Annotated in this window: 60 protein-coding genes and 1 tRNA gene (1 of these 61 cut by a window edge); 38 read left to right on the top strand and 23 right to left on the bottom strand. The window is 65.3% G+C overall.

The window, feature by feature from the left end; translation table 11 throughout:
* Positions 1-70, bottom strand: partial view of an AbrB family transcriptional regulator gene (locus D8Z78_RS21805; RefSeq protein ID WP_121632838.1) — the beginning only. It extends 959 nt beyond the left edge of the window; 70 of the gene's 1,029 nt are visible here — the first part of the coding sequence; the start codon lies at positions 68-70; its stop codon lies beyond the left edge, outside the window.
* 108 nt (positions 71-178) lie between these two features.
* Here D8Z78_RS21805 and D8Z78_RS21800 point away from each other — a divergent pair, with 108 nt between their 5' ends.
* The 3 genes from D8Z78_RS21800 to tcuB are packed head-to-tail and all read left to right on the top strand — an operon-like array spanning position 179 to position 3,298.
* Positions 179-859, top strand: a complete 681-nt coding sequence (locus D8Z78_RS21800) for an FCD domain-containing protein (RefSeq protein WP_206169723.1) — start codon at positions 179-181, stop codon at positions 857-859.
* Entirely contained in the window at positions 856-2,253 is a 1,398-nt protein-coding gene (tcuA, locus tag D8Z78_RS21795) for an FAD-dependent tricarballylate dehydrogenase TcuA (RefSeq protein WP_420824333.1), read from the top strand. The genes D8Z78_RS21800 and tcuA overlap by 4 nt, the downstream gene beginning before the upstream one ends.
* Positions 2,243-3,298 carry a tricarballylate utilization 4Fe-4S protein TcuB gene (gene tcuB, locus D8Z78_RS21790; RefSeq protein WP_121632810.1) on the top strand — a complete coding sequence of 352 codons (1,056 nt, stop codon included), beginning with the start codon at positions 2,243-2,245 and terminating at the stop codon, positions 3,296-3,298. Before tcuA ends, tcuB begins: the two co-directional genes overlap by 11 nt.
* 58 nt (positions 3,299-3,356) lie before the next feature.
* On the opposite strand, the gene D8Z78_RS21785 is transcribed toward tcuB, so the two are convergent.
* The gene (locus D8Z78_RS21785) at positions 3,357-4,286 is read right to left on the bottom strand and encodes a LysR family transcriptional regulator (protein WP_121632808.1); all 930 of its coding nucleotides are present in this window, start codon (positions 4,284-4,286) and stop codon (positions 3,357-3,359) included.
* Between the two features lie 96 nt (positions 4,287-4,382).
* On the opposite strand from D8Z78_RS21785, the gene D8Z78_RS21780 reads away from it, so the two are divergent.
* Complete coding sequence (locus D8Z78_RS21780) at positions 4,383-5,228, top strand: alpha/beta fold hydrolase (protein ID WP_128910887.1); 846 nt, start codon at positions 4,383-4,385, stop codon at positions 5,226-5,228.
* Positions 5,229-5,337: 109 nt separating this feature from the next.
* Here the strand turns inward: D8Z78_RS21780 and D8Z78_RS21775 are convergent, their stop codons facing one another.
* The 4 genes from D8Z78_RS21775 to dctP all read right to left on the bottom strand — a co-directional run bounded on the left by D8Z78_RS21775 (position 5,338) and on the right by dctP (position 8,842).
* On the bottom strand, positions 5,338-5,820 hold the full coding sequence (locus tag D8Z78_RS21775; protein ID WP_128910886.1) for a hypothetical protein: 483 nt from the start codon (positions 5,818-5,820) through the stop codon (positions 5,338-5,340).
* A gap of 177 nt (positions 5,821-5,997) precedes the next feature.
* Positions 5,998-7,293 (bottom strand): TRAP transporter large permease, encoded by a 1,296-nt coding sequence (locus D8Z78_RS21770; protein ID WP_121632805.1) that lies wholly within the window; start codon positions 7,291-7,293, stop codon positions 5,998-6,000.
* Positions 7,290-7,835, bottom strand: coding sequence for a TRAP transporter small permease (locus D8Z78_RS21765; protein WP_121632803.1), 546 nt, complete (start codon positions 7,833-7,835; stop codon positions 7,290-7,292). The genes D8Z78_RS21770 and D8Z78_RS21765 overlap by 4 nt, the downstream gene beginning before the upstream one ends.
* On the bottom strand, positions 7,832-8,842 hold the full coding sequence (gene dctP / locus D8Z78_RS21760; RefSeq protein ID WP_121632801.1) for a TRAP transporter substrate-binding protein DctP: 1,011 nt from the start codon (positions 8,840-8,842) through the stop codon (positions 7,832-7,834). The genes D8Z78_RS21765 and dctP overlap by 4 nt, the downstream gene beginning before the upstream one ends.
* A gap of 137 nt (positions 8,843-8,979) precedes the next feature.
* Between dctP and D8Z78_RS21755 the strand changes: the two genes are divergently transcribed.
* The gene (locus D8Z78_RS21755) at positions 8,980-9,453 is read left to right on the top strand and encodes a DUF3237 domain-containing protein (RefSeq protein WP_121632800.1); all 474 of its coding nucleotides are present in this window, start codon (positions 8,980-8,982) and stop codon (positions 9,451-9,453) included.
* 68 nt (positions 9,454-9,521) lie between these two features.
* On the opposite strand, the gene D8Z78_RS21750 is transcribed toward D8Z78_RS21755, so the two are convergent.
* Positions 9,522-9,923: an ester cyclase gene (locus D8Z78_RS21750; protein ID WP_121632798.1), complete on the bottom strand. Its 402-nt coding sequence runs from the start codon at positions 9,921-9,923 to the stop codon at positions 9,522-9,524.
* 2 nt (positions 9,924-9,925) lie between these two features.
* Complete coding sequence (locus tag D8Z78_RS21745) at positions 9,926-10,696, bottom strand: MBL fold metallo-hydrolase (protein ID WP_121632796.1); 771 nt, start codon at positions 10,694-10,696, stop codon at positions 9,926-9,928.
* 128 nt (positions 10,697-10,824) lie between these two features.
* Here D8Z78_RS21745 and D8Z78_RS21740 point away from each other — a divergent pair, with 128 nt between their 5' ends.
* From D8Z78_RS21740 to D8Z78_RS21720, 5 genes are all read left to right on the top strand, one after another.
* Positions 10,825-11,739 carry a GlxA family transcriptional regulator gene (locus D8Z78_RS21740; protein WP_121632794.1) on the top strand — a complete coding sequence of 305 codons (915 nt, stop codon included), beginning with the start codon at positions 10,825-10,827 and terminating at the stop codon, positions 11,737-11,739.
* Positions 11,740-11,869: 130 nt separating this feature from the next.
* Entirely contained in the window at positions 11,870-12,874 is a 1,005-nt protein-coding gene (locus D8Z78_RS21735) for an AraC family transcriptional regulator (RefSeq protein WP_121632793.1), read from the top strand.
* 108 nt (positions 12,875-12,982) lie between these two features.
* Complete coding sequence (locus D8Z78_RS21730) at positions 12,983-13,810, top strand: NAD(P)H-binding protein (RefSeq protein WP_121632791.1); 828 nt, start codon at positions 12,983-12,985, stop codon at positions 13,808-13,810.
* A 25-nt stretch (positions 13,811-13,835) separates the two neighbouring features.
* Positions 13,836-14,264 (top strand): DUF4345 domain-containing protein, encoded by a 429-nt coding sequence (locus D8Z78_RS21725; RefSeq protein ID WP_121632790.1) that lies wholly within the window; start codon positions 13,836-13,838, stop codon positions 14,262-14,264.
* Positions 14,265-14,317: 53 nt separating this feature from the next.
* On the top strand, positions 14,318-14,821 hold the full coding sequence (locus D8Z78_RS21720; RefSeq protein WP_121632788.1) for an anthrone oxygenase family protein: 504 nt from the start codon (positions 14,318-14,320) through the stop codon (positions 14,819-14,821).
* A 13-nt stretch (positions 14,822-14,834) separates the two neighbouring features.
* On the opposite strand, the gene D8Z78_RS21715 is transcribed toward D8Z78_RS21720, so the two are convergent.
* The 3 genes from D8Z78_RS21715 to D8Z78_RS21705 all read right to left on the bottom strand — a co-directional run bounded on the left by D8Z78_RS21715 (position 14,835) and on the right by D8Z78_RS21705 (position 18,398).
* Complete coding sequence (locus D8Z78_RS21715) at positions 14,835-15,728, bottom strand: DMT family transporter (protein ID WP_121632787.1); 894 nt, start codon at positions 15,726-15,728, stop codon at positions 14,835-14,837.
* Between the two features lie 85 nt (positions 15,729-15,813).
* Positions 15,814-16,833, bottom strand: coding sequence for a hypothetical protein (locus D8Z78_RS21710; protein WP_121632785.1), 1,020 nt, complete (start codon positions 16,831-16,833; stop codon positions 15,814-15,816).
* Positions 16,830-18,398, bottom strand: a complete 1,569-nt coding sequence (locus D8Z78_RS21705; protein WP_121632783.1) for a tetratricopeptide repeat protein — start codon at positions 18,396-18,398, stop codon at positions 16,830-16,832. Before D8Z78_RS21705 ends, D8Z78_RS21710 begins: the two co-directional genes overlap by 4 nt.
* 212 nt (positions 18,399-18,610) lie before the next feature.
* Between D8Z78_RS21705 and pheS the strand changes: the two genes are divergently transcribed.
* The 5 genes from pheS (at position 18,611) to pheT (ending at position 23,898) form a co-directional block, all read left to right on the top strand.
* Complete coding sequence (pheS, locus tag D8Z78_RS21700) at positions 18,611-19,684, top strand: phenylalanine--tRNA ligase subunit alpha (protein WP_121632835.1); 1,074 nt, start codon at positions 18,611-18,613, stop codon at positions 19,682-19,684.
* 156 nt (positions 19,685-19,840) lie between these two features.
* The gene (locus D8Z78_RS21695; RefSeq protein ID WP_121632781.1) at positions 19,841-20,248 is read left to right on the top strand and encodes a hypothetical protein; all 408 of its coding nucleotides are present in this window, start codon (positions 19,841-19,843) and stop codon (positions 20,246-20,248) included.
* A 33-nt stretch (positions 20,249-20,281) separates the two neighbouring features.
* Positions 20,282-20,563 carry a YrhK family protein gene (locus D8Z78_RS21690; RefSeq protein WP_121632780.1) on the top strand — a complete coding sequence of 94 codons (282 nt, stop codon included), beginning with the start codon at positions 20,282-20,284 and terminating at the stop codon, positions 20,561-20,563.
* Between the two features lie 102 nt (positions 20,564-20,665).
* The gene (locus D8Z78_RS21685; protein WP_121632778.1) at positions 20,666-21,421 is read left to right on the top strand and encodes a glutamine amidotransferase-related protein; all 756 of its coding nucleotides are present in this window, start codon (positions 20,666-20,668) and stop codon (positions 21,419-21,421) included.
* Between the two features lie 77 nt (positions 21,422-21,498).
* On the top strand, positions 21,499-23,898 hold the full coding sequence (pheT, locus tag D8Z78_RS21680; protein ID WP_121632776.1) for a phenylalanine--tRNA ligase subunit beta: 2,400 nt from the start codon (positions 21,499-21,501) through the stop codon (positions 23,896-23,898).
* Between the two features lie 209 nt (positions 23,899-24,107).
* On the opposite strand, the gene D8Z78_RS21675 is transcribed toward pheT, so the two are convergent.
* From D8Z78_RS21675 to D8Z78_RS21665, 3 genes are all read right to left on the bottom strand, one after another.
* Positions 24,108-24,575, bottom strand: a complete 468-nt coding sequence (locus tag D8Z78_RS21675; protein ID WP_121632774.1) for an EF-hand domain-containing protein — start codon at positions 24,573-24,575, stop codon at positions 24,108-24,110.
* Between the two features lie 111 nt (positions 24,576-24,686).
* On the bottom strand, positions 24,687-25,022 hold the full coding sequence (locus D8Z78_RS21670) for a carboxymuconolactone decarboxylase family protein (protein WP_121632773.1): 336 nt from the start codon (positions 25,020-25,022) through the stop codon (positions 24,687-24,689).
* Between the two features lie 187 nt (positions 25,023-25,209).
* Positions 25,210-26,898 carry an acyl-CoA dehydrogenase family protein gene (locus tag D8Z78_RS21665; RefSeq protein ID WP_121632771.1) on the bottom strand — a complete coding sequence of 563 codons (1,689 nt, stop codon included), beginning with the start codon at positions 26,896-26,898 and terminating at the stop codon, positions 25,210-25,212.
* A 149-nt stretch (positions 26,899-27,047) separates the two neighbouring features.
* Between D8Z78_RS21665 and D8Z78_RS21660 the strand changes: the two genes are divergently transcribed.
* Both D8Z78_RS21660 and D8Z78_RS21655 read left to right on the top strand, forming a co-directional pair.
* Positions 27,048-27,812, top strand: a complete 765-nt coding sequence (locus D8Z78_RS21660; RefSeq protein WP_121632769.1) for a sulfite exporter TauE/SafE family protein — start codon at positions 27,048-27,050, stop codon at positions 27,810-27,812.
* Positions 27,813-27,817: 5 nt separating this feature from the next.
* Entirely contained in the window at positions 27,818-28,129 is a 312-nt protein-coding gene (locus tag D8Z78_RS21655) for a hypothetical protein (RefSeq protein WP_121632767.1), read from the top strand.
* Between the two features lie 53 nt (positions 28,130-28,182).
* On the opposite strand, the gene D8Z78_RS21650 is transcribed toward D8Z78_RS21655, so the two are convergent.
* A tRNA-Ala gene (locus tag D8Z78_RS21650) sits at positions 28,183-28,258 on the bottom strand.
* 174 nt (positions 28,259-28,432) lie between these two features.
* A complete protein-coding gene (locus D8Z78_RS21645; RefSeq protein WP_121632765.1) occupies positions 28,433-28,750 on the bottom strand; it encodes a TIGR02300 family protein in 318 nt (105 codons plus the stop codon).
* Between the two features lie 104 nt (positions 28,751-28,854).
* Between D8Z78_RS21645 and D8Z78_RS21640 the strand changes: the two genes are divergently transcribed.
* Positions 28,855-29,544, top strand: coding sequence for a M48 family metallopeptidase (locus D8Z78_RS21640; RefSeq protein ID WP_121632764.1), 690 nt, complete (start codon positions 28,855-28,857; stop codon positions 29,542-29,544).
* A 33-nt stretch (positions 29,545-29,577) separates the two neighbouring features.
* Here the strand turns inward: D8Z78_RS21640 and D8Z78_RS21635 are convergent, their stop codons facing one another.
* On the bottom strand, positions 29,578-30,054 hold the full coding sequence (locus D8Z78_RS21635; RefSeq protein WP_164933056.1) for a J domain-containing protein: 477 nt from the start codon (positions 30,052-30,054) through the stop codon (positions 29,578-29,580).
* Between the two features lie 193 nt (positions 30,055-30,247).
* Between D8Z78_RS21635 and D8Z78_RS21630 the strand changes: the two genes are divergently transcribed.
* From D8Z78_RS21630 to D8Z78_RS21620, 3 genes are read left to right on the top strand one after another with little or no spacing between them, the layout of a single operon-like run.
* On the top strand, positions 30,248-30,898 hold the full coding sequence (locus D8Z78_RS21630; protein ID WP_121632760.1) for a GntR family transcriptional regulator: 651 nt from the start codon (positions 30,248-30,250) through the stop codon (positions 30,896-30,898).
* A 28-nt stretch (positions 30,899-30,926) separates the two neighbouring features.
* Positions 30,927-31,529, top strand: coding sequence for a hypothetical protein (locus D8Z78_RS21625; protein WP_121632758.1), 603 nt, complete (start codon positions 30,927-30,929; stop codon positions 31,527-31,529).
* Between the two features lie 4 nt (positions 31,530-31,533).
* Positions 31,534-32,097: a hypothetical protein gene (locus D8Z78_RS21620; RefSeq protein ID WP_121632756.1), complete on the top strand. Its 564-nt coding sequence runs from the start codon at positions 31,534-31,536 to the stop codon at positions 32,095-32,097.
* A gap of 124 nt (positions 32,098-32,221) precedes the next feature.
* Here the strand turns inward: D8Z78_RS21620 and D8Z78_RS21615 are convergent, their stop codons facing one another.
* Both D8Z78_RS21615 and D8Z78_RS21610 read right to left on the bottom strand, forming a co-directional pair.
* A complete protein-coding gene (locus D8Z78_RS21615) occupies positions 32,222-33,184 on the bottom strand; it encodes an acetyl-CoA carboxylase carboxyltransferase subunit alpha (protein ID WP_121632754.1) in 963 nt (320 codons plus the stop codon).
* 62 nt (positions 33,185-33,246) lie between these two features.
* On the bottom strand, positions 33,247-33,837 hold the full coding sequence (locus tag D8Z78_RS21610; RefSeq protein WP_121632753.1) for a LysE family translocator: 591 nt from the start codon (positions 33,835-33,837) through the stop codon (positions 33,247-33,249).
* Between the two features lie 72 nt (positions 33,838-33,909).
* Here D8Z78_RS21610 and D8Z78_RS21605 point away from each other — a divergent pair, with 72 nt between their 5' ends.
* The gene (locus tag D8Z78_RS21605; protein WP_121632833.1) at positions 33,910-34,362 is read left to right on the top strand and encodes an Lrp/AsnC family transcriptional regulator; all 453 of its coding nucleotides are present in this window, start codon (positions 33,910-33,912) and stop codon (positions 34,360-34,362) included.
* Positions 34,363-34,392: 30 nt separating this feature from the next.
* Here the strand turns inward: D8Z78_RS21605 and D8Z78_RS21600 are convergent, their stop codons facing one another.
* Positions 34,393-35,352, bottom strand: coding sequence for an L-malyl-CoA/beta-methylmalyl-CoA lyase (locus D8Z78_RS21600; protein ID WP_121632750.1), 960 nt, complete (start codon positions 35,350-35,352; stop codon positions 34,393-34,395).
* A 251-nt stretch (positions 35,353-35,603) separates the two neighbouring features.
* On the opposite strand from D8Z78_RS21600, the gene dgcN reads away from it, so the two are divergent.
* The 4 genes from dgcN (at position 35,604) to D8Z78_RS21580 (ending at position 39,372) form a co-directional block, all read left to right on the top strand.
* On the top strand, positions 35,604-36,605 hold the full coding sequence (dgcN, locus tag D8Z78_RS21595; protein WP_121632749.1) for an N-acetyltransferase DgcN: 1,002 nt from the start codon (positions 35,604-35,606) through the stop codon (positions 36,603-36,605).
* 87 nt (positions 36,606-36,692) lie between these two features.
* Complete coding sequence (dgcA, locus tag D8Z78_RS21590; RefSeq protein ID WP_121632747.1) at positions 36,693-37,658, top strand: N-acetyl-D-Glu racemase DgcA; 966 nt, start codon at positions 36,693-36,695, stop codon at positions 37,656-37,658.
* 81 nt (positions 37,659-37,739) lie between these two features.
* Complete coding sequence (locus D8Z78_RS21585; RefSeq protein ID WP_121632746.1) at positions 37,740-38,465, top strand: hypothetical protein; 726 nt, start codon at positions 37,740-37,742, stop codon at positions 38,463-38,465.
* Positions 38,466-38,508: 43 nt separating this feature from the next.
* Positions 38,509-39,372: a D-amino-acid transaminase gene (locus D8Z78_RS21580; protein WP_121632744.1), complete on the top strand. Its 864-nt coding sequence runs from the start codon at positions 38,509-38,511 to the stop codon at positions 39,370-39,372.
* Between the two features lie 30 nt (positions 39,373-39,402).
* Here D8Z78_RS21580 and D8Z78_RS21575 read toward each other — a convergent pair whose 3' ends face one another.
* Positions 39,403-40,590, bottom strand: a complete 1,188-nt coding sequence (locus D8Z78_RS21575; protein WP_255446374.1) for a TIGR03862 family flavoprotein — start codon at positions 40,588-40,590, stop codon at positions 39,403-39,405.
* A 68-nt stretch (positions 40,591-40,658) separates the two neighbouring features.
* Positions 40,659-41,993, bottom strand: coding sequence for a mechanosensitive ion channel family protein (locus D8Z78_RS21570; RefSeq protein WP_121632742.1), 1,335 nt, complete (start codon positions 41,991-41,993; stop codon positions 40,659-40,661).
* Positions 41,994-42,152: 159 nt separating this feature from the next.
* Here D8Z78_RS21570 and ybgC point away from each other — a divergent pair, with 159 nt between their 5' ends.
* From ybgC to D8Z78_RS21515, 11 genes are all read left to right on the top strand, one after another.
* The gene (ybgC, locus tag D8Z78_RS21565; RefSeq protein ID WP_121632740.1) at positions 42,153-42,539 is read left to right on the top strand and encodes a tol-pal system-associated acyl-CoA thioesterase; all 387 of its coding nucleotides are present in this window, start codon (positions 42,153-42,155) and stop codon (positions 42,537-42,539) included.
* Between the two features lie 169 nt (positions 42,540-42,708).
* Entirely contained in the window at positions 42,709-43,404 is a 696-nt protein-coding gene (gene tolQ, locus D8Z78_RS21560; RefSeq protein ID WP_121632739.1) for a protein TolQ, read from the top strand.
* A 3-nt stretch (positions 43,405-43,407) separates the two neighbouring features.
* The gene (tolR, locus tag D8Z78_RS21555) at positions 43,408-43,875 is read left to right on the top strand and encodes a protein TolR (RefSeq protein WP_121632737.1); all 468 of its coding nucleotides are present in this window, start codon (positions 43,408-43,410) and stop codon (positions 43,873-43,875) included.
* Between the two features lie 3 nt (positions 43,876-43,878).
* Complete coding sequence (locus tag D8Z78_RS24755; protein WP_164933055.1) at positions 43,879-45,009, top strand: cell envelope biogenesis protein TolA; 1,131 nt, start codon at positions 43,879-43,881, stop codon at positions 45,007-45,009.
* 152 nt (positions 45,010-45,161) lie between these two features.
* On the top strand, positions 45,162-46,493 hold the full coding sequence (gene tolB / locus D8Z78_RS21545; protein WP_121632734.1) for a Tol-Pal system beta propeller repeat protein TolB: 1,332 nt from the start codon (positions 45,162-45,164) through the stop codon (positions 46,491-46,493).
* Between the two features lie 70 nt (positions 46,494-46,563).
* Positions 46,564-47,085: a peptidoglycan-associated lipoprotein Pal gene (gene pal / locus D8Z78_RS21540; protein ID WP_121632731.1), complete on the top strand. Its 522-nt coding sequence runs from the start codon at positions 46,564-46,566 to the stop codon at positions 47,083-47,085.
* 3 nt (positions 47,086-47,088) lie between these two features.
* Entirely contained in the window at positions 47,089-47,910 is an 822-nt protein-coding gene (locus tag D8Z78_RS21535) for a tetratricopeptide repeat protein (protein ID WP_121632730.1), read from the top strand.
* A gap of 26 nt (positions 47,911-47,936) precedes the next feature.
* The gene (gene tilS, locus D8Z78_RS21530) at positions 47,937-49,157 is read left to right on the top strand and encodes a tRNA lysidine(34) synthetase TilS (protein ID WP_121632728.1); all 1,221 of its coding nucleotides are present in this window, start codon (positions 47,937-47,939) and stop codon (positions 49,155-49,157) included.
* A gap of 77 nt (positions 49,158-49,234) precedes the next feature.
* Positions 49,235-51,151: an ATP-dependent zinc metalloprotease FtsH gene (ftsH, locus tag D8Z78_RS21525; RefSeq protein ID WP_121632727.1), complete on the top strand. Its 1,917-nt coding sequence runs from the start codon at positions 49,235-49,237 to the stop codon at positions 51,149-51,151.
* 71 nt (positions 51,152-51,222) lie between these two features.
* On the top strand, positions 51,223-52,011 hold the full coding sequence (locus D8Z78_RS21520) for a methyltransferase domain-containing protein (protein ID WP_121632725.1): 789 nt from the start codon (positions 51,223-51,225) through the stop codon (positions 52,009-52,011).
* Between the two features lie 24 nt (positions 52,012-52,035).
* Positions 52,036-52,620 carry an MOSC domain-containing protein gene (locus D8Z78_RS21515; RefSeq protein ID WP_121632724.1) on the top strand — a complete coding sequence of 195 codons (585 nt, stop codon included), beginning with the start codon at positions 52,036-52,038 and terminating at the stop codon, positions 52,618-52,620.
* 55 nt (positions 52,621-52,675) lie between these two features.
* Here D8Z78_RS21515 and D8Z78_RS21510 read toward each other — a convergent pair whose 3' ends face one another.
* Positions 52,676-53,542 (bottom strand): EF-hand domain-containing protein, encoded by an 867-nt coding sequence (locus tag D8Z78_RS21510; protein WP_164933054.1) that lies wholly within the window; start codon positions 53,540-53,542, stop codon positions 52,676-52,678.
* A gap of 250 nt (positions 53,543-53,792) precedes the next feature.
* Between D8Z78_RS21510 and D8Z78_RS21505 the strand changes: the two genes are divergently transcribed.
* Positions 53,793-54,424, top strand: a 632-nt coding sequence (locus D8Z78_RS21505; RefSeq protein WP_128910885.1) for a formate--tetrahydrofolate ligase, incomplete at its 3' end; no start/stop codon positions are given.

Genomic DNA, 54,424 nt, shown 5'->3' with positions numbered 1-54,424 from the left:
GCAGGTCGAGGGCCCAGAACACGCCCGTACCCAGCGCCGCCAATGCAAAGGTCAGTGCGCGGCGACCCATCGTGCGATTGAGGAAATGTTTGCGCAAACCGGCCTCCCGACTCTCTTGACCTTCTCATGGATACGCTTGTATCCACGCGTATACAATACCAGACCGGAGGTTCGGATGATGACCGATGACGACAGCACCCCGCAGGGCAACACCGCCTATGCGCAATTGCTGACCGAACTGCGCGAAGGTCGTCTCAATCCCGGCGACCGGCTGCGCGAGACGGAACTGGCCGACCGGTTGGGTGTGTCCCGCACCCCGGTGCGCGAGGCGATCCGCCAGCTTGAGGCCGACGGCATCGTCACCCATGTCCCCCGGCAGGGCGCCACGATCCGCACGCTGGACTATGCCGAAGTGATGGAACTCTATGAAATGCGCGCCGTGCTCGAAGGCACCGCCGCGCGTCTGGCCGCACGGGCCGCCTCGGATATCGAGATCGAGGAGTTGATCGAGATGAACCGGCAGATGGCGGCGCTGGGCGATGCGCCGCAGGCGTTCATCCTGAACCGGCAGTTTCACGCGGCCCTGCTGGATGCCGCCAAGAACCGGTTTCTCGCCCGCTCGATCCACGCGCTGCAAAAGGCGCTGATGATCCTTGGCCCGACCACGCTGACCGAACCGGACCGCGCCAAAACGGCGGTCGAGGAACATGTCCGTGTGCTTGATGCGATCAAGGCGCGCGATGGCGTTTCGGCAGAGGCCGCGATGCGCGCGCATATCGAGGCCGCCCAGCGGGTGCGGGTGCGCGCGCTGCGCGCCTTGCCCCAACGTAGCACGGGATATGACGGAGACCTGCTGTGACCTTGTCCGACACCCCCGATCTCGTCGTCATCGGCGGTGGCAATGCCGCGCTGTGCGCCGCGATCACCGCCGCCGAGGCCGGTGCCCGCGTGCTGATCCTCGAAGCCGCGCCAAAGCCCTATCGGGGCGGCAATTCGCGCCACACGCGCAACTTTCGCTGCATGCATCACGGGCCGCTCGGGCCGCTGACGGACAGCTACACCGAAGAGGAATACCTTGCCGACCTGCTCAAGGTGACCGGCGGCAAGACGCATGAGGGCTTGGCCCGGCTGGCGATCCGCAGCTCCGAGGAATGCCTGCCGTGGATGGAGCAGCATGGCGTGCGCTTTCAGCCCTCGCTGTCGGGCACCCTGTCGCTGGCGCGGACCAACGCGTTTTTCCTTGGCGGCGGCAAGGGGTTGGTGAACGCTTATTACCGCACCGCCGAACGCCTTGGTGTGCGGGTGGCCTACGAGGCCTCGGTGACGCATCTGGAACTGAACGATGACCGCATCGACTTCATCGATTACACGCAGAATGGGGAAACCCACCGGGTCGCGCCGAAATCGGTCGTTGTCGCCTCGGGTGGCTTTCAGGCGGATACCGATTGGCTCGCCCGGGCATGGGGACCTGCGGCGAAGAACTTCTTGATCCGGGGCACGCCCTATAATCGCGGTGTCGTGCTGGCCGATCTGCTGGATCAGGGTGTCGAGCAGGTGGGCGATCCGACGCAATGCCACGCGGTTGCCATCGACGGACGCGCGCCGAAATTCGATGGCGGCATCGTCACGCGGCTGGACTGCGTGCCGTTTTCCATCGTGGTCAACAAAAACGCGGAACGCTTCTATGACGAGGGCGAGGATGTCTGGCCCAAGCGCTACGCGATCTGGGGGCGGTTGGTCGCCGCGCAGCCGGATCAGGTGGGCTATGTCATCATCGATGCCAAGTCTCTGAACCTGTTCATGCCGTCGGTCTTTCCGCCGATCAAGGCCGACACGTTGGAAGAACTGGCTGAAAAGATGGACCTGCCCGCCGAGGCGCTGGCAAAGACCGTGGCCGAGTTCAACGCCGCCTGTGGCGATACCTCGGGGTTTCACCCGACCGAGTTGGACGGCGTGGCCACCACCGGCCTCACCCCGCCCAAGACCAACTGGGCGCGGCCGATCACGGAACCGCCCTTCTACGGCTACTCGCTGCGCACCGGGGTCACCTTCACCTATCTGGGGCTGAAGGTCGACGAACGGGCGCAATGCGCCATCGGCAACCGCCCCGTCAGCAACCTGTGGGCGGCGGGCGAAACCATGGCGGGGTCGATTCTTGGCCAAGGTTATCTGGCCGGGTTCGGCATGACCATCGGCACCGTCTTCGGACGCATCGCAGGCAAGGAGGCCGCAGCCCATGCAAATGCAAACTGACCTGTTGCAAGAGGCCCGCCGTCAGGCCGAGATCTGCAATGCCTGCCGCTATTGCGAGGGCTATTGCTCCGTTTTCCCGGCGCTTCATGCCGAGCGCGCCTTTGGTGACGGCGACCTGACGCAGCTTGCAAACCTGTGTCACAACTGCCGGGGCTGCTACTATGCGTGCCAATACACCGCCCCGCACGAGTTCGACCTGAACCTGCCGCAGGCGCTGGCCAATGTCCGGCAGGACAGTTGGGAGGATCTGGCCTTCCCGCGTGTCGCGGGCAAGGCGTTCCAGAAGAATGGCGTGCTGATCGCGGTCGCGGCCGTGATCGGATTTGCGCTGCTGTTCTGGGCAGCGCGGATGCTGGGCTCGCAAGGGGGCGAGGGCTTTTACGCGGTCCTGTCGCACAACGCGATGGTGGCGATCTTTCTGCCTGCCTTCGTGTTTCCGCTGGTCAGCATCGGCATCAGCCTGCGCCGCTACTGGCGGCGGGTCGAGGCCGGGCCGTTTCGGGTCGCGCAACTGGTCAAGGCAGTCCGGCAGGCCGCCGACATGCGGAACCTCAAAGGCGGTCACGGCGATGGCTGCAATTTCGAGGACGAGGACCGGTTCAGCCACGCGCGCCGGATGGCGCATCAGGCGGTGATGTATGGCTTCTTGCTGTGCTTCGCCGCGACCAGCGTGGCCACGGTGATGCATTACGCGCTGAACATGCCCGCGCCCTACGGTCTGCTGTCCGCGCCAAAGCTGCTTGGCCTGTCCGGCGGCGTGTTGCTGGTGCTCGGCTGCACCGAGATGATCCGGCTCAAGCTCCGATCCGACCGGACGCTTGGCGCGCGCGGGGCTTTCGGTGGCGAAATCGCCTTTGTCGGGCTGTTGGGGTTTGTCGGCCTCAGCGGGCTTGTGCTGTATGCGCTTGGCCAAACCGCGCTGATGCCGCTGCTTCTGGCGGTGCATCTGGGTGCTGTGCTGGCGTTCTTCCTGCTTATGCCGTTCACCAAGATGGCGCACGGTTTCTACAGGCTCGCCGCCCTGACGGTGAATGCAGGCAAGTGAGCCGGGCGCCCCTGGGGGTCCGGCGGGGCATGAGTCCGCCGGGACCTGTGCTTGGGCGTCAGATGGTTGACAGTTCACCTGCCAGCTTGCGGATCACCCGGTTGGCCTTGTCCGGCTGCCAGAGATAGCCCAGCGGGCCCAGCCGCGTTGTGGCGGGGCTGTCCAGTTCCATGACCCAGCCATTCGCAATCCAGGGCAGGGCGACGCTGCGCGGGATCAGGGCAAGGTAGTCGTGGCGGGTCAGAAGCTCCAGCGTCAGGCCCGGCACATGGGTCACCACCCCGGACCGATGATCTGCCGGCAGGCCGATTTCCTCTGCGAGGTCCTCGAACCGCTCGCGCGCGACCGAGGCGCGCCGGGTGACCAGCCAGCGCGCGGTCTTCAGGTCGTCAGCGGTGGCATGGTCGCGGTTGGCCAGCGCATGCCCGGACCCGCAGACCACCACCAGCGCATCGGTCATGACTTCGGCAAAGGTCCAATCCTCGGGCATGACCTGCGGCTTGCGCAGGCACAGGAAATCGCAGCGCCCATCGGCGATGGCCTCGAACGGGTTGGCGGCGTTGATCTCGGAAATGTCCAGATGTACCGAAGGGTATTTGCGCGCAAGCAGCCCGATGCGCGGTTGCAGCAGGGCGCTGGTCGCGGCAGGCGTGGCGGCGATGCGCACGAACCCGGCGGTGTCGCTGAGCGCGTTCGACACGATCTCGGCCCCGTCGCCAAGCGCGGCAAGGATGCGGCGCGCAACCGGCACAAGCTCCGTCGCGATCTGGGTTGGCTCTACGCCGCGCGCATGGCGCAGGAACAGGCTGACGCCCAGCAGCTTTTCCAGCTCGGACACGGCCAGGGACACGGCGGGTTGCGACAGGCCCAGCACCTCGGCGGCGCGCTTCATGTTGCGCAGGTCGTGCAGCTGGATCAGCAGGCTCAGGTGGCGGAACTTGGCCTTGCCGGCAAAGCGTCGGTAGATGGCGTCGGCATCGGGGTTCATGGGGTATATGAAAGCGTGATTGTTGGGGGTGATAAATTATTAGTCTCGAATACCGGGGCTGTCTACGGTGCGGGGTCAGTAACGGGAGGACACCACGTGCCATTGGACAGCCTGACCCCGCTTTCGGTGACGATGCCGGATGGCGCAACCATCAGCTATGTGCGCGGCGGCTCTGGCCCGGTGTTGATCTTTCTGCACGGGGTCATGGGCGATTATCGGTCATGGGCGCCGCAATGGGAGGCCTTTACGCGGCACTACGACTGCATTGCGCTGAGTTGCCGGTTCAACTGGCCCAACGGCAACAGGATGGAGGCCCCCGATCACAGCGCCGTCGAGAATGCCGAGGACATTGTCGCGCTGATGGACGCGCTCGGGATCGACAGCACGGTTCTGGTCGGGTCGTCTTACGGCTCTTTCGCGGCGCTGGCTTTGGCGGTCAACCACCCGGGCCGCGTGCGCGCCGTGGTGGCCAGCGAGCCGCCGATGATGAAATATGCCGAGATGTATCCGGACACCGCACCCGTGGCGGCGGCCTTTCGCGAGGCGACGGTGATCCCGTCGCGCGCAGCATTCGAGCGGGGCGAGGATGACCTTGGCGCGATGCTGTTGACCGGCGGCATCCAGAATGCCGATATCGCCACGATCCCGCCGGAGAAACTGGAACAGCGCCGTCAGAACATGATGGCGGGCAAGCGCGTGGCCTTGTCGTCGGACGAATTCCCGCTGTTGCCGCGCGAGGTGCTCGCGGCGCTGCCGATGCCGGTCCTGCTGGTGACCGGCGCCAACACCGGCCCGATCTTCAAGGCGATGATGTCGGGAATATCGCGCAGTATGCCGCAGGCCCGGATGGAGGTCATCGCAGACGCGGGCCATTCGGTGCCGCAGGACCAGCCCGAGGTCTTCAACCGTATGGCGCTGGGGTTCCTGGCTTCACAGAGCTGAGTTTTCCCAATCCACTGGACCCAAAAGGTCAGCTGTGCGGACAAAATGTGCTTTCGCTACGACTGCGCCAGTGTCGGCTGCCGTGGCCGAACAATATCATTCTCGTTGTTCACTCCCCGACATTCGAGGCCAGTTCGAATGACACATATTGATTTTCTATCAACGCTCGCCTGCCAACCACTTCCGGGTCCGATGCCCAGTCTGCAATCTCAACATGCACGTATTGATGGTCTTGGTGTCTGGTTTTGTCGAAGTCAAAGAAGCACACGAAGTTCATCACTATTTTCCGATCAACTCTTTCAATTGGGAAATCCCAATATCCATGATCTTTACCTCGCTCACGATTTACCATTATCGGAGTGCTATCACTTCGCACAACAACAAGGATTTCTGAGTTTGGCGCTCCGTAACTTGTAGGCGATAGGGGCGATTTCTGAATTACCAACGTCTGAAATAGAACCTCTTCGACCGGAGCGAAAAGTTCGAGTGCATCCCAAATATCGATGGAGTTAGGCGGACCCGGAAAATAATACTGGTTGAAAAGATCTCTGCTGGCCAATCGAAACCTGTGCAACTGCGGATCAAGTCTCATGGGCGGAGCTCCTGAAGTTTGGCGTCCGAGCAAGCACATTGCCTTTTCGCTACATACTTTTGCAGACCTTGGCTGCGGTGCAAAAGAATTGCAAGATGGGCTCGAAGCTGCCTTGCGTCGGCCGGGCATGAACGATCCGGGCCGTCCATTCGACAGGCCGGGTTTTTCTTGCCCGCCTCAGGACGGTGCGCCGAACACCATGTTGGGTAGGAAGGTCGTGATCGACGGGACGTAGGTGATCACGATCAGCAGCACCAGCATGAGCAGGAAGAAGGGCAGGGTGCCCTTGATGACCTCTCCCACCGGCCTGCGGGTGACATTGGCCATGATGAACAGGTTCAGCCCGATCGGCGGCGACAGCAGCGCCAGCTCGATGTTGATGATCATCACCACCGCGAAATGCGTCATGTCGATGCCCAGCGTGCGCACGATGGGGGCGACGATGGGCAGCACCACGAGGATGATCACCGCGCCTTCTAGGAACATGCCCATGAGGATCAGGAAGATGTTCATGAAGGTCAGGAACTGCCACGGCTCCAGCCCCATCTCGGCCACGGTGCGGGCAAGGCTTTGCGGCAGGCCGGATTTGATCACCCAAGCCGACAGCAGGAAGGCCCCGATGATCTTGACGGTGACGACGCCGGTGCGGTCGATCGCCTCGGAGAACAGCCGGACAAGGTCGCGCACCCGGCCCGTGCGATAGACAAACAGCACGGCAAAGATCGCAGCGGTCGCGCCCAGCACGGCGGCTTCGGTCAGGGTGACGAAGCCGCCATAGATCCCGCCCAGCACGATCACCGGGATGGCATAGGCGGCCAGCGCGTGGGTGTTGGCCTTGACCATCTCACGCGGCGTGGCCATCGGCATGGGCTGACCGCCGACCTTGTTCGCGACCGCAAAGATATAGGCCATGAACAGCCCGGCTTGCAGCAGGCCCGGCAGGACGCCGCCAAGGAACAGGCGCGGCACGGATTCCTCGCCGATGATCCCGATCAGCAGCATCGGCAGCGAGGGTGGGATCAGGATGCCCAGCGTGGCAGACGCCGCCGTCAATCCCATGGCAAAGCTGGGTTTATAGCCCTTCTCGATCATCAACGGCACCAGAAGCGTGCCCATGGCCAAAGCCGTCGCCATGCTTGATCCGTTGATCGCCGCGAACACTGCCGTGGCCGCGACACCGGCAATCGCCAGCCCGCCGCGCACCCAGCCGAACATGGTCAGCGCCGCGTCGAACAGCACCTTGGCAATGCCGCCGCCGCGCATCGTGACCGCCGCCAGCAGGAAGAAGGGCACCGCGATCAGCACCGGCGAATTCAGGTGGTCCAGCACGTGCTGGCCGAACCCGGGCATCGAATAGCCCTCGATCAGCAACAGCGCGATGGCGACGGTGCCGAGCACCAGATAGATCGGGGCTCCGATCATCAGCAGTCCGCAGACCACGATGAAGCCGAGGAAGAGCAGAAATAGGGTCAATCCGAAAGATCCCCGCTGTGGTCGATCACTGTCGCAAGATCGCCGGTTTCCAGCTTCATCTTGCCACGGGCAAGCAGGCTGAGGCGGTGCAGGACGAACAGCACATGGATGGACAGGGCGGTGCTGAGGGCGCTGTAATACAGCCAGAAGGGCAGGCGCAGGGACGAATCCGTGCGCTCGTCCCACATCATCGCGTCCTCGACGACCAGCCAACCGCTATAGACAAGGAAGGCGCTGAACGAGAGCCCGAGCAGAAGCGAGACATATTCGGCGCGGATCTTGCCGGAGGGGCTGAGCCTGCGCCAGACGATGTCCATGCGGATATGAGCGCGGCGGTGCTCGATCCGGGCGACCGACAGCAGGATGGCCCAGACGATGGCAAAGATCACCACCTCGTACAGCCAATCCGTGCCGGAGCCGGAGACGACGTAACGCTCGATCACGCCGAACACCGACAGGGCGTAGGCCCCGGCGAGCAGTGCCGCCGTGACCCAGCCGATCACCGTGTCGAAACCGTCAAAGAGGCGGTCGACGGCGCTCACTTGGCAAAGCTCGTCGCCAGTTCGACGATCTCGGGCGAGATTTCGAGCTTTTCGATCATCTCGTCCTGCACCAGCATCATCGCCTCGTTGGCCTGCGCCACATCGGCGTCGGTGGCGGCAACGGTGGTGACGCCGTGCTCAGCCAGCTTGGCGACGAACTCCTGTTCCTCGGCCTTGACGGTTTCGCGCTCGATCATCGTGACCTCGTCCCATGTCTCGCGGAACAGCTGTTGCTGCTCTTCGGTCAGGCTGGCCCAGTAATCGGCGTTCACCATCGGCAGAAGGAAGCCGACGATACCGCCATCCCAAAAGCCGTATTGCACACCGGCATCCCAGAACTTGTTGTTATAGACGTAATCCGGCCCGCTCATCGTCGCGTCGACCGTACCCTGTTGCAGGGCCAGCGGCACGTCGCTGCCGGGCATCGACACCGCCGAAGCGCCGATGGCGTTCATGCGCATGACAACGGCCGCGCCGCCCGGGATACGCACCTGCATGTCCTTGAGATCGGCGAACTCGGTCATCGGCTTGGCGGTCGACCAGAGGTAGACCTTGCCCATCGACCAGAACTTGCCCGGCACGACGATGCCCAGCTTGTCCTCGGCCTGTTTGGACAGCGCCTCGCCCAGACCGCCATCCAGCATCGCGGCGCGCTCATCCTCGGTCATGCCGTTCAGGACGGGCAGGTCGAAAACGTTGAAATCGGACACGACGCGCGACAGGTAGGGCGTGATCAGGATGGTCATGCCGGCATCGCCACGGGCAACGGCCTTCATCGAGTCGCGCGCGGAATAAAGCGTGTTGCTGTCGAACACCTCGAACTCCATCTCGCCGCCGGACCGGTCTTCCATCCGGTCGACGAATTCGTGGATCATGCGCGTGCGCACATGCCCCGGCGGGGTGTCCATGGTGATCACCAGCTTGTCGGCGGCAAAGCCGGGCAGCGCGGTGCCAAGCGCCATGACGGCGGCCAAGGCGGTGGTGGTGAATGCGTGGGTCAGTTTCATGTATCCTCCCTCGAGCCAAGGCTCTGGCTCCTCTCCTGCGAAAAGGCTAAAGAGAAACGGTATAAAGGAATAATAAAAAAGCAGGTCGTGCGATAGGTTTTGCGAAACCCTGTCGCAGATTGTGAAAGGAGAGGGCCATGACCCCCGAAGAGCTGTTTGCGACCCGTCAGCCCAGCCTGCCCGGGTTTTCCCTGATCTGGACGGCGGTGGTCGACATTGCCCCGCGCGAGGATCTGGGCGAGACGCCGCAGGGCCACCGCTACATCGTGCCGATCCTTGGCGGTCGCGTCTTTGCCGGGCCGGGGATTGACGGGCTTTCGGGCGAGGTCCTGCCGGGCGGCGCGGACCGTCAATTGGTGGACCGCCAAGGGTTCAAGACGCTCGACGCGCTCTATGAAATGCGCACCGAGGCGGGCGATATCCTGACGATCCACAACCGCTGCAAGATCGACGAGAGCGTGCCGGATGCCCCTTACAAGCTGTCGGTCATCTCGGTCACGGCGCCGGTCGGGCCGCTCGACTGGATGAACCGGCGGGTGTTCGTCGGCACGCTGGAAACCGCGAAACCGGATCGCGAGGCCGTCATCATCCGTGGCTGGGGCCACCGCTGACCTCGGCGCTTTGGTGGGGACAAAACGCCGACAGGGATCGGGAGTGAAAACCCTGTCGGCGTGCACTGTCATCCGGCGAGTTGTTGCCGGATATCGGCGCGGTCGAAATGCGCGCGTTTCTCAATGATCAGACCGTCCCTCAGGGTCAGCTTCATGAACAGCGAGAAGCGCAGCTTGCGCCCCGAGGCAGGAATGCCCGCCCAGTCGCGTGCATGGATGCCCTCGAAGATCATGTAGGACGCAACCTGATCCCCTTCGGCGATCAGGTCGACAATCGGCATCTGCCAGTCATCGAAGGCCGCGAAGTTCTTTTCCTCGGACTCGCGAAAGCCCGCGACGCCGGGATGCGGCGTATCCACCTGATGGTAAAAGACGAAATCGGGGTGGCAATATTGGTCCAGAACGTCGAAACGCCTCTCGTTGATCGCGTCGTAGAAAGCGCGGACAGTGGCCTTGTTCGCGTCGCTCATGCTCAGAACTCCAACACGGTATCGTCCGCCGGGATCGACAGGCGGTCCGTCATGCCGTTGGCCTCTGCAAAGGATTGCAGGTCGGCGCGGCTCAGGGCGCAGTGGTTGATGGCCTCCATATGGCTGGCGACGATCTGCGCATTCGGGGCGGCGTCATGCACCGTTTTCACGTCCTGAGTGCCCATGATGATCGAGCCAAGCCCCGGCACCTGAGCGTCACCGGCGGCCAGCACGATCACATCCGGCTTGAACATCTCGAGGTTGGTCGCGACCATCTGGTTCCAGATCGTGTCGCCAGCAAGGTACAGCGTCTTTTCGCCCTCGGCGCGGAACACCACGCCCATCACGTTGCCCAGCAGTTCGGCGGCGTACACATAGGCCTGCTCCGATCCGTGCTGACCGCGGGTGCGCGACAGGGTGATACCCTCGAAGCTGGTCTCGATCCCCAGCGGGCGCACATCGGTGAAGCCAAGCGCCTTGATCAGCTCGGCATCCGAGTAATCCTGCACAACCGTGGGCTTGTCGCGCGGCAGCAGCTTGATCGCGGCCTCGTCGAAATGGTCGGGATGCAGGTGCGTCAGGATCAGCGCGTCAAAGTCGAGGATCGTGTCCATCGGCGTCTTCAGGTCAACGCGGGGGTTGCGGATTTCGCTGTTCAGCGTGCCTTCGAAACCGGGATAGGCGTCCTTGTCGGCAAGGTAGGGATCGACGAGGAAGCGCTTGCCGCCATAGGTCACGATCAGGGTGGCGTTGCGGATCTGGTGCAGTTTCATGGGCTCTCCTTTGCTGATTGGCGGCCTGACCGTTTCAGGCCTTTCGCGGGTCTCTTGACCTCAATCTGGTCAAAGCCCACCTTTTCATCCATTGGCGCAATCGACATAAAGCGGGGCGATATCGACAAATGGACCAAGTCAGGATCGGCATCCTTCTGTATCCGGGCGCCCAGCAGTCGGCGGCGATGGGGCTGGCGGACCTGTTCCACGTCGCTGGCCGGTTAGCCGGGGAGAAGGACCGGCTTCAGGTCCGAATGCTGGACGCGCCGCCGGGCACGCCCGAGGATGACCCCTGTCACGTTCTGATCCTGCCGCCATCTCTCGAAGAACCAATCACCCCCGACACCGCCGCCCCGTTGGCCTGTTGGCTGCGCGCGCGCCATGCCGAGGGCACGGTGCTGGCCTCGGTCTGTGGCGGGGCGTTCCTGCTGGCCGAAACCGGGCTGCTCGCGGGGCGGGCGGTCACTACGCACTGGGCCTATGCCGAGGCCTTTCGCGACCGCTTTCCCGATGTGCCACTGGACCCGGATCGCCTGATCATCGACGGGGGCGATATCCTGTCGGCGGGCGGGCTGATGTCCTGGACCGATCTGGGCCTGAAGCTGGTGGATCGCTTCCTTGGCCCGGTGGTCATGGCGCAGACCGCGCGGATGATGCTGGTGGATCCGCCGGGGCGCGCGCAAAGCTATTATAGCGGGTTTGTCCCCCGCATGACCCATGGCGATGCCGAGGTCCTCAAGGCGCAGCATTTCCTTCAAGCCTCCGAAGGCCGCGACGCGCGCCTTGCCACGCTGGCCGATCTGGCCGGTCTCGAAGAGCGCACCTTCCTGCGGCGCTTCCAGAAGGCCACCGGGCTGACCACCACCGAATACGCCCAACGCCTGCGGATCGCCAAGGCGCAGGAAATGCTGCAATTCGGCCGCCTGCCGGTCGAGCGCATCGCATGGGAGGTCGGCTATTCCGACGCCGGTTCCTTTCGCAAGGTGTTCCACCGGATCGTCGGCCTGACGCCGGGCGACTACCGCCGCCGCTTCCACGCATAGGCGGTCCGGCGTGCGGGGCCGAGGCCGCGCCCGAGATACGGGGCCCCCAAGATCGCCATTTTCGACGCTTCGGATAGGTATGCCGCGACCGCGCTTGGCGGGTCCGCCGGAGCGCCGTAGGATGCGTGGCATGGATTACGTGACCTCTCTTTTCGCGCGCAAGGTCGTTGCCGCAGCGGGCAGCGGGATCGATGCTGCGGCTATGCTGGCCCAAGTCGGGATCGACCCCGACGCGCCGTGGAATCCCGGCCAGATGATCCCGGCCGCGCGCTATTACGCCATGCTCGAAGCCATCGCGGGCCAGATCGATGCGACCGACCTGCCGATCCGCACGGGTGCCTCGATGCGGCTCGACGAATACGGCGCGCTGGGTCTGGCCTTCAAGGCGGCGACGACCTTGGGGGCGTCCTATGCGCGGGTGGAACGCTATGCGCGGCTGTGGACCAGTGTCGTCGAATACGAGTTGCGGCCGACGACCGGCGGCACGCTGTTCATCCTGCACCGGGCGGGCGACCGGCATCTTGGCATGCGGCTGTCGAACGAGGCCACGCTGGCCAGCGCGGTGTCCATCGCCCGTCAGGTCTGCCCCGTTCCCCTGTCGCCCGTCGAGGTGCTGATCCGGCACCCAGCCCCGCCTCGGGTCGCCGCGCACGAGGCGTGGTTCGGCTGCCCGGTGCGCTTTGGCGCGGGTCTCGACGCGATCCTGTACGATGACGAAACGCTTGCCCGGCCCAATATCCTCGGGGACGAGGGGATATCGCACTATCTGGCCGCGCATCTGGATGCGGAACTGTCCGAACTGACCACCGAGCCGCCGCTGGTCACGCAAGCCCGTGCGGCCATCGCGCAGGCCCTCAGCGAGGGCACCCCGAAGATGGCCGAGATCGCCCGCGGCCTCGGGCTTAGTGCGCGGTCCTTCCACCGACGGCTGTCGGATCACGGGATGACGTTCCAGACCCTGACCGAAGAGACCCGCCGCGACCTTGCCGAAGGTCTGCTCCGGGACGAGAGCCATTCGCTGGCGGAGATCGCGTTCTTGACCGGCTTCTCGGAGCAAAGCGCCTTTACCCGCGCCTTCAAGCGGTGGGTCGGAACCACCCCTGCGAGCTATCGCAAACGGCTGTCCCACGGTTGACCCGCGCCTTGGCCGCAGCGGTCAAAAGGCTGGCATTGGCGGTCAATACCGCGCGGCCTGTCGGCAGTTATCCCTTGGCTATCGAAACTGAAGCAAGGGAGACACCCCATGAAAGACCAACCCATCCTCGTCATCGGCGCAACCGGCAAGACCGGCCACCGCGTCGCCACCCGCCTCGAAGCGCGCGGCCTGCCGGTGCGCCGTGGCTCGCGCAGTTCCGCCACGCCTTTCGACTGGGACGCGCCCGAGACCTGGGCCCCGGCGATGCGCGGGGCGCGCGCGGCCTATGTCACCTACTTCCCCGATCTTGCCTTCCCCGGCGCGGTGGAAAAGCTCGAGTCGCTGTGTGAAACGGCGCGTGACGTCGGGGTCGAGCACCTCGTTCTGCTGTCGGGTCGCGGCGAACACCATGCCCGCCTCGGCGAAGAGGTGGTGCGCCAGTCCGGCATCGATTTCACCATCGTCCGGGCGGCGTGGTTCGCGCAGAACTTCTCCGAAGGTTACCTGCGCGATCCGATCCTTGCCGGGGTGCTGCCGATGCCGGGCGGCGACACGCCCGAGCCGATCATCGATATCGACGACATCGCCGATGTCGCCGTCGCGGCGCTGACCGAAGACGGCCACAGGGGCGAACTGTACGAAGTGACCGGCCCGCGCCTGATGACCTTTGCCGACATGGCGGACACGCTGTCGCAATCCGTCGGACGGGAGATCCGACACATCCCGATCACCTTCGACGACTTCCACGCGAATGTGGCGCAGGCGGGCGGCCCCTTCGTCGCCGACATCTTTACCGCCATCGCCCGCGAGACGCTGGATGGCCGCAACGCACATGTCACGGATGGCGTGATGCGCGCGCTTGGCCGCGCCCCCCGCGACTTTGCCGATTTCGCGCGCTCCGCCGCGCGGTCGGGTGCGTGGACACAGGCCGCCTGACGCCTTCGCCGGAAAGGATATCGACATGAAACCGACCTTCTTCGAGAAAGCCGCGCTTGGCCTTGCGGGAGCGACCGCGCTGGGCATCGGCGCTGGCATCCTGTTTGTGCCGCATGCCTTCTATGCCGGATACGGCATCGCGCTGGCGGCGGATCCCAACCTGCTGAGCGAATTGCGCGCGCCCGGTGCCGGGCTGGCGGGGTTCGGCCTGCTGATGCTGCTGGGGATCTGGCGGCAGGCGCTGCTGCCCACCGCACTGGCGACGGCCTTGACGGTGTTCATCGCCTTCCCGGCTGGGCGGCTTGTCGGGATCGCGCTGGACGGGATGCCATCGGGCAGCATCGTCGGCGCGCTCGTCATCGAACTGGCGATCGCGGCGCTCTGCCTTGCGGCCTTCCGGGCGCGTCTCCGGCAACCGGCCCCCGGTCCGACCATGGCGCGACCCGCGCGCTGATCCCCTCGCGGCGGCAGGTGTCCGGCCTGCCGCCCCCAACCCAAGGAGTCCCCATGTCCCCGTTTTTCCTCGTCTTCACCCACTTCGCTGTCCTCGCCTATGCGCTGGTTGGCGGCGTCTTCCTTGCCTTCTCGGATTTCATCATGCGCGCCCTGTCCGTCACCAGCGGCCATGGCGGCGCGGAGGCCATGCAGGCCATCAACCGAGAGGTCTTTCGCTGGGTCTTCATGACCCTGTTTCTCGGCCTTGCCATCGTGTCGCTGGCGCTGATCGTCCTTGCCGTGCTCGGACAGACCGGACCGGCGGCACCATTTGTGGCGGCGGCGGGGCTGGTCTACCTTCTGGGCTGTTTCGGCGTCACGGTGGTCTTCAACGTGCCGATGAACGAGGCACTGGCCGGAATGGACCTGTCGCAGGACGCAACCCGCGCCTACTGGACCGGCACCTACCTGCCGCGCTGGACCTTCTGGAACACGGTCCGGACGGTCGCCTGTGCGGTGGCCGCGGCGCTGCTCTTGTTCGGGTTGACGATGGTGGCCCAAGCCCGTCCGGCGTGAAGACCGAAGCGCGTCACGCGACCCGCCGCGCGCGCAGCGACCGGCGGGCGGTGATCGCGATATACCCGGCCAGCGTGGCCACGACGATCGCCCCGCCCAGCATCATGCGCGGGGTCGGGGCCTCGCCGACACCGGCCCAGACCCAAAGCGGGCCCAGCACGGTTTCCAGCAGCAGGATCAGGCTGACATTTGCCGCCTGCGTATGCCGACTGGCCCGCGACATCGCGCCAAAGGCAAATGGCAGCACCACGAATGCGGCCAGCAGGATCGGCCAGAGCGTGCCGTTGGTCAGGGCTTGCGGACCGGCCAACGCCGCGCCGAGTGCCGCCGAGATCGTCGAGGCAACCCCGATGGTGAGCAGGATCGACACGCCGGGGTTCAGGCGGATGAGCACGAAGCTTCCCGCGAGGCCCGCCGCGACGCCAAGCCCGGCAACACCGCCCCAAAGCGCGCCTGCCTCCAACGCGATGCCATCCACCGGCTTGCCCGACGCCGCGACGGCGATACCGGCAATCACCAGCAGGGTCGCGATCCATGTGGCGGGGTGGGTCGGCTCGCGCACGAGGAGCCATGCGAATACGGCCGAGAACACGGGGACCGCCGCGACGCCCAGAAGGACCATCGCCACCGGGGCCGCCGCAATACCGATGTTGAAGAAGGCTTGGTTGGCGATCTGGCACAGCACCACCCCGGCTCCGGCGCCGGTGAACAGCATGGCAAGATCGCGACGGCGCTCTCGCGCGGTCAGCGCCCATGCGACCAGAAACACGCTGGCCATGCCCAGCCCGCGCCAGCCCAGCATCGCCCAGCCCGACAGCCCCGACAGACGCATGAGCAGCGTGTCGGGCGTCAGGACAAGAACACCGGTGAGCGCAAGGGCGATCCCGAACAAAGGAGAGCGGTTCATGGCATCAGCCCTTATCCAAGTTCGCGGCAGGTGGAAAGCGGGCAAACACCGCGATCCGGCGCAAGGCAAAGGGCCCGCCGGGGCGCTATGCGTCCAGCGGCATGAACAGGCGATACCAGATCCGCAGCGCCCGCAGCCGCGCGCGGCGCGCCTCGGGGGCGGTCGTGGAGCGCGTGACAAAGGTGCCAAGCGCCGGTGCATAGGCGCGGCAGTCGCGGCAATCGAGGTTCGGCAGGCAGCATTTGCCTCCGCTCGGCTTGCCGTCATGGGTGTAGTGGCGGTGCTCGGGGCTCAGGCGGTTGCCGCAATCCCGCGCGATGCCGTTTTCGTCCAGATCGTACAGCCGCTCGCCCGGTTGCCGGACCCAGTCGTCATAGTCGAGGGAATAGATCACCGTCTCGGGATGCGCGGCCATGGCGGCCTCGATCTCGGTGCGGGCGCGGGACAGGTCGGCGGCGGACAGGCGGATGCTTTCGTCGAGCCGCATGTAGTCGTTGCCGGTCACGCGCCCGGCCTGCGTCTGGTAGATTTCGGTCGGCGAGAAGTAGCTGAAGGTCAGCTTGCCCCCGGCCTCGGCCACGCGTCGCGTGACCTCTTGAACCTGATGCAGGTTCTCGCGGCTGATGGTGAAGGCAAAGACGGCGCGCGGATCGCTGGCATAGTTGCGCAGGGCCTTGGCGACGGAATCCCCGCCGCGCAGGGTCGCGGCCAGCTCGTCCAGCCCCCAAAGCGAGACATGGATGCGAAACCCGATCGCCGGGTCGATCCTGCGCGTGCCGTTGGTAAAGATCACCCCGGCCTTGATATGCCGCCACGCCGCCGCCAGCCGCCCCGGAACGAGCGAGGGTTCGGCCCCCGCGATATAGGCAAAGTTCACGCCGCGCGCGGCCTCGCCCGCGAACAGCGCGTCCCAGTCGTCGCCGCCGTCCCGATCAAGGGGAACGCCATCGGCGCGGGCAAAGAACAGGCAGCCCTCGCAGGTCAGGTTGCAGGTGGATGACACGTCGTAATTGCCGCCCTTGAACCGGCTGAGGGCAGGCCCCTTGCCGCCGGGTTGCGGCTGGGCGGCGGCATCGTCGGGGAACCGGGTTTGCAGGTAGGTCATCGGGTCACCATTCCGTCGAGACAGGCCATGTCGCCGCGCATCAGGGCGGGCATCAGGCCAAGGCTCGAAAGCAGGCCGTTGGTGTTGTGGGTGTCGACGCCGTCCAGCGGATACAGATGCACGCCGGGCAGATCGGCGAGATGGGTGGCGTGGGCGTGGTCGATTTTATTGTCGGCGCCATAGACCAGATCGATGCGTGGCACCGGGCCGGTATGGCGTTCCAGTATCTGGCGGATGTCGCGCACGCCGTCGCCCAGCCGCAGTTCCAGACGCTTGAGCAGGGCGCGGGCGCGGTAATCGTTCAGCCGGTGGCTGACATCGCGCAGGGTGGTCACGGGGGGGGACAGGGCCAGAACCCGATCCGCGCCCAGCAGAATCCCGTAGAGCAGGGCGCCAAACCCCCCGGCCGAGCTGCCGAAGGTGCTGAGCCGCACATTGCCGTAGATCGCCAAGCGTCGGCGCAGGCTGTCCAGGGTGGCGTCCAGAGTGTCGCCCAGTTCCGGCAGCCCGTTGCAGTAGAACAGGCGCTTTTTGTCGTGCAGGTAGACGACGTTCAGCCCGGCGATGCTGGCCATGGCGTCGATGTAATGGGAAAACCCGGTATCGGCGAGACCGGAAAACCGCAGCATCACGTCGCCCCCGACCAGCATCGGGGACTGGGCGATGTTGGTGCCGTGGCTCTGGGCCATCACCGGGCGTGTCAGGTCGCGTTCCGTCAGCGCCGACATCGCTTCGAGCCGGGCGGCGGCAATCTCGCGGAAGGCGCCGCGCGCCTGCATCCGCGCCTTGATCTCGGCCAGCTGTGCTTCGGGGCTGTTGCCGCGCAGCGGCGCGGCCTCCGCATTCGCTGCGCGCTTGTCCCGGCAGCGGCGCAGGCCCGCATGGTCGGGAAACAGCGCGACGGCGCGGGTCAGCAGCGGCAGCAGGTCCTCTGGCGCGATATCGCCGTGGCGGCAATGCGCATCGAGCGCAAGCACCTGTGCGGGGGTGGCTTGACCGGCCTCCAGTCGGGCCAGCGCCTCGGGGACGATGGCGTCGGGGTCGCGTACCGACACTGCCTCGAACAGCAGCGCAAAGGCCGCGACATCCCCAGGGGTGTCGTCGAGCAGGCTGCGCAGCATCGCCTCGGCGGTCGCGATCTCGTCGGACTCTATGGCCAGCTGCGCCATGACCCGCCGGATGGCGGGGGTGGGCGGCTGGTCGGTGCCCAGCTGCGCCTCCTGCGCCAGCGCCCATGCCTCGTCGATGCGGGCCTCGGCAAAACGCAGGGAAATTTCGACCCAGACCGATGCGGCCAGTCCTTTGTCCCGGGCAAAGGCCAGTGCGTGATCCTGCAAGGTGCGGGCCTCCGACAGGTCGCCCGCCGCCAGCGCCAGCCGCACCAGCCGTTCCGTCAGCCGCAGGCGCATCATTGCCTGACCCGCCGACAGCGCCATACTCGCGCTATGCTCCAGCGCATTGCGCCCCAATTCACGCGCGCGGGCGACATGGCCCTCGGCTTGCAACCGGGTCATGCCGGCACCGACCTCTCTCAGGTCGACCGTCAGGAATGCGCGTTCGTTCACTCTGGCTCCGTGGATCAGGTTGCTTAACGGATAATCCGCTTTTGGCCACATGAAAAGGGATGTGACGGCGCGATCCCGCGCCAATGCGGGTGTGGCGCAATCCTTGCGTGCAAAGCCTCGCGCTTGACACGCCTGTGGGGTTCGCAGCGCGCGCCATCTTGCAACCGGGGGCGAACCTGCTAACAGGGGGCGACTTTTTCCAGGAGGCCCCGATGGACGACCTGCGCGCCAAGTATATCGATCTGATCGCCAATGCTGCCGACGAGGCCACGCTTGAGGACCTCCGCGTCAAGGCCGTGGGCAAGAAGGGCGAGATCAGCCTGCAAATGCGCGAGCTGGGCAAGATGTCGCCCGAGGAGCGGCAGGTCGCCGGGCCCAAGCTGAACGCCCTGAAGGACGAGATCAACGCGGCCCTCGGCGCGAAAAAGGCCGCTTTGGCCGATGCCGCGCTGAACGAACGCCTGCGCGCCGAATGGCTGGATGTGACCCTGCCGGTGCGGGCCTCGCGCACGGGCACGATCCACCCGATTAGCCAGGTCACCGAGGAAATCACCGCGATCTTTGCCGATATGGGCTTTTCCGTCGCCGAAGGGCCGCAGATCGACACCGACTGGTACAATTTCGACGCGCTGAACATCCCCTCGCATCACCCTGCGCGGGCCGAGATGGACACGTTCTACATGCATCGCGCAGAGGGTGACAATCGCCCGCCGCATGTGCTGCGCACCCACACCTCGCCGGTGCAAATCCGCCATATGGAGAAATATGGCGCGCCTTGCCGGGTGATCGCGCCGGGCCGCGTCTATCGCGCCGATTACGACCAGACCCACACGCCGATGTTCCATCAGGTCGAGGGGCTGGCGATCGACAAAGACATCTCCATGGCGAACCTGAAATGGGTGCTGGAGGAATTCTTTGCCGCCTTTTTCGAGATCGACGGGATCAAGACCCGCTTCCGCGCCTCGCATTTCCCCTTCACCGAGCCGTCCGCCGAGGTCGACATCCAGTGTTCCTGGGTCGATGGCCAGCTGAAGATCGGCGAGGGTGACGACTGGCTGGAGGTTCTGGGATCGGGCATGGTCCACCCCAAGGTGCTGTCGGCGGCGGGTGTGAACCCGGACGAGTGGCAGGGCTTTGCCTTCGGGATGGGGATCGATCGGATTTCGATGCTGAAATACGGCATCCCCGACCTGCGCGCGTTCTTTGACTCGGATCTGCGCTGGCTGCGCCATTACGGCTTCGCGTCGCTGGACGTGCCGACGCTGCATGGTGGGTTGAGCCGTTAAGCGGGCCTTGGGGTTAGCCGCGTTTTGCAGCCGTGCGCGGTGGCGCTTCATTCCAACGCATGCTTTGCCCGCAATTCAGCGCGGCACGCATGGAAAACCCCACTGGCCCAACACCGCCCCTTAGGTCATCCTGCCCTCAGAACAGGAGACCCGACCATGCGCCTTGCTCTTGCCCTCGCCGCCCTGACCGCCACCCAAGCCCTTGCCGATGAAAGCTGGGACAGCGACGCCGGGCGCATCGTCTACCAGACCGAGGTCGGCGATGCGGCGATCTTTTCCTTCACCCATCCGGACGGGGCCGAGGCCCGTCTAGTGATCCCCGGTCTTGCGGGCAATTACGCCAATCGTGGCACCCATGACGCCTATTGGATCGCGCAGGCGCCCGGTTCTTGTGGGGCGAGCCTCGGCTTTGACGGGCAAAGCTCGACCCATTGGGGACGCGCCACGCTCGTCTTCGACAAGCCGGACTTCCCGACCTCGTTCACCCTGCTGCTGGGCGATTGCCTTGACGCGCCCACCACCGGTCTGCGCGCCGAAAACCGGTTTGGCCTTCCTGCCGAATGACCCTAGCTCCTGTGGCAAAGACAGGAGACCGCCATGACCTTGTTCCGCCACGAAAACCGTCAGAAATCCGAAAAGTCGCGCCGGGTCTACGCCCTGTTCGAGATCGCCTATACCGTCGTCGATTTCGCCGCTGCGATCAGTTTCCTGATCGGCTCGGTGCTGTTCTTCTGGAAGGCCTATGAGACCCCGGCAATCTGGCTGTTCGTCATCGGGTCGGTCCTGTTCGCGACCAAGCCGACGCTGCGCCTGATCCGGGAAGTGCGTCTGGCCGCGCTGGGCGACACCGACGATCTGGCCGACCGGTACAATCCCTGAGGTCGCATCCCGCGGGCGGCGTGTCGCCTTCCCGCGCGTCGCATCGCGCGCAAACGAGGTAGGTCGAGGGCGTACCCCGACCTGCTTGATGGAGCGCGCGCGATGCCCCGTATCCTCATCCTCGAAGGCAATACCCCGGACTTGCCCGGCGCGGCGGGCTTCTTTGTCGCGACCTTGACCGCGCTGGACCCGACGCTGGTGCCGGAAATCGCGAATCCCTACACCGCCCAACCGCATTTCGAGGGTGTCGACGCGGTGATCCTGACCGGGGCCGGTGTGGCATGGTCGGCTTGCGCGCCCGAGGCCGAGCCGCAACGACTGGCGCTGACCCATGCCATCGAGGCGGGCCTGCCGATCTGGGGCTCGTGCAACGGGCTGCATCTGGCCACGACCCTGCTGGGCGGGACCTTGCGCGCCTCGCCCAACGGGATCGAGGCCGGGCTGGCGCGCGATATCCGGATCACCGAGGCCGGGCAGGGCCATCCGATGATGAACGGGCGCAGCCCCGGCTACGCCGCCCCCTGCATCCACCGTGACGAGGTCGCGACCCTGCCCGGTGGCGCGACCTTGTTGTCGGGCAATGCCCATTCCGCCGTGCAGGCCTGCGCGATCACCGAAGGTGCGGCCACTCTCTGGCTGACCCAGTATCACCCGGAATGCGCGCCTGCCGACATCGCGGCGTTCCTGCGCGCGGGCGGCATCTTTGCCCCGCATGCGGGGTTGATCCCGCTGCTGGAGGCCGAAGAGGCATCCGCGCTGGGTCTTCCTGCCGAGGCGTTGGACCTGCGCCAGCGGGCCTGCGAACTGGCCGCTTGGCTGGACTTTGTCCAATCGCGGACAGCGCCCCGGGCCGCCTGACCCCGCCTGCCTCTTTTCACCCCGGCCCGCTTCGGATAAGGACGCGGGCAACGCGTATGACAACCGGGGCAAGGCTCATGAAATTCACCCTCTCGTGGCTGAAGGAACATCTCGACACGACGGCGTCGGTCGATGAGATCGCCGAGGCGCTGACCGATCTCGGGCTCGAGGTCGAGGGGGTGGAAAACCCTGCCGCCAAGCTGCAGGCCTTTACGCTGGCCAAGGTCGTCCATGCCGAACAGCATCCCGATGCCGACCGCCTGCGCGTCTGCAAGGTGATGACCGACGAGGGCGAAAAGCAGATCGTCTGCGGCGCCCCCAATGCGCGCGAAGGCATCACCGTCGTGCTGGCCAAGCCCGGCGATTACGTGCCCGGCATCGACGTGACCCTGTCGGTCGGCAATATCCGCGGCGTCGAAAGCCACGGCATGATGGCCTCGGAACGGGAGTTGGAACTGTCGGACGAGCATACCGGCATCATCGAACTGCCTTCTGGCGAGGTCGGCCAGAAATTCACCGATTGGCTGGCCGCGAACGACCCGGCCAAGGTCGACCCGGTGATCGAGATCGCCATCACCCCCAACCGTCAGGACGCGCTGGGTGTGCACGGCATCGCCCGCGATCTGGCCGCGCGCGGCTTGGGCAAGCTGAAACCGATGAAGGAACACAAGGTCGAGGGCGCGTTCCCTTGCCCTATCGGCCTCTCGATCGACGAGGACACCCGCGAAAACGGATGCGAGGTTTTTGCCGGTCGCCTGATCCGTGGCGTGAAAAATGGCCCCAGCCCGAAATGGCTGCAAGACCGCCTGCGCGCCATCGGCTTGCGTCCGATTTCCGCGTTGGTGGACGTGACGAACTTCTTCACCTTTGACCGCAACCGGCCTTTGCACGTGTTTGACGCGGGCAAGGTGCAGGGTGACCTGCGCATCCACCGCGCCAAGGGCGGCGAGACTCTGGTGGGGCTGGACGAGAGAACCTACACCTTCTCGGACGGGCAGGTGGTGATTTCCGACGACAAGGGGATCGAATCCATCGCCGGGATCATGGGCGGGCTGGACACCGGCTGCACGCTGGACACGACGGACGTGTTCCTCGAAGCTGCTGTCTGGGACCGCATCCAGATCGCCCATACGGGTCGCGCTTTGAAGATCAACTCGGATGCGCGCTATCGCAACGAACGCGGTATCGATCCGGCCTACAACATGCAGGCGATGGAGGATGCGGCGCAGATGATCCTCGATCTCTGCGGTGGCGAGGCGTCCGAGATCGTCGTCGCGGGCGAGGTCCAGACCAACCCGCGCGCCTACAAACTGAACCCGGCGCGGGTCGTGTCGCTGGTGGGCATGGACATCCCGGAATCGACCCAGCGCCAGACCCTGACCGCGCTCGGCTTCCGCATGGAAGGCGACATGGCGCATGTGCCGTCATGGCGTCACGATGTGCTGGGCGAGGCCGATCTGGTCGAGGAAGTGGCGCGTATTGCGTCCCTGACCAAGCTGCAAGGCAAGCCCCTGCCGCGCATGACGCGCGGCGTGCCGCAGCCGATCCTGTCGCCGATCCAGAAGCGTGAGCAGATGGCGCGCCGCACCGCCGCCGCGCTGGGCTATAACGAATGCGTCACCTACAGCTTCATCGACAGCGCCTCGGCGGCGCTGTTCGGCGGTGGCGACGATGCCTCGATGCTGGCCAACCCGATCTCGTCCGAGATGTCGCATATGCGCCCGGACCTGCTGCCGGGGCTGCTGCAAGCGGCGGCGCGCAATCAGGCGCGGGGCTTCATGGATCTGGCGTTGTTCGAATGTGGACATGCCTTCCAGGGTGGGGAACCGGGCGAGCAACAGCTGCGCATTTCCGGGCTTCTGGTCGGGCGCACCGGGCCCAAGGACGTGCATGGCGCTGCGCGGGCCGTGGATGTGTTCGACGCCAAGGCCGATGCGGAGGCGGTGCTGGCCGCCATCGGCGCACCTGCCAAGGTGCAGATCCTGCGCGGGGGTGAGGGCTGGTGGCATCCGGGCCGCCACGGGCGCATCTGTCTGGGTCCGAAGAAGGTGCTGGGCGTCTTTGGCGAATTGCACCCCAAGGTGCTGGCCGAGATGGATGTCAAAGGCCCCGCCGTGGCCTTCACCCTCTACCCGACCGAGGTGCCGCTGCCGCGCAAATCCGGCGCGACCCGTGCGGCGCTGAAGCTGAACGACCTGCAAGCGGTCGAGCGCGACTTTGCCTTTGTCGTGGATGCGGATGTCGAGGCGCTGACGCTGGTCAACGCGGCGCAGGGCGCGGACAAAACGCTGATCGACGATGTGCGCGTGTTCGACGAGTTCATCGGCGGCTCGTTGGGCGAGGGCAAGAAATCGCTCGCCATCACCGTGCGTCTGCAACCGACGGACAAGACCCTGAAGGAAAAGGATATCGAGGCTGTCGCGGCAAAGATCGTCGAGAAGGTGACCAAGGCCACGGGCGGCACACTGCGCGGCTGACGCGCAAAAATCTTCGAAGATTTTTGACAACGGGCTTCGAAGCCCGTTGCCGCTGCACTCAAGCAAAACGGGACGTCTTGAAGTGACGTGTCACCCGTGGATCTGGGGGACAAATTTCTTCGAAGAAATTTACCAACAGGCTTCGAAGCCTGTTGCCTGCCTGTGGTCGGCGCCCCACTGACCCGGTGAGACGCCGAGTGTTGCAAAGGTCAGTTCTTGGCCTTGCCCTTGCCCTGACCTCCCATCATCTGGCGGCGCATGGCAAAATCTTCGGTGGTGATGACGCCGTCCTCGTTCAGGTCCATATTGGCGATCCAGACGGCGGCTTGGCTGATGAATTCCTCGCGCGTCACCTTGCCGTCGCCATCCACGTCGTTCATCGCCAGTTCCATGCCTTCGGCGGCGTTCTGCATGTTGCCGCCGCCGTGGCCTGCGCCCTCGTTCTGCATGTCGAGCGCGCGGGCCTCGTCGAAGACGACGTATTCCTCGGCGTCGAGCGCCCCGTCCTCGTTCTGGTCGAAGCTGGTGAACACGTCACCACGACGCTCGGTGGCCTCTTCGAGCGAGACGGCACCGTCACCGTTCAGGTCCCAATTCTCGACGAAGTGCTGACCGGGCACGCCTTGGGCCAGAAGTGGGGTGGCGGCCAAAGTCAGGATGAGGGCGAGGGTTTTCATGATGCGGTTCCTTTGATGCACTTCATATCACGTATTACGCATATGATATATGTTTCCGTCGTGACAGGGTGTCGCAGGGGCGCGGGGCACAGCCGCGCGCTTCGACAGGGGTCACCCGGCCAATTCGTCGTAGGCGGCGAGGGCCTTGGACGCGTACATCAGACCCGGTCCGCCGGACATCTGGATCGCCGTGCCGAGTGCCTCGGACAATTCCTCTCGCGTGACACCGGCGCGGTGGCAGGCGCCCACATGGCTGATGATGCAATCCTCGCAGCGCAGGCCCACAGCGATGCCAAGCGCAATCAGTTCCTTGGTCTTGTGGGACAGCGCGCCATCGGCGCTGGCGGCCTGTTCCATCTGGACGAAGCCTGCGAAGGTGTCGGGGATCGCCTTGCGCAAGCCCCGCAGGTTGTTGCGGGTTTCGGCGAATTTCTCGGTGAAGGACATATTGCGCTCCTGCTATGTGTTCAGGCGTGCAAGAGCATGTCTGCGGGTCTGTGGCTTTGAGATGGATCAAGAGGGCTCCGCCCTCGCGCGTGCCGCGCTCACCCGCGGTATTTTTCGCCAGAAGAAACCACACAGGCAAAAGGCCCCGCCGGGGTGGGCAGGGCCTTTCGTGTCGATCGGGCAAGGGTCAGTTGGCGTCGGCCAGCAATCGGCGGGCGATGACCTGTGCCTGAATTTCGGCGGCCCCCTCGAAGATGTTCAGGATGCGCGCGTCACAAAGAATGCGGCTGACCGTGTATTCCAGCGCAAAGCCGTTGCCGCCGTGGATCTGCAGCGCGTTATCCGCCGCCGCCCAAGCCACGCGCGCGCCCAAGAGCTTTGCCATACCGGCCTCTAGGTCGCAGCGGCGGCCATGGTCCTTTTCCCAAGCGGAGAAGTAGGTCAGCTGGCGGGCGATCATGATCTCCACCGCCATCATCGCCAGCTTGCCCGACACGCGCGGGAAGGCGATCAGCGACTTGCCGAACTGCTTGCGGTCCTGCGCGTATTTCATGCCGACATCCAGCGCCGCCTGTGCCACGCCGATGGCACGCGCGGCGGTCTGGATTCGGGCGCTTTCGAACGTCTCCATCAGCTGCTTGAAGCCCTTGCCTTCCTCGCCGCCCAGCAGGTTCTCGCCCTTCACATGGAAGTTGTCGAAGCCCAGTTCGTATTCCTTCATGCCCCGGTAGCCGAGCACCTCGATCTCGCCGCCGGTCATGCCCTCGGTGGGGAAGGGGTGTTCATCCGTGCCCGGCGTCTTTTCCGCGAGGAACATGGACAGGCCCTTGTAATCGCTGGTGGCCGGGTCGGTGCGCGCCAGCAGGGTCATGACATGGGTACGCGCCGCGTGGGTGATCCATGTCTTGTTGCCGGTCACCTTGTAATCGCCGTTCTCATCCTTGACCGCGCGGGTGCGCAAGCTGCCCAGGTCGGAGCCGGTGTTCGGCTCGGTAAAGACAGCGGTGGGCAGTTTCTCACCGCTGGCAAAGGCGGGCAGCCATTTCTGCTTTTGCTCTTCGGTGCCGCCGGCGATGATCAATTCTGCGGCGATTTCGCTGCGCGTGCCCAGCGAGCCGACACCGATATACCCGCGCGAGAGTTCCTCGGAGACGACACACATCGACGCCTTGGACAGGCCAAGGCCGCCATATTCCTCGGGGATGGTCAGGCCGAAAACGCCCATCTCGGCCAGTTCCTCGATGACCTCCATCGGGATCAGCTCGTCCTTGAGGTGCCATTCATGGGCATAGGGTTCCACCTTGTCGACGGCATAGCGGCGGAACTGCTCGCGGATCATCTCCAGCTCTTCGTCGAGGCCGGTCTTGCCGACGGTGATCTCGGCCGAGCGTTCCTCCATCAGCTCCACCAGACGGGTGCGGGCGGCGGTGGAATTGGCCTGCGCCAGCAGCGTGTCGATGGCGTCCGTGTCCAGCGGCGACAGGTCGGTGACGCCCATATCCGCCAGGCGCAGGATCTCGCCCTGATTCATCAGGATGCCGCCCTTGACCTGCGCAAGGTACTCGCCAAAGGCGATCTGGTGCAGCAGTTGCTCGACCTCGCCAAAGTCGCCCTGCTCCCGCAGCCGGTTGGCCCAGTTCTGCATCTGGCGCAGCGATTCGACATAGGTGGCCAGCCAAGCCAGACCGTGGGCCGCGAACTGGTGCTGTTCGATCAGTGCGCCGGAAACGCGGCCGCCTTCGCTGACCCGGTCGCGCACGGCGGTGCGGGCCGCCGCGAACAGGGTCTCGACCGGGGCAATCGCCGCGCCGGTGAGGTCCAGAAGATCGGGCAGGATCACGCTGCCAAGGCTCAGGTCTTGTCCATCATGCGCCATTACTGTCGGCTCCTTTTCCACTGTTGTGGTGGTCCTAGCTATTTTGCAGGTGCAGCGCAACAAAAATACCTTGCAAGCCCTGCAAGAGTTCAATTGTTGCGCGGAAATTTGTTGCAGTGCGGCAATTTCGGGTGTGCTAAGCCTCCATCATGTTCGAGATATTTTCCAGCTTGCCCGCGTCCACCCTAGGTTTCGCCTGCGCCATTGCCCTCTTGGCGGGAATCGTCAAAGGCATGGTCGGCTTTGCCATGCCGATGATCCTGATCTCTGGCCTGTCCAGCCTGATTTCGCCGGAACTGGCGCTGGCGGGGCTGATTTTGCCGACACTGGCGACGAACGGCGTGCAGGCGCTGCGGCAGGGGGGGCGGGCCGCGTTGGGATCGGTGGTGCGGTTCCGGGTCTTTCTGGCCGTGGCGCTGGTGATGCTGCTGCTGTCGGCGCAGTTGGTGGCCGTGCTGCCGCAATCGGTGCTGTTGCTGATGATCGGCGGCCCGATCGTGCTGTTCGCGGTGCTGCAACTGGGGGGCTGGATGCCGGACCTTCCATCTGCCTCGCGCGGGTGGGAGATCGGGGTCGGCGGGTTCGCGGGCTTTATCGGTGGGTTCTCGGGCGTCTGGGGGCCGCCGACCGTGGCCTACCTGACGGCGATCGGCACCGAAAAGCGCGAACAGATGCGGGTGCAGGGCGTGATCTACGGGCTGGGCGCGGTGGCGTTGACGGCGGCGCATGTGGGTTCGGGCATCCTGAACGCGCGCAGCGTTTGGTTCTCGGCGGCGCTGCTGGCCCCGGCGCTGCTGGGCATGTGGATCGGCGGGCGGCTGCATGACCGCATCGACCAACGCGCCTTTCGCCGGGCAACGCTGCTGGTGCTGCTGGTCGCGGGCTTGAACCTGATCCGCAAGGGGCTAACCTGACCGGTATGGAGGACCTTGCCGAGCACGTGACCCAACTGATCGAGGCTGAAATCCGCGCCCATGACTGCACTGGGCGTGCCGGGCGGATGCTGCTGGAGGAGTTTCAGCAACAAAGGGTGCGTCGCCCGCGTGCGATCACGGTGAACTTCTCTGGCGGGATCACGCAGATGTGCTGGACGGTGACGCGGTCGGATGGCGCGTATTCCACGGTCTACCTGCCCTCGGCGGGGTATTTCTCGCTTTGTGTCGATTCGGATTTCGGGCCATTGGACATCGGCGTGCATGGCCCCGCGATCCAAGTCTTCTCCGCCGTGTGAGCGCCCTTAAAAACGACGACAGCCGCCCCAAGGGGCGGCTGGTCGAAGGGTTTTGGTGGAGCCTAGGGGGATCGAACCCCTGACCTCTTGCATGCCATGCAAGCGCTCTCCCAGCTGAGCTAAGGCCCCATCATGTCAGCACCGTGGTGCCGTGGGCGGGTGATTACGCAATGCGGCGGATGGGATCAAGCGGAAAAATCGCGTCACGTCGCATTTTGCCGGATTTTTTCGAGCCACCCTCACCCGAGGGGGTCAATCCGTTGAAACGGCTGGCATTTCCGGGGAAACGCCAGCCGCGAAAGATCAGTCTTCGTCGTCGCCCGCCACGTCGGCGATGTCGTCGAGCGAGACATTGTCATCGTCTTCGTCTTCCAAGACATCATCATCGTCCAGGTCGACATCGACATCGTCATCATCCAGCAGATCGACCTCTTCGTCGTCCTTCTGGTTCTTCGGGTTCGCCTTGTCGGCGGCGTCGGCGGCGATCATGCTGCGCTTGCCGGTTTCGAGGTTCACGACCTCACCGGTATACGGGCTGACGATCGGGTCGCGGTTCAGGTCATAGAAACGCTTGCCGGTGGTCGGGCAGACGCGCTTCGTGCCCCATTCTTCCTTGGGCATGGGTGTCCCCTTTAACTCGTGGTCATGTCGACAATCCGCGCCCCATGCCATAACAGGGATCGACTGTCAAAGGCTTTGGTGCGGACTGGGCGGGCAAGGGGCATATGGGGCATATCATACTGGGGGGCAACCCTCCGATCGAGGTCGTGGTCAAACGGTCGGCGCGGGCCCGGCGCCTGTCGCTGCGCGTGTCCGCGCTAGATGGTCGCGTAACCCTGACCTTGCCCAAAACCGTGCCCGCGCGCGAGGGCGAGGCCTTCGTGCGCGCCAAGGAAGACTGGCTGCGCGGCCATGTCGCCAAGCAGGGCCAAAGCGTGACCGTCGGGATCGGCGCGGTGCTGCCGGTCGAGGGCGTGCCGCTGCGGATCGCGCCGGGGGAGGGGCGCAGCCTGCGCATCGAGGGCGACCGGCTGCTGGTGCCGGGACCCGAGGACCGCGTGGCGGCGCGTGTGCAAGGCTGGCTCAAGACGCTGGCCCGCGACCGGCTCGCCAGCGCCTCGGACCGCTACGCTTCGCGTTTGGGGCGGGGCTATGACCGGATCACGTTGCGGGACACGCGGTCGCGCTGGGGGTCGTGCACGCATGATGGCGGGCTGATGTATTCCTGGCGTCTGATCCTGGCCTGGCCAGAGGTGCTGGATTACGTGGCCGCGCACGAGGTGGCGCATCTGGCCGAGATGAACCATTCCGACGCGTTCTGGGCGCAGGTCACGCATCTGTACGGCGATTGGAAACCGGCGCGTGCGTGGCTGCGCAAGCATGGGCACGAATTGCACCGGTACCGGTTCGAGTGAGCCAAGGTAGGATGGGTGATCACCCATCCTACTTCAGGCGCAGCGCAGGGTCTTGGGCGCGCGCATGTCAAAGATCTCGCGCGCGGCGTCGAAATGGATGGCCACGCGCGGTTTGGGCGCTGGGTCGGTCTCGACGCGGGCGCGACGCACCATCTCGGCGCGGCGGGCGCGTGCTGCCTCTGCCCGCCGGGCGGCGGCGCGGGTCTCCGCAGCACGCGCCTCGGCCTCGCGGCGGGCCTTCTCGGCGCGGCGTTCGGCCTCTGCGCGGCGGCGGTCCCGTGCCTTTTGGGCCGCGAACTCCTCGTCGCTCATCTTCTTGTGCCAGACCAGCGCATCATAGGCGTCGTTCAGGGCCGCCAGCCGCGCCGTCGCAGCGGCCACGTCGTCAGGGTTCAGATCGGGGTGATGGCGGCGGACCTGCTGCAACCACGCGTTGCGGATCGTGGCGAAATCGTCGGTGGGAAGAACGCCGAGGATCTCATAGGCGTCTTGGGGCACGGTCCGGGTCATGTCGCAATCCTCTGTCTGATGATGCGCCGCTCCGAGCCCCCTTGGATCGCCGCAATGTTGTCGAATTTGAAGATAACTTGTCACAATCTCGCCGCATAGCCGCATTCTTGCCATAAAGTTAACGGCACCTTGGCGATTGTGCGGCGCGCCGAAGGCGCTTGACGGCGCCCGGTGGCGTGATCACAAAAGCCGCATGCAGCCTGTGACCAAGCCAGAAACCGCCTCTGCCCATGACCGCGTCTATCGCGGGCTGCGCACCCGCATCATGCATGGCCAGATCGCGCCCGGTCAGCCTTTGACCCTGCGCGGTCTGGGCAAGGAATTCGAGGTCTCGATGACGCCCGCGCGCGAGGCGGTGCAGCGCCTCGTCGCCGAAGGCGCGTTGCAGATGTCGTCCTCGGGGCGGGTCTCGACCCCCGAACTCAGCAACGAGCGGATCGAGGAACTGGCCGCCTTGCGGGCGCTGCTCGAGGTCGAACTGGCCTCGCGCGCGCTGCCCCGGGCGCATATCGCGTTGATCGAGCGTCTGCAGACGATCAATTCCGGCATCGCCGACGTGGTCAGCAATCGCGATGCGGTGGGCTATATCCGCACCAATCTGGAATTCCACCGGACGCTGTACCTGCGCGCCCAAGCGCCCGCCATGCTGGCCATGTGCGAAACCGTCTGGCTGCAATTGGGGCCGACCATGCGCGCGCTCTATGGCCGCCTGCGCCGCACCGAAGCGCCCCAGTATCACCGTCTGATCATCGCTGCGCTCAAAGCCGGGGACGAGCCCGGCCTTCGCCTTGCCGTGCGCTCGGACGTGACGCAAGGCTTGAAGATGCTGGCGGATCGGCAATAGTCCCGAAACGATCAACACGAGGCGCCCGATGACATGGACCTTCTTCGCCGATCCGACAAGCGTTTTCGCCGATGGCAGCGGTCAGTTCTTCGTGCCGTTGGGCGGGGTCGATCTGGGCAGCCTTCTGCCCGGCGGGGTCGGGCCCGTCTGGTGGCTGCGCCCACGCTATGATCCCGAGGGGCTGCCGGTGGCGCATGACGACCCGGACTGGCCCGCAGACTGGTTCCCGTTTCGGCGCGACCCGCAGGGCCGGTTGACCTGCCTTGTCGAGCTGTCAGGCAAGGTCGTGCCGGAGCAGACCCCCTACAGGGCGCCCTATCTAGGCGATCGCCGGGCGCAATACCGCGCGGGCGAGATCGCCGCCGGGGACTTGCTGGAAACAGCGCATGTTCCTGCCCTGTCGATCAATGTGGATCCGGCCGACGCCGAGGCCACCCTGCCCGAGGGCTGGCCGCGCAGCTGGCCCAATGCCAATTGGGGCGCCGACCCGGACGTGCAGACCGACAAGACCCGGCACCTCGTCTATCTGGGCGCGCTGGACACCACATCCTTCGGTCCGGGTGATTGCGACGCAGCCCTGCTGTGCGATCCCCAGAGCGATCTGTTCGTCATCGTGCTGGATTGGAGCTGATCCCGTGGCCGCATCGACATCCCCCCGCCGCCAGGTCCTGCTGAAATTCCTCGCGCTTCTGGCGCTGCTGCTCGGCTATTTCGTCTATCTCTGGCTGCGCTTCGACGCCGCCACCGGCGCGGTCACCGCCGCCCTGACCTGGAGCTTTTTCGTGCTGTGCACGCCCATCGCCGATGCGGGCTTCCTGCTGGATTTCCCGCTCCGGCTGCTGTTCGGCATCCGCATGGTCGTGTCCGAACTCGTGGTCTGGGCGCTGGCCGGTGCCATCAACATCGCAACGCTGCTGCTCGCCCCGGGCTATTACGACACGACCCTGCTGACCCGGCTGTTCGGACAGATCCTGACCCAGCCTTGGCCCTATTGGGCGGTAATCGTCCTGTCCGGCGCAGGTACGTTCCTGTCGGTGAAATTCGGCGACGAGCTGATGGACGTGCTGCATCACCGTGACCGCGACTTCTTCCATTCGCACCAGTTCAAGCACGAGCTGATCATGATCGCCTTCTTCGCGCTGATCGTCTTTGCCTATTACGAACTGATCGCGTCGCTCGGGCTCGACGGCTTGCTCTAGCCCGGCAATCGCGGGGCCAAAAGCGCGCCCCTTGCTTCTCTGGTCCAGAAATACCTCGGGGGAGCCCGGAACGGGCGGGGGCAGAGCCCCCGTTTTCCCAACCCTTGGCCAAGCACCGGCGGCGTTACGCTGCCAACCCCTTCGACCCCATCGACAGGAATTTCTGGCGGCGCGCGCGGATCAGGTCCTTCGCCTTGTGGCCGTCCATCTCTTCGAGCATCCCGGCAATCGCCTTGCCGACATTCGCGATCACCACCGCGCGGTCGCGATGTGCGCCGCCCAGCGGTTCGGGAATCACCCGGTCGGCCACGCCCAGCTTGATCAGGTCCTGCGCGGTCAGGCGCAGCGCCTCGGCGGCCTCGCGCATCTTGTCGCTGTCCTTCCACAGGATCGAGGCGCAGCCCTCGGGCGAGATCACCGAATAGACCGAATGCTCCAGCATCGCGACGCGGTTCGCCGTGGCAAAGGCCACGGCCCCGCCCGATCCGCCCTCGCCGATCACCACAGAGACCAGCGGCACGCCGATCTGCAGGCACTTCTCGGTCGAGCGCGCAATCGCCTCGCTCTGCCCGCGTTCCTCGGCGCCCTTGCCGGGATAGGCGCCGGGCGTGTCGATCAGGGTGATCACCGGCAGGCCGAACTTGTCGGCCATCTCCATCAGGCGCACCGCCTTGCGATAGCCCTCGGGGCGGGCCATGCCGAAATTCCGGTCGAGCCGCGACTGGGTGTCATTGCCCTTTTCGTGGCCGATCACCACGACCGGCATGTCGTTGAACCGCGCCGTGCCGCCCATCACCGCGTGGTCATCGGCAAAGTTCCGGTCTCCGGCCAGCGGCATGTATTCGGTGAACAGGGCCTCGATGTAATCCTTGCAATGCGGGCGCTCCGGGTGCCGCGCGACCTGGCATTTGCGCCACGGCGTCAGCTTGCCATAGAGGTCCTTGAGCATGGCTTGCGCCTTGGCATCCAGCGCGGCGGCCTCGGACGCAACGTCCATCCCTTCGTTGTCCCGCGCCAAGGCGCGCAGCTCTTCGGCTTTGCCTTCGATCTCGGCCAGCGGCTTCTCGAAGTCGAGGTAATGGGTCATTACGGCCTCCTTGCAGTCTGGCGCTATATGGCGGGGCAAGCGCCCGAATGCAATATCGGCGATCAGCTCCACAGCACCGGCAGCATCGACGCGACCAGCAGGCTGGCCATCGTCCAGTTGAACAGGCGCAGTCTGCGGCCATCGCTGAGCAGTCGCCGCAGCGACGTGCCGAACCCCGTCCATGTCACCGCCGAGACGGAGCCGATGACAAGAAACATCGCCGAAATCCACAGGATGGAGCCGATATCGCGACTGGCGGCATAGAGCGTGATCGCCCCCAGCGCCATCGACCAGCCCTTGGGGTTGACCCACTGAAAGGCCAGCGCCTGCACGAAGGTCATGGGGCGCGCGCCCGCCTTGGCTTCGGGTGCCGCCGCATGGGCGATCTTCCATGCCAAGTAGGACAGGTAGGCGACCGACGCGATCTTGAGCACCGTGTAGGTTGCCGGAACCATGTCGAACAGCTGCATCGCGCCCAGCCCCACCGGCACGATCATGATCGGAAAGCCCACCGCGACCCCCGCCATATGCGGCAGGGTCCGGCGCAGGCCGAAATTCGCGCCCGAACTCATGAGCAGCATGTTGTTGGGGCCCGGCGTGAACAGCCCGACAGCACAAAAGGTCGCCAACGCGATGAACAAATCCTGTGTCATGCCGCAATGATTGCGCAGGTTGTGCGCTTGTTTGTTGCAAATTGCGGCGTTTGGCGGAATATCCTGCAATCTATGACTGATCTGGATGACATAGATCACCGAATATTGCGCGCATTGTCCCGCGACGGGCGTTTGTCGAATCTCGCCCTGTCCGAGATCGTCGGACTGTCGCCCTCGGCCTGCCTGCGCCGGGTGCAGGCGTTGGAACGGACCGGGGTGATCAAGGGCTACCGCGCGGTGCTGTCGGGCGAAAAGACCGGCAAGGCCTTTACCGCCTATATCACCGTGGGCCTGAACCAGCACACCAAGCCCGCGCAAGAGGCGTTCGAGCGAGCGATGCGCGCTGCCCCGCAAGTGCGCGAATGCCACAACATCACCGGGGCGGTGGAATACCTGCTGCGGGTCGAGGCCGCCGACCTCGCCGCCTACAAGCATTTCCACACCGAGATTCTCGGCAGCTTGCCGCAGGTCAACACGTTGACGACCTATGTCGTCATGGGCTCGCCCAAGGACGAGCGGGCTTAGGCCGGGGGCGCGCCCCGGCCCGCTTCGGGATCACGACGCGGCGATCATCTCGGCCTGACGGACGATCACCTCGGCCTGCTTGATCGAGGCGATGTCGACCAGACGCCCCTTATACACCGTCGCACCCTCGCCATTGGCCTTGGCCTGTTCCATCGCGGCGAGGATCTCGCGCGCTTCCGTCACAGCCGCCTCGGTCGGGGTGAAGACCTCGTTGGCCAGCGCCACCTGCTTGGGGTGGATCGCCCATTTGCCCACCATGCCCAAAGTCGCCGAGCGCAGCGCCTGTGCGCGGAACCCGTCATCATCGCTGAAATCGCCAAACGGGCCGTCCACGGGCAGCACCCCATGGGTGCGGCAGGCGGCGACGATGGCGGCCTGTGCCCAGTGCCACGGATCGGACCAGTGCTTTTGCCCCTCGTGCAGCATGTAATAGTTTTCCTGCGTGCCGCCGATGCCGGTGGTCGCCATGCCCATGCTGGCGGCAAAATCGGCAGCGCCAAGGCTCATCGCCTCAAGGCGCGGGCTGGAGGCCGCGATTTCCTCGACATGGGCGATGCCGGCGGCGGATTCGATGATGACCTCGAACTTGATCGGCTTGCTGCGGCCCTTGGCGCGTTCGATGGCGGTGACCAGCGCATCGACGGCATAGATGTCGGCGGCGCAGCCCACCTTTGGGATCATGATCTGGTCGAGCCGGTCGCTGGCCTGTTCCAGCAGGTCGACCACGTCGCGATACCAATAGGGCGTGTCGAGGCCGTTGATGCGCACCGACAGGGTCTTGTTGCCCCAGTCGATATCGCCGATCGCCTCGATCGCCAGCTTGCGGGCCATGTCCTTGTCCGAAGGCGCCACCGAATCCTCGAGGTCGATATTGATCACGTCGGCGGCGGATTGCGCCATCTTCGGCGGCAGCTTGGTGTTCGAGGCCGGGCCGAACAGCTGGCAGCGGTTGGGGCGGGCCGGGGCGGCGGGCTGGATGCGGAAGGACATGTCGAACCTCTTGGGTAAGGAAATTGCGTTTGCGTCGCTGAATGGGTTATTAAATTGCCGAATGCTGCGCAAGCAAAATCCCATGCCGCGCTGCCGCGACGCGAATTTGCCCGGGGTTGCAATATCCTTCGGCAAAATGCCCAAATCTTGGAAGAAGTTACGCGACCCGCCGCAGGCTTGGTGCGTTTGAAGTAAGGAATTGGCGCGCAATCGTCCTAGCTTGGGCATCAGGATCAACACCGGAGGCTGCCATGATCGAGACCCCTTATCTGCTATTTCTGGGCGACGCGCCCGACGCGCTGGCCGCGAAGGTGGCGCAGGGGATCAAGGATTGGCGACCCGAAAACTGCGTCGGCCAGTACCGGATGGAGGGGTGCAAGGCCGACCTGAAATTGCCCGACATGGATCTGGCCGAGGCCAAGGCGGCGGGGGCCAAGACGCTGGTGATCGGCGTGGCGAACCGTGGCGGGGTGATTTCCAAGGCGTGGAAAAAGGTGCTGGTGCAGGCGCTTGAGGAAGGGTTCGATCTGGCCTCGGGCCTGCACAACCTGCTGCGCGACGAACCCGATCTGGTCGCGGTCGCCGAGGCCTGCGGGCGGTCGCTGCACGATGTGCGCGTGCCGGAAGTCGATTATCCGATTGCCAATGGCGAAAAGCGCCGCGGCAAGCGGGTGCTGGCCGTGGGCACCGATTGCTCGGTCGGCAAGATGTATACGGCGCTGGCGCTGGACAAATCCATGCAGGCCAAGGGGATGAAGAGCACCTTCCGGGCCACCGGTCAGACCGGCATCCTGATCACAGGGGACGGCGTGCCGCTGGACGCGGTGATCGCGGATTTCATGGCCGGGTCGATCGAGTGGCTGACGCCCGACAACGATGACGACCATTGGGATATCATCGAGGGGCAGGGCAGCCTGTTCCACGTGTCCTATTCCGGGGTGACGCTGGCCTTGATCCATGGTGGGCAACCGGATGCTCTGATCCTGTGCCACGAGCCGACGCGGTCACACATGCGCGGGCTGCCGGGATACAAGCTGCCGACGCTGGAAGAGGTGCACGACATGGCCTTGGCGCTGGCCAAGGTTGGCAACCCGGCCTGTACCGTCGTGGGTGTGTCGATCAACACCCAGCATATGGGCGAGGACGAGGCAAAGGCCTATTGCGCCGAGGTCGAAGCGCGGCTGGGCCTGCCCACGGTCGATCCGTTCCGCCATGGCGCGGACCGTCTGGCCGACGCGCTGGCAGCGGTGTAGGGACGGGGGCGGACGCTGTTCTCGCTGACGCTCGAAGGCGCCCCGCCCACCGTCCCTTTGGGCGTTGCACAGACACGGAGAGGTTCCATGAGCATTGCAGTCACGCGTGATACGTTCCGGCTGGCCGAGGTCTTTACCATTTCCCGGGGCAGCCGGACCGAGGCGAAGGTGCTGACTGTCCGTGTCACCCGCGACGGCGTGACGGGCTGGGGCGAATGCGTGCCTTATGCGCGCTACGACGAGACCTTGGAGACGGTCGAGGCGGAGATCATGGGCTTGCCGGAGGACGTGACCCGCGATGTCCTGCAGGGGCTCCTGCCCGCAGGGGCTGCGCGCAATGCCGTCGATTGCGCCCTGTGGGATCTGGAGGCCAAGCAGGCGGGCAAGCCGGTCTGGGAGCTTGCCGGGCTGTCCCGCCCCGGCCCGGAAATCACCGCCTATACCCTATCGCTGGCGGAGTCTGCGCAGATGGAGGCCTCTGCCCGGAAAAACGCACATCGCCCTTTGCTGAAGATCAAGCTGGGCACGCCCGACGACATGCCCCGGCTGGAGGCCGTGCGGCGCGGGGCGCCCGAGGCCCGGATCATCATCGACGCGAATGAGGGGTGGTCGGCGGAGGTCTATGCCGATCTGTGCCCGCATCTGCTGCGGCTTGGGGTCGATCTGGTCGAGCAGCCCTTGCCCGCCGGAGACGACGAGGCGCTGCGCGAGATCGCGCGGCCCGTCCCGGTTTGCGCCGATGAAAGCTGCCATGACCGGGCCAGCCTGCCGGGCCTGAAGGGGAAATATGACGTGGTCAACATCAAGCTCGACAAGACCGGCGGGCTGACCGAGGCGCTGGCGCTGCGCGACGCAGCGCGGGCCGAGGGCTATGACGTGATGGTTGGTTGCATGGTCGGTTCGTCGCTGGCGATGGCGCCGGCCACGCTGGTGGCGCAAGGCGCGCTGGTGACGGATCTGGACGGGCCGCTGTTGCTGGCCGAGGATCGCGAGGCGGGTTTGACCTTTGACGCCGACGGCGTGCACCCGCCCAAGCCTGCGCTTTGGGGGTGATGCGATCGCGCGTCATCCGAGGTTGTTCCTGACACGTGCCTGTGATCCGATGCGGTTATCCCCAAAAGTGCGAGGTATCCCATGGGTTTGGGCATCACCGTCGGCATTCTGGCCGATCTTATGGAACATGATCCTGACGGCTGTGCTGACATCCAACGGGATATGGCGGCCATCAACCGCGCGCTCGAAAACCGTTTCCTGCCACTTCATACAGAGCCTGAGACCTGCGCGGTCTGGTGGGCGGACGGATACGGCTACTCCGGTTTGCATGCGCTCCGGGCGGTCGCCGCGCTGCACTGGATGGGTCAACCCATCCCACGGAATGCCCTGCTGAATGGCGACGATATGTCAGCCGAAGAAAGGCTGTTTGACGCCTACATGGTGCATCTCTGCGGCCCAGCCAAGGTGGGGAGGATTGGACAGCTGTTGCGACGGGCACCCAAGGCAACGCCCTGCCCAACCTTTGCGCATCTCGTGGCGCATTCCGATGCCGAAGGGTACTATGTCCCGGTGGACTTCCCGGTTCCGATTACACCCCATGCGCTGGATGGCAAGGGGGATCACATCTGGCCGTTGGGCTCTGTCCCACGTCTGAAGGCGGAGCTGGATACACTTGCAGACTTGCTTGACGTGCCGGATGGCCTTGAAGCTGAAGGCCCGGAATTGACTGCCTTGATCGAGCAACCGCAGGTGCACGAGGATTGTCACTTGTGGCGGGCGCAACCCATTGCCACGCATTCACTGCTGATATTGCGAGAAGCCTGCGCCCGATCCCTTGCAACCGGCGCCGCAATCAGCTTTGGGTAATCGAGCCATCCAGCCCGACAGACGCGCCACAAGGAGACCCGCCATGACCCGCACCGTTTACGTCAACGGAGAGTACCTGCCCGAAACCGAAGCCAAGGTCTCGATTTTCGACCGGGCGTTCCTCATGGCGGATGGCGTCTACGAGGTGACCAGCGTTCTGGGCGGCAAGCTGATCGACTTTGACGGCCACGCCGTGCGTCTGGAACGCTCGCTGCGCGAACTGGACATGCGCGCGCCCTGCAGCAAGGACGAGCTGTTGGAGATTCACCGCAAGCTGGTGGAACTGAACGGCATCGACGAGGGCATGATCTACCTTCAGGTCACGCGCGGCGCGGCGGCGGATCGCGATTTCGTCTTCCCCGACCCGGACGAGGTGTCGCCGACTCTGGTGCTGTTCACCCAGAACAAGCCCGGTCTGGCCGACAGCCCGGCCGCGAAGAAGGGGATCAAGGTCATCTCGATCGAGGACGTGCGTTGGGGCCGTCGCGACATCAAGACGGTGCAGCTGCTCTACCCGTCGATGGGCAAGATGATGGCCAAGAAGGCCGGCGTCGACGATGCGTGGATGGTCGAGGATGGGTTCGTGACCGAGGGGACCTCGAACAACGCCTATTTCATCAAGGGCAACAAGATCGTCACCCGCGCGCTGTCGAACGACATCCTGCATGGCATCACCCGCGCCGCCGTGCTGCGCTTCGCCCGCGAGGCGCAGATGGAGGTCGAAGAGCGCAACTTCACAATCGAAGAGGCGCAGGGCGCGGATGAGGCCTTCATCACCTCGGCGTCGACCTTCGTGATGCCCGTGGTCGAGATCGACGGCAAGGCCATCGGCACCGGCGCGGTTGGCCCGCGCGCCACGCGACTGCGCGAGATCTATCTGGACGAAAGCCGCAAGGCCGCCGTGTGATCGCTCAAGTAGGATGGGTTTGAACCCATCCTACCATTGGTCCAGCCAGCGGGCGGCCGCCTGCCCGGACCAAAGGCCGGTCGCCAGACAAGCGGTTAGCAAGTAGCCGCCGGTCGGGGCCTCCCAGTCCAGCATTTCCCCGGCGCAAAAGGTGCCGGGCCTGTTCTTCAGCATGAGCGACGTGTCGAGCGCCTCGAAGGGCACGCCACCGGCGGTCGAAATCGCCTCGTCCATCGGGCGCAGCTGCGCGGTCGTGATGGGCAAGGCCTTGAGCACGCGGGCGAGCGCCGTGGCATCGCTGGGAAGAGGTCGCGTCAACTCCATGATCAAGGCCTGCTGCACCGGCGACAGGCGCAGGGCCTTGCGCAGGTGGTTCGACAGGCTCTGCTTGCCGCGCGGTCGTGCAAGGCGGGTCGCGATCTCGGCTTCCGGCAGGTCCGGGAACAGGTCGATTGTCAGGCAATGGCCGTCCCGCACGGCAGGCGTGAGCGGATAAATACCCCCGCCTTCGAGACCGCCGGCCGACAGGATCGCCTCGCCGCGGTTTTCCAGCATGCCCGCGCGAAAGACCGCGTTCTTGAGCGGCGCACCGAAATGGGGCGCCATATGCGGCGACCACGTCACCGAAAGCGCGGCATTCGACGGTGCAAAGGGCGCAACCGACAGGCCCGCATTGCGAAACTGCTCCGCCCAGCGACCATCCGAGCCAAGCCGCGCCCAGCTGGCCCCGCCAAGCGCCAGCACCGTCGCCGCCGGACGCAAAAGCCGCCCGCCCTCGGGCGTGTCGAACCGCCAGCCGTCCGCCTCCCACCCGGTCCAACGCCAGCGCACCCGCCGGTCCAGCCCCATCCCGTCCAGCCGGGCCAACCAGCGGCGCAGCAGGGGGGACGCCTTCATACCCCTCGGAAACAAGCGGCCGGTCGAGCCTGTGAACATCTCTTGGCCCAAGCCTTCGGCCCATGACCGCACGTCATCCGGGCCAAACATGTCCAGCATGGGGCGCAGCTCGGCCCGGTCATAGGCCGCCCGGAACTTGTCCGGCGGCTCCATCTTGGTCAGGTTCAAGCCGGACTTGCCCGCCATCAGGAACTTGCGCGCCAGCGACGGCTTGGCCTCGGCCAGCACGACGGCATGCCCGGCATCCAGCAAAGCATCAGCCGCCATCAGCCCGGCAGGACCGCCACCGATCACCAAGGCGTATGCCGTCCTGTCTGTCAAAATCGCAGCCCCTTGTTTCTTCTTGTCAAAAATACCCCGGGGGAGCCCGAAGGGCGGGGGCGGAGCCCCTAGACCTCCGCAGCCGTGGGCGGCGTCCGCAATTCCACGACCCGGTGCGGATAGGGTATTTCAATCCCCGCCTCCTTGAGCGCATTCCACACCAGAAACCCCACATCCGAGGTGAACTTGTGCTTGCCGTCGTCAATGCCGTTCACCCAGAACTCGACGGCGAAATCCACGCCGCTTTCGCCGAATCCCCGCAGCTCGCAATCGGGCGGAAAAGGCGCGTCGAGCACGGCCGGATGCGTGGCCACCGCCGCCTCGATGATCGCCGGGACCCGGTTGATATCGGTGTCATAGCTGACCTGAAAGGGAAATTCATAGCGGTTCGACGACCCTTGGTCGGAATAGTTGATGACCCGCGTGGTGATGAAATCCTCGTTCGGGACGACGATCCAGCGCCCGTCGAAGGTTTCGAGGATCATGGCGCGGGCGGTCGTCTTGACGATCGTGCCCGCCATGCCGTTTTCCAACTCGACGAAATCGCCCACCGTGGCCTGACCTTCGAGCAACAGGATGATGCCCGAGATATAGTTGGACGCGATTTTTTGCAGGCCAAAGCCCAAGCCCACGCCGATGGCGCCACCCAGAACGGCCAGCGAGGTCAGCGGGATGCCGGCGATGTTCATCAACAGCAGGAAGGCGATGCCGTAGATCAGGATCTCGGACGCCTTTGTGGCCAGTTGCCGTGTGGCGGGGCGCATCGTCTCCTGCTTCTGAATGAAGCCACCGGTCTGGTCGTTGGACCACCGTCCCAGCCAGAACAGCAGCGACCCGGCGATCAGCAGGCGGATGATGGCCGCGAGCGAGAAAGAGATGTTGCCGAGGCTGACGCTCGCCTCGTTCAGGCGCGCGCTGGCCATGTCGAGCAGACCCAGCGCATAGAGCGCCATGATCGGCAGCAGCACGAACTTGCCAAGGAAGCGCAGGAACGGATCGGTGAGGATTTCCTTGACCAGAATGCGCGCGGCGAGGAACAGGAAGACCCGCTTGCCGAATGCGATCACCGCGCCCGATCCGAACAGCGCCCGCGTGGCCTGTTCGCCGATGGCCGTCAGCGCAAAGGCCAGCAGCGGCAAGAGCAGCGGCAGGAAGATCAGGATGAAGCGGCGCGCGGTTGCGATGATCGAGGTGCTGCCCGTGGCCGGTGTCAGCAGGCGTCGGATCGTCGGGTTCAGACGCCGGGTCAGCAACAGCGCCGCGATATAGGCCACGGCGAGCAGGCCGAATTGCGACCATGCGGCGGGCGAAAGCAGCCAGCCTGCGGCGATCTCCCACCCCTGAAGGGCATAGCCCGCGACGGTCTGCACGAATTGCGGCTGGGCCGAGAGGTCGAAATTCATCGCGGGCTGGATCCTTGGGGCGTTCCCGCCATTTCATGCCCGCAGGTGCCGAAAGGCACAAGGCGCGAGTGACCCGATCTGTCCGCTTTGCGGGCGACTTCGGGTTGCGATGGCCAAGGGCTTGGTGTCAGGTGGCGTTGCAAGCAAGCGAGGCCCGTCATGACCCATACCTTTCCCGTGCGCGTCTACTACGAAGACACCGACATGGCCGGGATCGTCTACCACGCCAACTACCTGAAATTCATCGAGCGCGCGCGCTCCGACTGGGTGAAGGTGCAGGGGCTGGACCAAAATGCCATGCGCGAGGAGGGGATCGTCTTCGTCGTGCGCCGGATCGAATGTGACTACCTGCTGCCTGCGAAATACGATGACGCGCTGGAGGTGCGCACCACCGTCAAGGCGATGACCGGCGTGCGGTTGGTCATGACCCAAGAGGTCCTGCGCGGCGAGGAGGTCGTGTTTCGCGCAGAGGTGACCGCTGTTTGTGCCACGCTGGACGGCCATCCGGCCCGGCTGCCCGCAGAGTTGCGCAAGCGCGTCCATTGAGGCAGGCCTGGCGTGCCCCCCGTCCGACGCCTCCAGCGGCACCAACCCGCCGATGCGCGGGGAATTCGGCGTGATGACGCCAATATGATAGCCTTCCCCCTGCAAATCGGTTAATAACACCGGTAATCAGAGCCCGGACGACACGGGCCGACAGGAAAAGAGCAGGTTCATGGAAGCTGAAACGCTGGCCGCCGCACAGGCGATCGATTTCTCCATGTGGGCGCTGTTTGCGCGCGCCACATTGACCGTCAAACTGGTGATGCTGGTGCTGATCGGGGCCTCGATCTGGTCTTGGGCGATCATCATCGACAAGTTCATCGCCTACCGATCGGCCCGCCGCGAGGCGCGGCGCTTCGATCAGGCCTTCTGGTCGGGCGAGCCTTTGGACGAGTTGTTCGAAACGCTCGGACCCGATCCCAAGGGGCGCAGCGAACGGGTATTCGCCGCGGGCATGATGGAATGGCGGCGCAGTCACCGCGAGGATGGCGCCTTGATCGCCAATGCGCAGCAGCGCATCGACCGGTCCATGGATGTCACCATCCAGAAAGAGGCCGAAGCCCTGCAAAAGGGCTTGCCGGTGCTGGCCACCGTCGGCTCGACCGCGCCCTTCATCGGCTTGTTCGGCACGGTTTTCGGCATCATGCACTCGTTCATCGAGATCGCGGCGCAGCAGAACACCTCGCTCGTCGTCGTGGCCCCCGGCATCGCCGAGGCGCTGCTGGCCACCGGCCTTGGCCTGATGGCCGCCATCCCCGCCGTGGTGTTCTACAACAAATTCAGCGCGGATGCGGACCGGATCATCGGCGGCTACGAAAGCTTTGCCGACGAATTCTCGACCATCCTTTCGCGCCAGCTGGACGCCTGAGCGATGGGCGCAGGGGTCATGAAAAAGGGCGGGGGCGGAAGCCGCCGCAGACGCGGGCGCCGGGGCGCGCAGCCGATGTCGGAAATCAACGTCACGCCGTTTGTCGACGTGATGCTGGTGCTGCTTATCATCTTCATGGTGGCCGCACCTTTGCTGACCGTCGGCGTGCCCGTCGAACTGCCCAAGACCGCCGCGCAGGCGCTGCCGCAGGAAACCGAGGAACCGTTGACCGTGTCGATCACCGCCGAAGGCGCGGTGCTGATCCAATCCACCGAGGTCGCGCGCGATGCGCTGGTGGGACGCCTGCGGGCGATTGCCGCCGAGCGGGCCGATGACCGTGTCTATCTGCGCGCCGATGGCTCTGTGCCTTATAACGAGGTGGCGCAGATCATGGGGGCACTCAATGCGGGGGGCTTTTCCTCGATCGGTCTGGTGACCGATGTGGGCGGGCCTGCTTTGAACGGCGAGTAGGGCATGAGCCGAGGGCTGTATATCTCGGGCGGGGCGCATGGCGCGCTGTTCCTCTGGCTGCTGCTGGGCGGAGTCTTTCGTCCGGAGCCGCCGGATATGCAGATCGCCGATGTGACCGTCCTGTCGGAGGCGGATTTTGCCGCGCTGACCGCGCCATCGGAGGTGGCCGAGCCGCCAGAGCCGGTTGCGCCTGCGCCCGATCCCGAGCCTGAGCCGACGCCCGAACCGGAGCCCGCGCCTGAGCCTGAGCCTGCGCCACCCCCGGAACCCGAACCCGCGCCCGCGCCGCCACCCGAACCAGAGCCCGCGCCGGCCCCCGAGCCTGAGCCGCAGCCGATCCCGGTGCCGCCTGCACCGGAACCGAACCCGACGCCTGCGCCACCCGCGCCGGAACCGACGCCTCAGATCAACGCGCCGCTCGACTCGGTGCGGCCACAGCCGCGCCCGGCGCCGCGCGTCGCCGATCAGCCAACCGAGGCCCCGCCGCCCGAGGCCGTCGAGGCCGAGGAGACCCAGCAAGCCGCCGACCCCGATGCCGAGGCCCCCGAGCAGGCCGAAGAGGCGCAGGAACAGACCGCGCCGCCCGAAACCTCGACCGAGATCGTGACCGAGGCCGAGGAACCGGCCGGATCGCGCGCGCCGACCTCGTCGATGCGCCCGAAGTCGCGCCCGCAGCAAACCGCCCGCGCCGAGCCGGACCCCGAACCCGAGGCGGAGCCGGAACCGGCCCCGACCGTCGCCGACAGCGCCTTGAACGACGCCTTGGCCGAGGCACTGGGCGGCGGCGACCCCGCGCCCGCCGCCGATGGGCCACCCCTGACCGGGCGCGAACAGGAGGCGTTCCGCCTTGCGGTGCAGAAATGCTGGCAGGTGGATGTGGGCAGCCAGTCCGCCAATGTCACCGTGACCGTGGGTTTTGAACTGGGCCGCGACGGCAAGGTCGTGGGCAGTCATGTGCGCCTGATCGGGGCCACGGGCGGCTCCGGTTCCGCCGCCGAAACCGCCTTTCAGGCTGCGCGGCGCGCCGTGCTGCGCTGCCAACTGCCCGATGGCTTCCAGCTTCCGCCGGACAAATACGAGACATGGAAAGAGGTCGAACTGACCTTCGACCCGACAAGCATGCGGCTGAGATGACATCCCACGCAAACGTGACGCCCGAATTCGGCAATTCCCCGCCCAACCGGCCCGGCATGGGTGTTTTGCCGATTGCCAAACTTGCGTATTGTGCCCCAGAGGCGGCCGCAGAGCCGCATATCAGTTCGAGCAGTCCCCAAAGGAGGGATGGAATGACGCGTAACCTCGCCCCGATCCTGCTGGCCATGATGCTGGCCTTGATTTCTGCCGCAAGCCCCGGCCTGTCGCGGGCCGAACCGCTGCGGCTGACGCTGGACCAGGGTGTGGTCGAACCGCTGCCGCTGGCGGTGCCGACCTTCGTCGCCGAGAATTCTGAAGGCATGCAATATGCCGAGGAACTCAGCCGCATCGTGGCCGAGGACCTCGTGGGCACGGGCCTGTTCCGGGAAATCCCGCGCGACGCGCATATCAGCCGCGTCAGCAATTTCGGCGCGCCGGTGCAATTCGCCGACTGGAAGGCGATCAACGCGCAGGCGCTGGTGACCGGCGCAGTATCCGCCGATGCCTCGGGCCGCGTCGTGGTGAAGTTCCGGGTCTGGGACGTGTTCGCCGGGACCGAGATGGGGCAGGGCATGCAATTTGCCGCGCAGGTCGATGGCCGCCGCCGTCTGGCGCACAAGGTCGCCGATCAGGTCTATAGCCGCCTGACCGGCGAGACGCCCTATTTCGACAGCCGCGTCGTGTTCGTGTCCGAGACCGGGCCAAAGGACGCGCGGGAAAAGCGTCTTGCGATCATGGATTACGACGGCGCAAACGTGCAGTACCTGACCGACAGCGCGTCGATCGTGCTGGCGCCGCGCTTTTCGCCCGATGGCAGCCGGGTGCTGTATACGTCATACGAGACGGGCTTTCCGCGGGTGCATATCCTCAGCGTCGGCGATGTGAACAGCCGCATCCTGCAGGCCAATGACGGTGTCATGAGCTTTGCGCCGCGCTTCTCGCCGGATGGGTCGATGGTGGTCTATTCGATGACCCAAGGGTCCAACACCGATATCTGGGCGATGGACGTGGCCTCGGGTGCGACCCGCCGCCTGACGGCTGGCCCGGCCATCGAGACCGCGCCCAGCTTTTCCCCCGATGGCAGCCAGATCGTCTATGAAAGCGATCAGTCCGGCAGCCAGCAGTTGTATATCATGCCCGCATCGGGCGGCGAGGGGCGCCGGATCAGCTTTGGCGACGGGCGCTATGGCACCCCCGTCTGGTCACCGCGTGGCGACATGATCGCCTTTACCAAGCAGAATGCGGGCCGGTTCCATATCGGCGTGATGCGCACCGACGGGTCCGAGGAACGCCTGCTGACCGCGTCCTTTCTGGACGAGGGCCCGTCTTGGGCGCCCAATGGCCGCGTGCTGATGTTCGCCCGCGAGACGCAGGGCGCGCAGGGGGCTTCGGCGCTCTATACGGTCGATATTTCCGGCCGGAACCTGAAACGCGTGCGCACACCGGCGGGGGCATCGGACCCCAGCTGGGGACCCTTGCAGTAACGCCATAGACGATTCCCCTAACCGTCGTTTCGTGGTAAACGAACCCTTAACGACAAGAGCAGGACAGACCATGACCCATTTCCCCAAAGCCCTGATGCTGGTGGCCGCCCTCGGGCTGGCGGCCTGCGCCAATCCCAATCGCTTCGACAACGGTGCCGGGGCTGGCCCCGGCGCGGGTGCTGGCGCCGGTGCCTTCGTGCCGGGCAGCGCCGACGACCCGTCCTCGGCCGCCTATTTCAGCCAGCGCGTCGGTGACCGCGTGCTGTTTGCCGTCGACCAGTCGAGCCTGTCGCCCGAGGCGCGCATGACGCTGGACGGGCAGGCGCAATGGCTGCTGACCAATTCCGATTACCTCGCCGTGATCGAAGGCCACGCGGACGAGCAGGGCACCCGCGAATACAACCTCGCACTCGGCGCACGCCGGGCCAACGCCGTGATGGAATACCTCGTGTCCAAAGGCGTGCCCGCCAGCCGGCTGAAGTTCATCTCCTACGGCAAGGAACGCCCGCTGGAGATCTGCTCCGAGGAATCGTGCTATGCCAAGAACCGCCGCGCGGTGACGGTGATCTCGGCCTCTTCGCTGACGGGGTAAGGCATGACACGGGTTTTGGCGGTACTCTTGTGCATTCTGGCGGGGGCGCAGGCCTCCGCTCAGGAAACCCTTGCCGACATGAAGCAGGATCTGGCGGTCCTGTCGGTCGAGTTGCAAAAGCTCAAACGCGAGCTGTCGACCACGGGCGGCACGTCCGTCGCGGTGGGCGGCAGCACGCTGGACCGGATCAACACGATCGAGGCGGAACTGTCGCGCATCACCGCCAAGACCGAGCAACTGGAATACCGCATCGGGCAGGTGGCCACGGATGGGGCAAACCGGCTGGGCGATCTGGAATTCCGCATCTGCGAGATGGAAGAGGGCTGTGACATCGGCGCCTTGGGGCAATCGCTGCCCTTGGGCGGCGATGCGGTGCCGCAGGTCGCGCCCGCGCAGCCGATCCAGCCCGCCACGGACGACATCCCCTTCGACGGTGAGTTGGCCGTCAGCGAAGAGGCCGATTTCCGCGACGCGCAAAAGGCGCTGGACGAGGGCGACGGCGCGTATGCGGCGCAACTCTTCGCGCAATTCCGCGAGACCTATCCGGGCAGCCCGCTGGAGCCTGTGGTTCTGCTGGCCGAGGGCAAGGCGCTGGACCTGACCGGTGACACGCGCGAGGCGGCGCGGCGCTACCTGACCTCCTATTCCAGCTTTCCCGACTCGAACGTTGCGCCCGAGGCGCTCTGGCGGCTGGGCACGTCGCTGGCCGCATTGGGCTCGACCCCCGAGGCTTGCGTCACACTGAACGAGGTCACGACGCGCTACCCCGGCTCCAGCTTTGCCGGTCAGGCGCAGTCCAGCATGGCCGAGCTGGCCTGCCAGTGAGCCTCGACCAAAGATTTGCCGACGCGATGGGGGCCCTACTGGGGCCCTCTTTTCCGTCCAGCCTCGGGCTGGCCGTGTCCGGGGGCGGCGACAGCATGGCGATGCTGGCGCTGTGCCATGGCTGGGCGCGGCGCTTTGGCGTGACCTTGCGGGTCGTCACGGTGGATCACGGGTTGCGCCCTGACGCGGCGGACGAGGCGGCGATGGTGGCGCGGGAATGCGCACTGCTGGGGCACGCCCATGACACGCTGCGCTGGCAGTGGGACGGACAGGGCAACAAGATGGACGCGGCGCGGCGCGGGCGTCTGGCGCTGTTCGAGGACTGGCGCGGCGATCTGCGCCACGTGCTGGTCGCCCATACGCGCGATGATCTGGCCGAGACGTTCCTGATGCGCCTCGCGCGCGGGTCCGGTGTGGACGGGCTGGCGGCGATGGCACCGATGCGTGCCGTGCATGGGTATACGCTGGTGCGCCCCTGTCTGGACATGTCGCGGGCCGAGTTGCGGCATTACGTGACCACGCTCAAGGTGCCGTTTGTCGATGATCCGTCGAATGACGATCCCGCCTATGACCGGGCGCGCATCCGTGCGGACCTGCCCGTGCTCGAAGCGCTTGGGCTGGATCGCGGGACGCTGGCCGCCACCGCCGAACGGCTGCGCGAAGACCGCGAGGCGCTGGCCCGGCGCGCGCTTCAGGTCTGGCGTGACGTGGGGCGCGAGGAGCCTTGGGGCGGCTTGAGTCTTGCGCCCGGCTGGCATGACGGACTGGAACGCGCGACGCGCCGTCGGCTGCTGCGGGCGGCGCTGACCTATGTCTCGGCGGCGGAATATGGCCCAAGGGGCGAGGCGCTGGATCACTTCTGTGATATGGTTGTCAGCGGCGGCGCGACGACTTTGCATGGCTGCGTTGCCACGTTTGTAAACGGCTGGTTAACCATTTTCCGAGAGCATGCGGCGGTGATGGATCAACGCGCGGGGGTTGGAACGGAGTCCGACTGGGACCACAGATGGTACGTTCAGGGCAATGAATTCAAGGGTTTGACCCTGCGCGCCTTGGGCGAGGACGGTTGGCGGCAGTTGCGGGAACAGGCCGATGGCCCACCGCATCGCATCGCCCTGTCGCTGCCTGCGATCTGGCAGGGCGATCGGGTGATTGCCTGCGACGGTCTGGGATACGGGCCGGGTGCGACAATTGGGGACCTGCGAAAGGACCGGGGCGGCTTCGCAAACCACCTTCTTTCGCATTGAACCGGGCGGGGGGATGTCTATGTTACGCAACAACCCCATGAAACGCGGGTCGCCCCCGCAGTCAAAGGAGTTTTCCCTTGGGCAATGCTCGAAATATCGCCTTCTGGGTCGTCCTCTTCCTGATGATCCTGGCGCTGTTCCAACTCTTCAACAGCGACAGCGGCACCTATCAGAGCCGCAAGATCAGCTATTCGGAGTTCGTGTCGGCGGTCGAAGGCAATCAGGTCAGTTCCGTCACCATCGACGGCGAACAGATTCGCTATCGCGGCAGTGACGGACAGGATTACGTCGCCATCAAGCCCGAGGATGCGGCGATCACCGACCTGCTTCTGGACAACAACATCCCGGTCGAGGCCGAGGCGCAGGAGCAATCCGGCCTTCAGGCTTTCTTGCTGAGCCTTCTGCCCTTCCTGTTGTTGATCGGCGTGTGGATCTACTTCATGAACCGCATGCAGGGTGGCGGCAAAGGCGGCGCGATGGGCTTTGGCAAGTCCAAGGCCAAGCTCTTGACCGAAAAGCATGGCCGCGTGACCTTTGACGACGTGGCTGGCATCGACGAGGCCAAGGAAGAGCTCGAAGAGATCGTCGAATTCCTGCGCAACCCGCAGAAGTTCAGCCGTCTGGGCGGTAAGATCCCCAAAGGCGCGCTGCTGGTCGGCCCTCCGGGCACCGGTAAGACGCTGCTGGCGCGCGCGATTGCGGGCGAGGCCGGTGTGCCGTTCTTCACCATCTCGGGTTCCGACTTCGTCGAGATGTTCGTCGGTGTCGGTGCGTCCCGCGTGCGCGACATGTTCGAGCAGGCCAAGAAGAACGCGCCTTGCATCGTCTTCATCGACGAAATCGACGCCGTGGGCCGTGCCCGTGGCCAAGGTTACGGCGGTGGCAATGACGAGCGCGAACAGACGCTGAACCAGCTTCTGGTCGAGATGGACGGTTTCGAGGCGAACGAGGGTGTCATCATCGTCGCCGCCACCAACCGCCGCGACGTGCTGGACCCCGCGCTGCTGCGTCCGGGCCGCTTCGACCGTCAGGTCACGGTGTCGAACCCCGACATCAAGGGCCGCGAAAAGATCCTTGGCGTGCATGCGCGCAAGACCCCGCTTGGCCCCGATGTGGACCTGCGCATCATCGCACGCGGCACGCCGGGCTTCTCGGGTGCGGAACTGGCGAACCTCGTGAACGAGGCGGCGCTGATGGCGGCGCGCGTCGGGCGTCGCTTCGTGACGATGGCGGATTTCGACGAGGCGCGCGACAAGGTCATGATGGGGCCGGAGCGCCGCTCGATGGTCATGTCGGACGACGAGAAGAAGATGACCGCCTATCACGAGGCCGGGCACGCGCTTCTGGCGCTGGTCCTGCCCAAGCACGACCCGGTCCACAAGGCGACGATCATCCCGCGCGGTCAGGCGCTTGGCATGGTGCAGCCGCTGCCCGAGAATGACCGCCTGTCCTATCACAAGGACCAGATGGAGCAGATGATCGCCATGGCGATGGCGGGCAAGGCCGCCGAGATCGTCAAGTTCGGTGCCGAATCGGTGTCCGGCGGCGCGGCCAGCGACATCCAGCAGGCCTCGCGCATCGCGCGGACCATGGTCATGCGTCTGGGCATGTCCGACAAGGTCGGCAATATCGACTACGCCGAAGCGGCCGAGGGCTATTCCGGCAATACCGGCGGCTTCTCGGTTTCCGCCAAGACCAAGGAAACCATCGAGGAAGAGGTCAAGCGCATCGTCGAGGACGGCTTCCAGCTGGCGATCAAGACCCTGACCGAGAAGAACGTCGAATTCGAGCGCATCGCGCAGGGCCTTCTGGAATACGAAACCCTGTCGGGCGAGGAGCTCAAGCGCGTCATGCGCGGTGAGCCGCCGCACAAGGATGACGACGATGATGACGGCGCGGTCGAGGAAAAGCCCAGCCTGACCGCCATTCCCAAGACCAAGCCCAAGGCCAAGCCCGGCGGCGATGGCGGGATGGAGCCGGAACCCTCTGCGTGACATCACGCGCATTTGTCAACGGATCGGCCGGAGCGTAAGCTTCGGCCGATTTTCTTTGGTGGGGACGGATCATGGCAGGGTGGAACCCGGCGGAATATGCGCGCTTCGGCGGGCATCGCCTGCAACCGGCGCTGGACCTGTTGGCGCGGATCGGCGACCTGCCCGAAGGCGATGTGGTCGATCTTGGCTGCGGCAACGGTGCGGTCGGCCCGGCCTTGCGCCGGCGCTTTCCCGATCGTCGGATCGTCGGTGTGGACAGTTCGCCGGCGATGCTGTCGGAGGCGCGCGCCGAGGACTGTTACGATCTGCTCGATCAGGGCGACATTGCCGATTGGCGGGGACAGGCCGCGCTGATCTTTTCCAATGCGGCGCTGCATTGGCTGGCCAACCACGGCTCGCTGATGCCGCGCCTGACCCGGTGCCTCGTGCCCGGCGGGGTGCTGGCGGTGCAGGTCCCGCACCAGAACCAGCAGCCCTCGCATCGGCTGTGGATGCAACTGGCCGAGGAGTTGTTTCCGGGTCGTGTGGACCGCAGCCACGGCCCGCGCATTCTCGACCCGGCGGCGTATTACCACCTGTTGGGCGGCATGGGACGGTTCACCATGTGGCAGACCGAGTATTTCCAGTTGCTGCCGCCCTGCGAAGAGGGCCACCCGGTGCGCCGCTTCACCGCCTCGACCTTTGCCCGCCCGGTGCTGGAGGCGCTGGATGCGGATGAGCAGGCGCGCTTGATCGCGGCCTATGAAAGCGTGATCGGCACGGTCTACCCGGCCGGTTCGGACGGCGAGGTGCTGTTCCCGTTCCGGCGATTGTTCTTTACCGTCGAGCGGGTCGGGACCGAGCCACGGCCCGCCGACTGAAGCGTTGACTGGAAGGGGTGCGACATGCCTGCCTTGGAACCGAGTGACTACATGGCCGAGATCGTCTGGTTGGGTGTGCTCACCATGACCGACCGCAATGCCATGCTGAGCGAGCGCCGCGAGGCGCTGCACCTGCGCTTTGACGGGGTCGAAGGCTCTGTCCATGGTGGGCTGACGCGCCCCTCGTGCTCGCGCGTGAAGGCGCAATACTCGCGCGGAACCGAGATTCGCAATGAACGGCAGGTGTCGATCCTCAGCCTCGAAGAACTGGAGGCGATCGCGGCAGCCATGGGGGTGGATGAGATCGATCCGGCGCGGCTGGGGGCGACGATGGTGGTCAGGGGCCTTCCCGATTTCACCCATGTGCCGCCATCCTCGCGGTTGCAGGCGCCCTCGGGCGCGACCCTGACCGTCGATATGGAAAACATGCCCTGCCAGTTCCCGGCAAAAAGCATCGAGACCGTCGCGCCCGGCTTTGGCAAGCGGTTCAAACCGGCGGCCAAGGGGCGGCGGGGCGTCACGGCTTGGGTCGCGCGCGAGGGGCGGGTGGCGGTCGGTGATCACCTGCGCCTGCATCTTCCGATGCAGCGGCCTTGGCAACCGGACTGAAAAAACGCCCCGGCGCGAAGCCGGGGCGTTGGTCTGGGTCAGGGATACGCGGGGCTTACATCACCCAGTCATAGGTGAAGAAGACCACCGGCGCGTCCGAGTTGCGCGCGTTCATCGGCGTCGTGTCGGCGCTGTCATCGGTGGTCGCGTCGTCTGACATGCCACCTGCGTTGCGGGACACGCTGTTCTCTTCGGCTGCGCCGTCAGCGCGTTCCTTGGCTGCGGCGACCATCTCCTGCAGGCGCTGGCCGAACTCGGTCGGATCGACGTCGCCCGAGCCATCCGCATCGGTGGCGGCGAAGTCGTCTTCGGCCTTGCGGGTCGCGTCCTTGGCCGTGGCCTGCTGCTGACCCCACTCGGTGTTCGTGACATCGCCACTGTCATCGGTATCGAGCGCCATGAACAGGATGGCACTGCGCGCGGCGGCGTCTTCGCGGGTCATGTCTTGCCAGACGGGCTGGGTGCCCACCGGAACGAACAGGATGCGGCCCATATCCTCTTGGGCCTTGTCATCGCCGCCTGCCATGGCCTGCTGGGCGCTGTCGGCGGCGTTCATGAATTCCTGCTGTGTCAGCGTGCCGTCGCCATTTGCGTCGTAACGCGTCATATTGTCGGCATTGCGGTCGGCGCTGGCGGATTGCGTACCGGCGAACTTGTTGACGCAATCGACATATTCCGCCTCGGACAGGTAGCCGTCATCATTGGCATCGCTGTCGCCAAAGGCGGTGGTCGAGGCGTCGCTCAGTTCCTTGTCGGACAGGGTGCCGTCGCCGTTCTCGTCGAAGCGGGCGTAGCCGCGTTCGCACATGGATGCGTCCATGCGGGTCTGGGTGTCGGCCTCGGTGTCGGTTTGCGCCGTGGCCATACCGGCCGCCACTGTCAGGGCGGTGGTGGCAGCGAGGGTGCGATATACTGTGATCATGGTGCGTCTCCTCCGTTGGGGGGATTGGCGTGGCGCAGGGAGTATCCCCGCGTCCTCATATCCGGGGAACGGCAGCGTCCCGAAAATGTTCCAAAACCCGTGATCGTGTTTCCGATGCGCTCCAAGCGTCGGAAGCCGTCGACCGGCGGTGCCGCAAGACCGTGCCGATATGTCGGATTCGCCGTGACGTGACGTTTCCGTGCCGTTTAAGCGTTGGCGCAAAGACACCACCAACGGGACGTGCATCCAAATGGCCTTCAAAACCGACATTGAAATCGCCCGCGAGGCGACGAAGCAGCCGATCCGTGAGATCGGGGAGAAGCTGGGGATTGCGTATGAGCATCTGCAGCCCTACGGCCATGACAAGGCGAAGATTTCGCAGGCCTTCATCGACGAAGTACAGGACCGCCCGAATGGCAAGCTGATCCTCGTCACCGCGATCAACCCGACGCCCGCGGGCGAGGGCAAGACCACGACCACCGTGGGTCTGGGCGACGGTCTGAACAAGATCGGCAAGAAGGCGATGATCTGCATCCGCGAGGCCTCGCTCGGGCCGAACTTCGGGATGAAGGGCGGCGCGGCTGGCGGCGGCATGGCGCAGGTCGTGCCGATGGAAGAGATGAACCTCCACTTCACCGGCGACTTCCACGCGATCACATCCGCGCATAGCCTGCTGTCGGCGATGATCGACAACCACATCTACTGGGGCAACGAGCAGGATATCGACGTGCGTCGCGTCGTGTGGCGCCGGGTCGTCGACATGAACGACCGCGCGCTGCGCCAGATCACCGCGTCGCTTGGCGGCGTGGCCAATGGCTTCCCGCGCGAGGCTGGCTTCGACATCACCGTGGCGTCCGAAGTCATGGCGATCCTGTGCCTTGC

It is taken from the genome of Tropicibacter alexandrii, from assembly GCF_003667315.2.
GTDB lineage: Bacteria > Pseudomonadota > Alphaproteobacteria > Rhodobacterales > Rhodobacteraceae > Tropicibacter > Tropicibacter alexandrii.
This window is presented reverse-complemented; position numbering and strand designations above follow the sequence as displayed.

Bases quoted from the DNA above. Each gene is read 5' to 3' on its own strand.
- D8Z78_RS21800 (WP_206169723.1), top strand. From the start codon at position 179: ATGACCGATGACGACAGCACCCCGCAGGGCAACACCGCCTATGCGCAA.
- tcuB (WP_121632810.1), top strand. From the start codon at position 2,243: ATGCAAACTGACCTGTTGCAAGAGGCCCGCCGTCAGGCCGAGATCTGC.
- D8Z78_RS21785 (WP_121632808.1), bottom strand. From the start codon at position 4,286: ATGAACCCCGATGCCGACGCCATCTACCGACGCTTTGCCGGCAAGGCC.
- D8Z78_RS21775 (WP_128910886.1), bottom strand. From the start codon at position 5,820: ATGAGACTTGATCCGCAGTTGCACAGGTTTCGATTGGCCAGCAGAGAT.
- dctP (WP_121632801.1), bottom strand. From the start codon at position 8,842: ATGAAACTGACCCACGCATTCACCACCACCGCCTTGGCCGCCGTCATG.
- D8Z78_RS21755 (WP_121632800.1), top strand. From the start codon at position 8,980: ATGACCCCCGAAGAGCTGTTTGCGACCCGTCAGCCCAGCCTGCCCGGG.
- D8Z78_RS21750 (WP_121632798.1), bottom strand. From the start codon at position 9,923: ATGAGCGACGCGAACAAGGCCACTGTCCGCGCTTTCTACGACGCGATC.
- D8Z78_RS21745 (WP_121632796.1), bottom strand. From the start codon at position 10,696: ATGAAACTGCACCAGATCCGCAACGCCACCCTGATCGTGACCTATGGC.
- D8Z78_RS21740 (WP_121632794.1), top strand. From the start codon at position 10,825: ATGGACCAAGTCAGGATCGGCATCCTTCTGTATCCGGGCGCCCAGCAG.
- D8Z78_RS21735 (WP_121632793.1), top strand. From the start codon at position 11,870: ATGGATTACGTGACCTCTCTTTTCGCGCGCAAGGTCGTTGCCGCAGCG.
- D8Z78_RS21730 (WP_121632791.1), top strand. From the start codon at position 12,983: ATGAAAGACCAACCCATCCTCGTCATCGGCGCAACCGGCAAGACCGGC.
- D8Z78_RS21725 (WP_121632790.1), top strand. From the start codon at position 13,836: ATGAAACCGACCTTCTTCGAGAAAGCCGCGCTTGGCCTTGCGGGAGCG.
- D8Z78_RS21720 (WP_121632788.1), top strand. From the start codon at position 14,318: ATGTCCCCGTTTTTCCTCGTCTTCACCCACTTCGCTGTCCTCGCCTAT.
- D8Z78_RS21715 (WP_121632787.1), bottom strand. From the start codon at position 15,728: ATGAACCGCTCTCCTTTGTTCGGGATCGCCCTTGCGCTCACCGGTGTT.
- D8Z78_RS21710 (WP_121632785.1), bottom strand. From the start codon at position 16,833: ATGACCTACCTGCAAACCCGGTTCCCCGACGATGCCGCCGCCCAGCCG.
- pheS (WP_121632835.1), top strand. From the start codon at position 18,611: ATGGACGACCTGCGCGCCAAGTATATCGATCTGATCGCCAATGCTGCC.
- D8Z78_RS21695 (WP_121632781.1), top strand. From the start codon at position 19,841: ATGCGCCTTGCTCTTGCCCTCGCCGCCCTGACCGCCACCCAAGCCCTT.
- D8Z78_RS21690 (WP_121632780.1), top strand. From the start codon at position 20,282: ATGACCTTGTTCCGCCACGAAAACCGTCAGAAATCCGAAAAGTCGCGC.
- D8Z78_RS21685 (WP_121632778.1), top strand. From the start codon at position 20,666: ATGCCCCGTATCCTCATCCTCGAAGGCAATACCCCGGACTTGCCCGGC.
- pheT (WP_121632776.1), top strand. From the start codon at position 21,499: ATGAAATTCACCCTCTCGTGGCTGAAGGAACATCTCGACACGACGGCG.
- D8Z78_RS21675 (WP_121632774.1), bottom strand. From the start codon at position 24,575: ATGAAAACCCTCGCCCTCATCCTGACTTTGGCCGCCACCCCACTTCTG.
- D8Z78_RS21670 (WP_121632773.1), bottom strand. From the start codon at position 25,022: ATGTCCTTCACCGAGAAATTCGCCGAAACCCGCAACAACCTGCGGGGC.
- D8Z78_RS21665 (WP_121632771.1), bottom strand. From the start codon at position 26,898: ATGGCGCATGATGGACAAGACCTGAGCCTTGGCAGCGTGATCCTGCCC.
- D8Z78_RS21660 (WP_121632769.1), top strand. From the start codon at position 27,048: ATGTTCGAGATATTTTCCAGCTTGCCCGCGTCCACCCTAGGTTTCGCC.
- D8Z78_RS21655 (WP_121632767.1), top strand. From the start codon at position 27,818: ATGGAGGACCTTGCCGAGCACGTGACCCAACTGATCGAGGCTGAAATC.
- D8Z78_RS21645 (WP_121632765.1), bottom strand. From the start codon at position 28,750: ATGCCCAAGGAAGAATGGGGCACGAAGCGCGTCTGCCCGACCACCGGC.
- D8Z78_RS21640 (WP_121632764.1), top strand. From the start codon at position 28,855: ATGGGGCATATCATACTGGGGGGCAACCCTCCGATCGAGGTCGTGGTC.
- D8Z78_RS21635 (WP_164933056.1), bottom strand. From the start codon at position 30,054: ATGACCCGGACCGTGCCCCAAGACGCCTATGAGATCCTCGGCGTTCTT.
- D8Z78_RS21630 (WP_121632760.1), top strand. From the start codon at position 30,248: ATGCAGCCTGTGACCAAGCCAGAAACCGCCTCTGCCCATGACCGCGTC.
- D8Z78_RS21625 (WP_121632758.1), top strand. From the start codon at position 30,927: ATGACATGGACCTTCTTCGCCGATCCGACAAGCGTTTTCGCCGATGGC.
- D8Z78_RS21615 (WP_121632754.1), bottom strand. From the start codon at position 33,184: ATGACCCATTACCTCGACTTCGAGAAGCCGCTGGCCGAGATCGAAGGC.
- D8Z78_RS21610 (WP_121632753.1), bottom strand. From the start codon at position 33,837: ATGACACAGGATTTGTTCATCGCGTTGGCGACCTTTTGTGCTGTCGGG.
- D8Z78_RS21605 (WP_121632833.1), top strand. From the start codon at position 33,910: ATGACTGATCTGGATGACATAGATCACCGAATATTGCGCGCATTGTCC.
- D8Z78_RS21600 (WP_121632750.1), bottom strand. From the start codon at position 35,352: ATGTCCTTCCGCATCCAGCCCGCCGCCCCGGCCCGCCCCAACCGCTGC.
- dgcN (WP_121632749.1), top strand. From the start codon at position 35,604: ATGATCGAGACCCCTTATCTGCTATTTCTGGGCGACGCGCCCGACGCG.
- dgcA (WP_121632747.1), top strand. From the start codon at position 36,693: ATGAGCATTGCAGTCACGCGTGATACGTTCCGGCTGGCCGAGGTCTTT.
- D8Z78_RS21585 (WP_121632746.1), top strand. From the start codon at position 37,740: ATGGGTTTGGGCATCACCGTCGGCATTCTGGCCGATCTTATGGAACAT.
- D8Z78_RS21580 (WP_121632744.1), top strand. From the start codon at position 38,509: ATGACCCGCACCGTTTACGTCAACGGAGAGTACCTGCCCGAAACCGAA.
- D8Z78_RS21570 (WP_121632742.1), bottom strand. From the start codon at position 41,993: ATGAATTTCGACCTCTCGGCCCAGCCGCAATTCGTGCAGACCGTCGCG.
- ybgC (WP_121632740.1), top strand. From the start codon at position 42,153: ATGACCCATACCTTTCCCGTGCGCGTCTACTACGAAGACACCGACATG.
- tolQ (WP_121632739.1), top strand. From the start codon at position 42,709: ATGGAAGCTGAAACGCTGGCCGCCGCACAGGCGATCGATTTCTCCATG.
- tolR (WP_121632737.1), top strand. From the start codon at position 43,408: ATGGGCGCAGGGGTCATGAAAAAGGGCGGGGGCGGAAGCCGCCGCAGA.
- D8Z78_RS24755 (WP_164933055.1), top strand. From the start codon at position 43,879: ATGAGCCGAGGGCTGTATATCTCGGGCGGGGCGCATGGCGCGCTGTTC.
- tolB (WP_121632734.1), top strand. From the start codon at position 45,162: ATGACGCGTAACCTCGCCCCGATCCTGCTGGCCATGATGCTGGCCTTG.
- pal (WP_121632731.1), top strand. From the start codon at position 46,564: ATGACCCATTTCCCCAAAGCCCTGATGCTGGTGGCCGCCCTCGGGCTG.
- D8Z78_RS21535 (WP_121632730.1), top strand. From the start codon at position 47,089: ATGACACGGGTTTTGGCGGTACTCTTGTGCATTCTGGCGGGGGCGCAG.
- tilS (WP_121632728.1), top strand. From the start codon at position 47,937: ATGGGGGCCCTACTGGGGCCCTCTTTTCCGTCCAGCCTCGGGCTGGCC.
- D8Z78_RS21520 (WP_121632725.1), top strand. From the start codon at position 51,223: ATGGCAGGGTGGAACCCGGCGGAATATGCGCGCTTCGGCGGGCATCGC.
- D8Z78_RS21515 (WP_121632724.1), top strand. From the start codon at position 52,036: ATGCCTGCCTTGGAACCGAGTGACTACATGGCCGAGATCGTCTGGTTG.
- D8Z78_RS21510 (WP_164933054.1), bottom strand. From the start codon at position 53,542: ATGATCACAGTATATCGCACCCTCGCTGCCACCACCGCCCTGACAGTG.